General features: G+C 71.7%; 58 protein-coding genes and 1 pseudogene (2 of these 59 cut by a window edge). 46 read left to right on the plus strand and 13 right to left on the minus strand.

All coding sequences use genetic code 11. From position 1 onward, the window contains the following. Positions 1–1,733: the 3' portion of an ATP-dependent chaperone ClpB gene (gene clpB / locus AC068B_RS25760; RefSeq protein ID WP_478674003.1), read on the plus strand. It extends 874 nt beyond the left edge of the window; the window shows 1,733 of its 2,607 coding nt (coding positions 875–2,607); its start codon lies beyond the left edge, outside the window; the stop codon is at positions 1,731–1,733. 94 nt (positions 1,734–1,827) lie between these two features. After that, entirely contained in the window at positions 1,828–2,382 is a 555-nt protein-coding gene (locus tag AC068B_RS25765; protein ID WP_356260613.1) for a YbjN domain-containing protein, read from the plus strand. 135 nt (positions 2,383–2,517) lie between these two features. Here the strand turns inward: AC068B_RS25765 and AC068B_RS25770 are convergent, their stop codons facing one another. Next, positions 2,518–3,717 carry a pyridoxal phosphate-dependent aminotransferase gene (locus tag AC068B_RS25770; protein WP_478674004.1) on the minus strand — a complete coding sequence of 400 codons (1,200 nt, stop codon included), beginning with the start codon at positions 3,715–3,717 and terminating at the stop codon, positions 2,518–2,520. Positions 3,718–3,845: 128 nt separating this feature from the next. Between AC068B_RS25770 and AC068B_RS25775 the strand changes: the two genes are divergently transcribed. The 8 genes from AC068B_RS25775 (at position 3,846) to AC068B_RS25810 (ending at position 10,615) form a co-directional block, all read left to right on the plus strand. Then, positions 3,846–4,118, plus strand: a complete 273-nt coding sequence (locus tag AC068B_RS25775; RefSeq protein WP_478674005.1) for a hypothetical protein — start codon at positions 3,846–3,848, stop codon at positions 4,116–4,118. A 346-nt stretch (positions 4,119–4,464) separates the two neighbouring features. Beyond that, positions 4,465–4,989: a DUF2617 family protein gene (locus AC068B_RS25780; RefSeq protein ID WP_478674006.1), complete on the plus strand. Its 525-nt coding sequence runs from the start codon at positions 4,465–4,467 to the stop codon at positions 4,987–4,989. 81 nt (positions 4,990–5,070) lie between these two features. Continuing rightward, entirely contained in the window at positions 5,071–6,639 is a 1,569-nt protein-coding gene (locus tag AC068B_RS25785) for a polyamine aminopropyltransferase (protein ID WP_478674007.1), read from the plus strand. Positions 6,640–6,699: 60 nt separating this feature from the next. Further along, positions 6,700–7,581, plus strand: a complete 882-nt coding sequence (locus tag AC068B_RS25790) for an SRPBCC family protein (protein ID WP_478674008.1) — start codon at positions 6,700–6,702, stop codon at positions 7,579–7,581. Between the two features lie 25 nt (positions 7,582–7,606). Next, positions 7,607–8,401, plus strand: coding sequence for an aldose epimerase family protein (locus AC068B_RS25795; RefSeq protein ID WP_478674009.1), 795 nt, complete (start codon positions 7,607–7,609; stop codon positions 8,399–8,401). Positions 8,402–8,411: 10 nt separating this feature from the next. After that, positions 8,412–8,963 (plus strand): orotate phosphoribosyltransferase, encoded by a 552-nt coding sequence (pyrE, locus tag AC068B_RS25800; protein WP_150185239.1) that lies wholly within the window; start codon positions 8,412–8,414, stop codon positions 8,961–8,963. A gap of 115 nt (positions 8,964–9,078) precedes the next feature. After that, entirely contained in the window at positions 9,079–10,110 is a 1,032-nt protein-coding gene (gene fbaA, locus AC068B_RS25805) for a class II fructose-bisphosphate aldolase (RefSeq protein ID WP_478674010.1), read from the plus strand. A gap of 91 nt (positions 10,111–10,201) precedes the next feature. Further along, on the plus strand, positions 10,202–10,615 hold the full coding sequence (locus tag AC068B_RS25810; protein ID WP_468566478.1) for a DUF3151 domain-containing protein: 414 nt from the start codon (positions 10,202–10,204) through the stop codon (positions 10,613–10,615). Positions 10,616–10,798: 183 nt separating this feature from the next. On the opposite strand, the gene AC068B_RS25815 is transcribed toward AC068B_RS25810, so the two are convergent. Then, positions 10,799–11,944, minus strand: coding sequence for an NADH:flavin oxidoreductase (locus AC068B_RS25815; RefSeq protein WP_478674011.1), 1,146 nt, complete (start codon positions 11,942–11,944; stop codon positions 10,799–10,801). A 75-nt stretch (positions 11,945–12,019) separates the two neighbouring features. On the opposite strand from AC068B_RS25815, the gene AC068B_RS25820 reads away from it, so the two are divergent. From AC068B_RS25820 to AC068B_RS25870, 11 genes are all read left to right on the plus strand, one after another. Beyond that, positions 12,020–12,634, plus strand: a complete 615-nt coding sequence (locus AC068B_RS25820; protein ID WP_478674012.1) for a CGNR zinc finger domain-containing protein — start codon at positions 12,020–12,022, stop codon at positions 12,632–12,634. A 130-nt stretch (positions 12,635–12,764) separates the two neighbouring features. Next, complete coding sequence (locus AC068B_RS25825) at positions 12,765–13,637, plus strand: tryptophan 2,3-dioxygenase family protein (RefSeq protein WP_478674013.1); 873 nt, start codon at positions 12,765–12,767, stop codon at positions 13,635–13,637. Beyond that, positions 13,630–14,880: a kynureninase gene (kynU, locus tag AC068B_RS25830; RefSeq protein ID WP_478674014.1), complete on the plus strand. Its 1,251-nt coding sequence runs from the start codon at positions 13,630–13,632 to the stop codon at positions 14,878–14,880. Before AC068B_RS25825 ends, kynU begins: the two co-directional genes overlap by 8 nt. Before the next feature lie 90 nt (positions 14,881–14,970). Then, a complete protein-coding gene (locus AC068B_RS25835) occupies positions 14,971–15,855 on the plus strand; it encodes an alpha/beta hydrolase family protein (RefSeq protein WP_478674015.1) in 885 nt (294 codons plus the stop codon). Positions 15,856–16,027: 172 nt separating this feature from the next. Further along, the gene (locus AC068B_RS25840; RefSeq protein ID WP_478674016.1) at positions 16,028–16,999 is read left to right on the plus strand and encodes an alpha/beta hydrolase; all 972 of its coding nucleotides are present in this window, start codon (positions 16,028–16,030) and stop codon (positions 16,997–16,999) included. Further along, entirely contained in the window at positions 16,992–18,197 is a 1,206-nt protein-coding gene (locus AC068B_RS25845; protein WP_478674017.1) for an acyltransferase family protein, read from the plus strand. The genes AC068B_RS25840 and AC068B_RS25845 overlap by 8 nt, the downstream gene beginning before the upstream one ends. Before the next feature lie 10 nt (positions 18,198–18,207). Then, positions 18,208–19,617 carry a sensor histidine kinase gene (locus AC068B_RS25850; RefSeq protein ID WP_478674018.1) on the plus strand — a complete coding sequence of 470 codons (1,410 nt, stop codon included), beginning with the start codon at positions 18,208–18,210 and terminating at the stop codon, positions 19,615–19,617. Next, positions 19,614–20,291 (plus strand): response regulator, encoded by a 678-nt coding sequence (locus AC068B_RS25855; RefSeq protein ID WP_478674019.1) that lies wholly within the window; start codon positions 19,614–19,616, stop codon positions 20,289–20,291. The genes AC068B_RS25850 and AC068B_RS25855 overlap by 4 nt, the downstream gene beginning before the upstream one ends. A gap of 104 nt (positions 20,292–20,395) precedes the next feature. Further along, positions 20,396–21,736 (plus strand): sensor histidine kinase, encoded by a 1,341-nt coding sequence (locus tag AC068B_RS25860; protein ID WP_478674020.1) that lies wholly within the window; start codon positions 20,396–20,398, stop codon positions 21,734–21,736. After that, complete coding sequence (locus AC068B_RS25865) at positions 21,733–22,410, plus strand: response regulator (protein ID WP_478674021.1); 678 nt, start codon at positions 21,733–21,735, stop codon at positions 22,408–22,410. Before AC068B_RS25860 ends, AC068B_RS25865 begins: the two co-directional genes overlap by 4 nt. Positions 22,411–22,429: 19 nt before the next feature. Continuing rightward, positions 22,430–23,656 (plus strand): cytochrome P450, encoded by a 1,227-nt coding sequence (locus AC068B_RS25870; protein WP_478674022.1) that lies wholly within the window; start codon positions 22,430–22,432, stop codon positions 23,654–23,656. Between the two features lie 356 nt (positions 23,657–24,012). Here the strand turns inward: AC068B_RS25870 and AC068B_RS25875 are convergent, their stop codons facing one another. Continuing rightward, entirely contained in the window at positions 24,013–24,978 is a 966-nt protein-coding gene (locus tag AC068B_RS25875) for a diacylglycerol kinase family protein (RefSeq protein WP_478674023.1), read from the minus strand. 175 nt (positions 24,979–25,153) lie between these two features. On the opposite strand from AC068B_RS25875, the gene AC068B_RS25880 reads away from it, so the two are divergent. Continuing rightward, the gene (locus AC068B_RS25880; protein ID WP_478674024.1) at positions 25,154–26,437 is read left to right on the plus strand and encodes an adenylosuccinate synthase; all 1,284 of its coding nucleotides are present in this window, start codon (positions 25,154–25,156) and stop codon (positions 26,435–26,437) included. Positions 26,438–26,504: 67 nt separating this feature from the next. On the opposite strand, the gene AC068B_RS25885 is transcribed toward AC068B_RS25880, so the two are convergent. From AC068B_RS25885 to AC068B_RS25895, 3 genes are all read right to left on the minus strand, one after another. Further along, positions 26,505–28,094, minus strand: coding sequence for a substrate-binding domain-containing protein (locus AC068B_RS25885; RefSeq protein ID WP_478674025.1), 1,590 nt, complete (start codon positions 28,092–28,094; stop codon positions 26,505–26,507). A 75-nt stretch (positions 28,095–28,169) separates the two neighbouring features. After that, the gene (locus AC068B_RS25890) at positions 28,170–30,044 is read right to left on the minus strand and encodes a serine/threonine-protein kinase (protein ID WP_478674026.1); all 1,875 of its coding nucleotides are present in this window, start codon (positions 30,042–30,044) and stop codon (positions 28,170–28,172) included. A gap of 135 nt (positions 30,045–30,179) precedes the next feature. After that, on the minus strand, positions 30,180–30,908 hold the full coding sequence (locus tag AC068B_RS25895) for a DUF2625 domain-containing protein (RefSeq protein ID WP_478674027.1): 729 nt from the start codon (positions 30,906–30,908) through the stop codon (positions 30,180–30,182). 217 nt (positions 30,909–31,125) lie between these two features. On the opposite strand from AC068B_RS25895, the pseudogene AC068B_RS25900 reads away from it, so the two are divergent. Both AC068B_RS25900 and AC068B_RS25905 read left to right on the plus strand, forming a co-directional pair. Continuing rightward, positions 31,126–31,746 (plus strand): annotated as a pseudogene (locus tag AC068B_RS25900) (XRE family transcriptional regulator); the annotation flags it as partial. 50 nt (positions 31,747–31,796) lie between these two features. Then, a complete protein-coding gene (locus AC068B_RS25905) occupies positions 31,797–32,342 on the plus strand; it encodes a dihydrofolate reductase family protein (RefSeq protein ID WP_478674028.1) in 546 nt (181 codons plus the stop codon). On the opposite strand, the gene AC068B_RS25910 is transcribed toward AC068B_RS25905, so the two are convergent. Next, the gene (locus AC068B_RS25910) at positions 32,333–33,733 is read right to left on the minus strand and encodes a helix-turn-helix domain-containing protein (RefSeq protein WP_478674029.1); all 1,401 of its coding nucleotides are present in this window, start codon (positions 33,731–33,733) and stop codon (positions 32,333–32,335) included. The two genes, AC068B_RS25905 and AC068B_RS25910, sit on opposite strands and share 10 nt — an antisense overlap. A 234-nt stretch (positions 33,734–33,967) precedes the next feature. Between AC068B_RS25910 and AC068B_RS25915 the strand changes: the two genes are divergently transcribed. Together AC068B_RS25915 and AC068B_RS25920 are read left to right on the plus strand one after the other, a co-directional pair. After that, positions 33,968–34,621, plus strand: coding sequence for a hypothetical protein (locus tag AC068B_RS25915; protein WP_478674030.1), 654 nt, complete (start codon positions 33,968–33,970; stop codon positions 34,619–34,621). A 404-nt stretch (positions 34,622–35,025) separates the two neighbouring features. Further along, entirely contained in the window at positions 35,026–36,258 is a 1,233-nt protein-coding gene (locus AC068B_RS25920) for an alpha/beta fold hydrolase (protein WP_478674031.1), read from the plus strand. Here AC068B_RS25920 and AC068B_RS25925 read toward each other — a convergent pair. After that, positions 36,245–36,715 (minus strand): MarR family winged helix-turn-helix transcriptional regulator, encoded by a 471-nt coding sequence (locus AC068B_RS25925; protein WP_478674032.1) that lies wholly within the window; start codon positions 36,713–36,715, stop codon positions 36,245–36,247. The genes AC068B_RS25920 and AC068B_RS25925 overlap by 14 nt on opposite strands. A 14-nt stretch (positions 36,716–36,729) precedes the next feature. Further along, complete coding sequence (locus AC068B_RS25930; protein WP_478674033.1) at positions 36,730–37,338, minus strand: type 1 glutamine amidotransferase family protein; 609 nt, start codon at positions 37,336–37,338, stop codon at positions 36,730–36,732. A 169-nt stretch (positions 37,339–37,507) separates the two neighbouring features. On the opposite strand from AC068B_RS25930, the gene AC068B_RS25935 reads away from it, so the two are divergent. Continuing rightward, a complete protein-coding gene (locus AC068B_RS25935; RefSeq protein ID WP_478674034.1) occupies positions 37,508–38,155 on the plus strand; it encodes a DUF4956 domain-containing protein in 648 nt (215 codons plus the stop codon). Further along, positions 38,152–38,964: a VTC domain-containing protein gene (locus AC068B_RS25940; RefSeq protein WP_478674035.1), complete on the plus strand. Its 813-nt coding sequence runs from the start codon at positions 38,152–38,154 to the stop codon at positions 38,962–38,964. Before AC068B_RS25935 ends, AC068B_RS25940 begins: the two co-directional genes overlap by 4 nt. On the opposite strand, the gene AC068B_RS25945 is transcribed toward AC068B_RS25940, so the two are convergent. Further along, positions 38,897–40,276 carry a sensor histidine kinase gene (locus AC068B_RS25945; RefSeq protein WP_478674036.1) on the minus strand — a complete coding sequence of 460 codons (1,380 nt, stop codon included), beginning with the start codon at positions 40,274–40,276 and terminating at the stop codon, positions 38,897–38,899. The two genes, AC068B_RS25940 and AC068B_RS25945, sit on opposite strands and share 68 nt — an antisense overlap. After that, positions 40,276–41,001: a response regulator transcription factor gene (locus AC068B_RS25950; RefSeq protein ID WP_478674037.1), complete on the minus strand. Its 726-nt coding sequence runs from the start codon at positions 40,999–41,001 to the stop codon at positions 40,276–40,278. The genes AC068B_RS25945 and AC068B_RS25950 overlap by 1 nt, the downstream gene beginning before the upstream one ends. 95 nt (positions 41,002–41,096) lie before the next feature. Here AC068B_RS25950 and AC068B_RS25955 point away from each other — a divergent pair, with 95 nt between their 5' ends. The 6 genes from AC068B_RS25955 (at position 41,097) to AC068B_RS25980 (ending at position 47,953) form a co-directional block, all read left to right on the plus strand. Then, a complete protein-coding gene (locus AC068B_RS25955; protein ID WP_478674038.1) occupies positions 41,097–41,594 on the plus strand; it encodes a hypothetical protein in 498 nt (165 codons plus the stop codon). 283 nt (positions 41,595–41,877) lie between these two features. Beyond that, positions 41,878–43,233, plus strand: a complete 1,356-nt coding sequence (locus AC068B_RS25960; protein WP_478674039.1) for an aminotransferase class III-fold pyridoxal phosphate-dependent enzyme — start codon at positions 41,878–41,880, stop codon at positions 43,231–43,233. A gap of 91 nt (positions 43,234–43,324) precedes the next feature. Further along, on the plus strand, positions 43,325–44,020 hold the full coding sequence (locus tag AC068B_RS25965; protein WP_468566382.1) for a GntR family transcriptional regulator: 696 nt from the start codon (positions 43,325–43,327) through the stop codon (positions 44,018–44,020). Continuing rightward, positions 44,017–46,425 carry a dolichyl-phosphate beta-glucosyltransferase gene (locus tag AC068B_RS25970; protein ID WP_478674040.1) on the plus strand — a complete coding sequence of 803 codons (2,409 nt, stop codon included), beginning with the start codon at positions 44,017–44,019 and terminating at the stop codon, positions 46,423–46,425. Before AC068B_RS25965 ends, AC068B_RS25970 begins: the two co-directional genes overlap by 4 nt. Before the next feature lie 141 nt (positions 46,426–46,566). Further along, on the plus strand, positions 46,567–47,217 hold the full coding sequence (locus AC068B_RS25975; RefSeq protein ID WP_478674041.1) for a hypothetical protein: 651 nt from the start codon (positions 46,567–46,569) through the stop codon (positions 47,215–47,217). A gap of 121 nt (positions 47,218–47,338) precedes the next feature. Continuing rightward, the gene (locus tag AC068B_RS25980) at positions 47,339–47,953 is read left to right on the plus strand and encodes a dihydrofolate reductase family protein (RefSeq protein WP_478674173.1); all 615 of its coding nucleotides are present in this window, start codon (positions 47,339–47,341) and stop codon (positions 47,951–47,953) included. Positions 47,954–47,972: 19 nt separating this feature from the next. On the opposite strand, the gene AC068B_RS25985 is transcribed toward AC068B_RS25980, so the two are convergent. Next, a complete protein-coding gene (locus AC068B_RS25985; protein ID WP_478674042.1) occupies positions 47,973–48,791 on the minus strand; it encodes an SLATT domain-containing protein in 819 nt (272 codons plus the stop codon). Positions 48,792–49,033: 242 nt separating this feature from the next. Here AC068B_RS25985 and AC068B_RS25990 point away from each other — a divergent pair, with 242 nt between their 5' ends. The 6 genes from AC068B_RS25990 (at position 49,034) to aac(6') (ending at position 52,173) form a co-directional block, all read left to right on the plus strand. Next, on the plus strand, positions 49,034–49,378 hold the full coding sequence (locus tag AC068B_RS25990; protein WP_356260495.1) for a YbaB/EbfC family nucleoid-associated protein: 345 nt from the start codon (positions 49,034–49,036) through the stop codon (positions 49,376–49,378). Positions 49,379–49,451: 73 nt separating this feature from the next. Then, positions 49,452–50,051, plus strand: coding sequence for a recombination mediator RecR (gene recR / locus AC068B_RS25995; protein ID WP_268772516.1), 600 nt, complete (start codon positions 49,452–49,454; stop codon positions 50,049–50,051). After that, positions 50,044–50,703, plus strand: coding sequence for a DUF5063 domain-containing protein (locus AC068B_RS26000; protein ID WP_478674043.1), 660 nt, complete (start codon positions 50,044–50,046; stop codon positions 50,701–50,703). Before recR ends, AC068B_RS26000 begins: the two co-directional genes overlap by 8 nt. Positions 50,704–50,797: 94 nt before the next feature. Continuing rightward, positions 50,798–51,181 carry a type II toxin-antitoxin system RelE/ParE family toxin gene (locus tag AC068B_RS26005; protein WP_478674044.1) on the plus strand — a complete coding sequence of 128 codons (384 nt, stop codon included), beginning with the start codon at positions 50,798–50,800 and terminating at the stop codon, positions 51,179–51,181. Beyond that, positions 51,181–51,513, plus strand: a complete 333-nt coding sequence (locus tag AC068B_RS26010; RefSeq protein ID WP_478674045.1) for a helix-turn-helix transcriptional regulator — start codon at positions 51,181–51,183, stop codon at positions 51,511–51,513. The genes AC068B_RS26005 and AC068B_RS26010 overlap by 1 nt, the downstream gene beginning before the upstream one ends. Before the next feature lie 186 nt (positions 51,514–51,699). Beyond that, the gene (gene aac(6') / locus AC068B_RS26015; RefSeq protein WP_478674046.1) at positions 51,700–52,173 is read left to right on the plus strand and encodes an aminoglycoside 6'-N-acetyltransferase; all 474 of its coding nucleotides are present in this window, start codon (positions 51,700–51,702) and stop codon (positions 52,171–52,173) included. Positions 52,174–52,182: 9 nt separating this feature from the next. Here the strand turns inward: aac(6') and AC068B_RS26020 are convergent, their stop codons facing one another. Then, positions 52,183–52,590 (minus strand): hypothetical protein, encoded by a 408-nt coding sequence (locus tag AC068B_RS26020; protein ID WP_478674047.1) that lies wholly within the window; start codon positions 52,588–52,590, stop codon positions 52,183–52,185. Between the two features lie 84 nt (positions 52,591–52,674). On the opposite strand from AC068B_RS26020, the gene AC068B_RS26025 reads away from it, so the two are divergent. The 6 genes from AC068B_RS26025 to AC068B_RS26050 all read left to right on the plus strand — a co-directional run. Continuing rightward, positions 52,675–53,469, plus strand: coding sequence for a helix-turn-helix domain-containing protein (locus tag AC068B_RS26025; protein WP_478674048.1), 795 nt, complete (start codon positions 52,675–52,677; stop codon positions 53,467–53,469). Next, positions 53,466–53,663 (plus strand): DUF397 domain-containing protein, encoded by a 198-nt coding sequence (locus AC068B_RS26030; RefSeq protein ID WP_478674049.1) that lies wholly within the window; start codon positions 53,466–53,468, stop codon positions 53,661–53,663. Before AC068B_RS26025 ends, AC068B_RS26030 begins: the two co-directional genes overlap by 4 nt. Before the next feature lie 272 nt (positions 53,664–53,935). Further along, positions 53,936–54,889, plus strand: coding sequence for a hypothetical protein (locus AC068B_RS26035; protein WP_478674050.1), 954 nt, complete (start codon positions 53,936–53,938; stop codon positions 54,887–54,889). Between the two features lie 110 nt (positions 54,890–54,999). Further along, on the plus strand, positions 55,000–55,215 hold the full coding sequence (locus tag AC068B_RS26040; RefSeq protein WP_478674051.1) for a type II toxin-antitoxin system VapB family antitoxin: 216 nt from the start codon (positions 55,000–55,002) through the stop codon (positions 55,213–55,215). Continuing rightward, positions 55,212–55,643 (plus strand): PIN domain-containing protein, encoded by a 432-nt coding sequence (locus AC068B_RS26045; protein ID WP_478674052.1) that lies wholly within the window; start codon positions 55,212–55,214, stop codon positions 55,641–55,643. The genes AC068B_RS26040 and AC068B_RS26045 overlap by 4 nt, the downstream gene beginning before the upstream one ends. Before the next feature lie 290 nt (positions 55,644–55,933). Then, positions 55,934–55,951, plus strand: the 5' portion of a protein-coding gene (locus AC068B_RS26050) for an aspartate kinase (protein WP_468566351.1). The gene runs 1,254 nt beyond the window's last position; the window shows 18 of its 1,272 coding nt (coding positions 1–18); it begins with the start codon at positions 55,934–55,936; the stop codon falls past the right edge of the window.

Consider the following 55,951-nt stretch of genomic DNA (forward strand, 5'->3'; position numbering starts at 1 on the left):
ATTCCGCCATGGACGCGGGGAACATGCTCAAGCCCATGCTCGCCCGCGGTGAGCTGCGGATGGTCGGCGCGACCACCCTCGACGAGTACCGCGAGCGGATCGAGAAGGACCCGGCCCTGGAGCGCCGCTTCCAGCAGGTGCTCGTCGCCGAGCCGAGCGTCGAGGACTCCATCGCGATCCTCCGCGGGCTCAAGGGGCGGTACGAGGCCCACCACAAGGTCCAGATCGCCGACAGCGCGCTCGTCGCGGCCGCCACGCTCTCCGACCGGTACATCACCTCCCGCTTCCTGCCCGACAAGGCCATCGACCTCGTCGACGAGGCCGCGTCCCGGCTCCGCATGGAGATCGACTCCTCGCCCGTCGAGATCGACGAGCTCCAGCGCGCCGTCGACCGCCTGCGGATGGAGGAGCTGGCCCTCAGCAAGGAGACGGACCCCGCGAGCAAGCAGCGTCTGGAGAAGCTGCGGCGCGACCTGGCCGACAAGGACGAGGAACTGCGCGGCCTCACCGCCCGCTGGGAGAAGGAGAAGCAGTCCCTCAACCGCGTCGGTGAGCTGAAGGAGAAGCTCGACGAGCTGCGCGGCCAGGCCGAGCGCGCCCAGCGCGACGGCGACTTCGACACCGCAAGCAAGCTGCTGTACGGCGAGATCCCCGACCTGGAGCGCGACCTCGAAGCCGCCTCCGAGGCCGAGGAGGAGGCCGCAGCCCAGGCCAAGGACACCATGGTGAAGGAGGAGGTCGGGCCGGACGACATCGCCGATGTGGTCGGCGCCTGGACCGGGATCCCCGCCGGGCGGCTCCTTGAGGGCGAGACGCAGAAGCTGCTGCGCATGGAGGACGAGCTCGGCAAGCGGCTCATCGGGCAGCGCGAGGCCGTGCAGGCCGTGTCCGACGCGGTGCGGCGCACCCGCGCCGGGATCGCCGACCCCGACCGCCCCACGGGTTCCTTCCTCTTCCTCGGCCCGACCGGTGTCGGCAAGACGGAGCTCGCCAAGGCCCTCGCGGACTTCCTCTTCGACGACGAGCGGGCCATGGTCCGCATCGACATGAGCGAGTACGGCGAGAAGCACAGCGTCGCCCGGCTGGTCGGCGCCCCGCCCGGGTACGTCGGGTACGAGGAGGGCGGCCAGCTCACCGAGGCGGTCCGGCGGCGGCCGTACAGCGTCGTGCTGCTCGACGAGGTCGAGAAGGCGCACCCGGAGGTCTTCGACGTCCTGCTCCAGGTGCTCGACGACGGGCGGCTGACCGACGGGCAGGGCCGGACGGTCGACTTCCGCAACACCATCCTGATCCTCACCTCCAACCTCGGCAGCCAGTACCTCGTGGAGCCGCTGACGAGCGAGGAGGAGAAGAAGCAGCAGGTCCTTGAGGTCGTACGGGCATCCTTCAAGCCCGAGTTCCTCAACCGGCTCGACGATCTCGTCGTCTTCTCGGCGCTCACCGGCGACGAGCTCGCGCACATCGCCGAGCTGCAGATCGGCCGCCTCGCCAAGCGGCTCGCCGACCGGCGGCTCACGCTGGACGTCACGCCCGAGGCGCTGGCCTGGCTGGCGGCCGAGGGCAACGACCCGGCGTACGGCGCACGACCGCTGCGCCGCCTCATCCAGACGTCGATCGGCGACCGGCTCGCGAAGGAGATCCTCGCGGGCGAGGTGAAGGACGGTGACACGGTTCGCGTCGACCGCTTCGAGGACGGTCTGATCGTGGGCCCCGTGACCGGGAAAACCCTGTGATCACGGGGTGAAGCAAGCCTGCGAGGAGCCGGGCTTGCCCTCGGGGGCCCATCCTGGGAGAGGATGGGCCCATCCATACGAAGGGACAACGCACGTGAGCATCGACCCGTCCTCGATTCCGAATTTCGGGGGCCAGCCCGAACCGCAGCAGGGCGCAGAACCGGCGGGCCCCGTCGTCCCCGACCAGGACCTGGTCAAGCAGCTCCTGGACCAGATGGAGCTCAAGCACGTCGTCGACGACGAGGGTGACCTCGCGGCGCCGTGGGAGGAGTTCCGCACCTACTTCATGTTCCGTGGCGAGGGTGACCAGCAGGTCTTCTCGGTGCGGACGTTCTACGACCGGCCGCACCAGATCGAGGAGAAGCAGCAGCTTCTCGAGTCGATCGACGACTGGAACCGCCGGACCCTGTGGCCCAAGGTCTACAGCCACACGCACGACGACGGCACGGTCCGCCTCATCGGCGAGGCCCAGATGCTGATCGGCACCGGCGTCTCGCTGGAGCACTTCGTCTCCTCGACCGTCAGCTGGGTGCGCGCCGCGATCGAGTTCGACCGCTGGCTCGTCGAGCAGCTCGGTCTGGAGTCCGAGGTCGACTCCGCCGAGGGTGAGGGCGAGACCAACGAGAAGCCCGGCGACGCCGAGGCCTGAGGGGCCAGATGGTCCTGAGGGGCCTGAGGGGCCTGAGGGGCCCGAGGGTCCGTATCGCGCACGAGAGCCCGGCGGGGATGGCAGCAGCCACTCCCGCCGGGCTCTCGGCGTTCCGGGTGCCGGTTTGCCGGGGCGTCAGCCCGCCAGTGACTTGAGGCGGCTCACCGCTTCCTCAAGCACGGACGTCTGCTTGCAGAACGCGAACCGCACGAAGGGCGCCCCCGCGTCCCGGTGGTCGTAGAAGACGGCGTTCGGGATGGCGACGACACCGGCCCGCTCCGGCAGGGCGCGGCAGAAGGCGAAGCCGTCGCTCTCCCCGAGCGGGGTGATGTCGGTCGTGACGAAGTACGTGCCCGCCGGGCGGTAGACGTCGAAGCCCGCCGCCGACAGGCCCTCGCTGAGCAGGTCCCGCTTGGCCCGCAGGTCCGCGCGGAAGTCGTCGAAGTAGGAGGCGGGCAGGGCGAGCGCCTCGGCCACCGCGTACTGGAAGGGGCCCGAGGAGACGTACGTGAGGAACTGCTTCGCCGAGCGGACCGCCGAGACCAGCTCCGGCGACGACGTGACCCAGCCGACCTTCCAGCCCGTGAACGAGAACGTCTTGCCCGCCGAGCCGATGCTGACCGTGCGCTCGCGCATGCCGGGGAAGGAGGCGAGCGGGATGTGCTCGGCGTCGTCGAAGACGAGGTGTTCGTAGACCTCGTCGGTGACGACCAGCAGGTCGCGCTCGACCGCGAGCTTCGCGATCTCCGTGAGCTCGGCGCGGGTCAGGACTGTGCCGGTCGGGTTGTGCGGGGTGTTCAGGAGGAGCAGCCGGGTGCGGTCGGTGACCGCGTCGCGCAGCTCGTCCAGGTCGAGGCGGAAGCGGCCATCGGCGGGGCGCAGGGTGACCGGGACGCGGGTGCCGCCCGCCAGGGCGATCGAGGCGGCGTACGAGTCGTAGTAGGGCTCCAGCGCGATGACCTCGTCGCCCGGCTCGACGAGGGCGAGCAGCGACGCCGCGATGGCCTCGGTCGCGCCCGCCGTCACGAGGACCTCGCGGTCGGGGTCGTACGAAAGGGCGTAGCGGGCGAGCTGGTGCTCGGCGATCGCCGAGCGGAGCTCCGGGACGCCGGGGCCCGGCGGGTACTGGTTGCCGCGGCCGTCGCGCAGCGCCCGCACCGCGGCCTCCCGCACGGCCTCGGGGCCGTCCGTGTCCGGGAAGCCCTGCCCGAGGTTGATCGCACCCGTTTTCACCGCGAGGGCGGACATCTCGGCGAAAATCGTGGTGCCGAACTCGGCGAGGCGGCGGTTGAGCAGCGGGCGCTCGCGCCCGGAGGAGGACGTCATGGCCGCCATCCTGCGCCGAACCTCTGGAGTTCCTCAACTCTGCTTTGGGTCGCCCCGGGCAGGGGCATCCCCCTGTCACACACGAAGCACGGCCCACGGGGGACCTGCTTCGGGGGAACGGAAGGAGTGTGAGGGCCATGATCGTGGCTTTCGTCTTCGTGGCGGTGCTCGTGTTCGCTCTGGCCGCGGCGATCAGTTACGGGGGAAGCGGACGGCGCAAGCGCCGCTCGCGGTGGGGCGGCTCGGGTGCCGCGTCCGGCTCGGCGGCGGGCGGCAGCTGGTGGACCGGTAGCGGCGGTGGCGACGGCGGTTCCTCGTGCGGGGGCGGTTCCTCGTGCGGTGGTGGCTCCTCCTGCGGGGGCGGTTCCTCGTGTGGAGGCGGCGGGGGCGGATGCGGTGGAGGCAGCTGACACGGGGCAGCTGGTCCACCGGATCCACAGAAGCGCCCGGCGGGGTGGTCGAACCCCGCCGGGCGCTTCTGTGCGGTGCGGTGCGGCTGTACTGAACAATTGAACTGTGTAGCCCTCATGGGGATGGAAACCAGACGAAGTTGGGTAAAAACGCAGTGGCAGCGTCGCCGACCATGATTCCCTCTTAAACGTCAGCACCGCCCTCGGACGTCCGGTACAGGTTTCGCGGACCGCGATCCGGTTATCCGTAAGACGTTCTCGTGGGCACGAGCCGGCATACCGACCTCCCGGACCCCTTTCCGGGTGCGCCGGCCCCACCTCCATTGCGTGTTAGCGGAGCCGACCCATGCTCACGACCCTGAAGACTGGCTATACCGACACGCGCGCCGCGGACCTCGCCTGGGCCCTGGGGCGCGAGCCGTTGCCCGCCCTCGCCGTCCTCGATCTGGAACTGGCCGACGCCAAAATGCAGTTGAGACTGCTCGGGGCCTCACATCAGGTACTCATCGAGGAGGAGCGGGGCGGCTGCTCCGAGACCGTGGCCTGCATCCCCGGCAGCAGCACTCCGCTGCCGCTCGGCGTCTCCAAGCGCGTCGGTGAATGGGAGTACGAGTTCGCGGCGCGCGTGGAAACCCTGTCGCACGGTCAGTTCGGCGGCCGCGCACAGGAATTGCTCGCCCTCGTCGCCGAACACCCGCACGGCCTGGCGGGCGTTTTCCCCGGCAGCCCGCACGCCTTCACCGCGATGCTGGCGCAGCGGCACGAGGGATCCCTGATGTGGCGTACGTGGCACGCGTACCCCCAAGAGGGTCAACTCGTCGCGACACGCACCCGGGTGGGGGTGCGCATGCCGCTTCCGGCGGCGCTCTGACTGCTCGGAGGCGGTGTGGGCCAAGGAGTTGCACCCATGTGGGGGACCCAGTGTGAGCTTGCGGTGACGTAGCGTGCCAGGGTGATCGAGTCATCGGTGCGCCTGCCGGTCTCGCCCCGGGCAGGACGGTTCCTCGTCCTTGCGGGCGTGTTCGTCTGCGCTGCCTGCGGCCTGGTCTACGAACTGGAACTCGTCGCCCTCGCCGCGTACTTGATCGGTGACTCGGTCACCCAGGCCTCCGTCGTGCTTTCCGTGATGGTCTTCGCCATGGGCATCGGCTCGCTGCTCGCCAAGCGCCTCCGGCACCACGCCTCCGCCTGGTTCGGCCTCCTGGAGTCGGCGCTCGCGCTGGTCGGCGGCTGCAGCGCCATGGTGCTGTACGCGGCGTTCGCGTGGTCCGGCGGTAGGGGCGAGATGTGGGCGAGCAGCTCGCGCTATCTGCTTGTCGCGTTCTCCCTGGCCATCGGTGTCCTCATCGGCGCCGAGGTGCCGCTCCTCATGGTGCTCATCCAGCGCATCCGCAGACAGGACGCGGGCGGCGCGGTCGCCGACCTGTTCGCCGCGGACTACGTGGGCGCGCTGGTCGGCGGGCTCGCCTTCCCCTTCCTGCTCCTGCCGGTGTTCGGGCAGCTGACGGGCGCCCTGTTCACCGGCTCGGTCAACGCGCTCGCGGGCGCCGCACTCGTGTTCGGCCTGTTCCGGCAGGACCTGAGCGTGCGCGCCCGCTGGGTGCTCCTCACCGTGAACGTCGTCGTCCTCTCCCTGCTCGCCTCCGCCGCCGTGCTCGTCGACGACTTCGAGCGGGCCGCCCGGCGCGCGGTGTACGGCAGGGACGTGCGGGTCGCCGTGCAGACCGACATCCAGGAAGTCGTCCTCACCGGCGGGCGGCACGGCTCCCTCGACCTCTTCCTCGACGGCCGCCTGCGCATCAGCGGCCGCGACGAACAGCGCTACCACCGGGGTCTCGTCGCCCCCGCGATGCGCGGGCCCCACGCGCGCGTGCTGATCCTCGGCGGCGGCGACGGCCTCGCGGCCCGCGAGGTCCTGCGCCACCCGGGCGTGCGCCGCGTCGACGTCGTCGAGCTGGACGCGGGCGTCGTCGACCTCGCGCGGCACGACCCGGCGCTGAGCGAGCTCAACGGCCACGCGTACCGCGACCCGCGCATGCGCGTGGTGCACGCCGACGCGTTCCGCTGGCTGCGCCTCGCCCGCACGCGGTACGACGTGGTCATCTCCGACCTGCCCGACCCCGGCATCACGGCCAGCACGAAGCTCTACTCCCAGGAGTTCTACGGCCTGGCCACCCGCGTCCTCACCGACGGCGGCCGCCTCGCCGTGCACGCGGGGCCCCTGTCGACCAGGGCGCACGTCTTCTGGACGGTCGAGGCGACGCTGCGCGCGGCGGGGCTGCGGACCGTGGCGTACCGCGTGGGCGGCAGGCAGTCCGGGTTCGCGGCCGGGCCCGACCGCACGGCCGAGGGCGACACGGCGCCCCGCGACTGGGGCTTCGTGCTCGCCTCGCGGACCCGGCCGGTGCTGCTCCGGGCGGCCCGTTCGGAGGTGGTGCGCGCCGGGGCCCGCGCGGCCGAGCTGACGCGGCAGCCGGGGCTCGCGCCGTCCACCCTGGTGCATCCGCGTTACGCGAACTGACGTACATGGTCCGACGAACTGTCGTACATGGTGACGGCCACGTGGGTAGGCTCGGCTGCCATGGAGCATGAGGTGTTCGTTCCGGTCTCTGCAGAGCGGCTCCGGCAGGTCCTGGCCGACCCCGAGCGGGTCGCCGGGGCGGTGCCCGGGCTCCAGCGCGCCGTGGGGGACGAGGGGGAGGCGGCCGGGCCGCTCTCCGGGCGTCTCAAGGTGCGCGTCCAGGGGCACACCATCACGTACCGCGGCTCCGCGCGGACCGACGCCCGCGCGGACGGGACGTACGCGTTCGAGGCCGAGGGCGCGGAGGTGCGCGGCTCCGGTTCGGTGAAGCTGTCGCTGACCGTGCGGCTGGTGCCTGCCGTCGAGGGGACGACCCTCGTGTTCGGCGGGAGCGCGGGGGCCGACGGGCGGATCGCGGAGGGTTCTCCACAGGCTGTGGAGACCGCGGTGCACAAGCTCCTGGAACGTTTCGCCGAGGGACTCGCGGCGGGGGCGCCCCCCGACACCGCGCCCACGGTGTTCGAGACGGAGGTCCCGCCGCCGTCGCTGGACCCGTTGAGCGACGACATTGATGGCATCGATGGCATCGACGGTATGGACGACATTGACGGCGTTGATGATGTCGACGACGCCGATATCAATCTCGACGACACCAATGTCCTGGACGACGCGGACGACATCGAGGACCTGGAGACCATCGAGGACCTCGAAGACCTCGAGAGCATCGGCGTGCCGCCCGCCGAGGCCGCGCACGCCCGCCGCACGATGATCGGCCGCAGCGCGGAGGAGGTCGACCACGCCCCGCCCCGCGGCCGGTACGCTCCCGCGCCCGCCCCCGAGTCCCTCGCCGCCAACGCCACGCTCCGCTGGGCCGCACCCGTCGCCGCCATCGCGCTGGCCTCGGCCATCGTCGTCGGCAGGGCCCTGCGCCGCCGCCGTTGACCGCCCACGTCATAGGGTCGGCCCCGTGAGTACCGAAGACGTGACCCTCACCGCGGGCGACGCGGAAGTGACGGTGCAGCCGGGCAACGGCTGCCGTATCGGAAGCCTGCGCATCGGCGGCGTCGAGCTGCTGCGGCAGGGGAAGAAGTACGGCTGCTTCCCGATGGTGCCCTGGTGCGGCCGCATCGGGGACGGACGGTTCCGCGACGGCGCCGAAGTCCACCAGATGCCGCTGAACTCCCCGCCGCACGCCATCCACGGCTTCGCGCGGGACGCCGCGTGGCGCACGGCGCGGACCTCGGGGACCGAGGCGGTCTTCACGTACGACCTGACGGACCCCTGGCCCTACCCGGGCCGCGTCACCCAGATCGTGGAGCTCACCGAGGACGCGCTGACGCTGCGCATGGGCATCGAGACGTACGGCGGCTCCTTCCCCGCGCAGGCGGGCTGGCACCCCTGGTTCAACCGGGTCCTGGAGGACGGCGGCGAGCCCGTCCGCATCGACTTCGCCCCGGCCTGGCAGGAGGAGCGCGGCGACGACCACCTCCCCACGGGCCGCCGCACCGACGTGCGCCCCGGCCCCTGGGACGACTGCTTCGGCATGCCCGACGGCGTCGACGTGACGCTCACCTGGCCCGAGCGCCTCGAAGTCAACGTCAAGAGCCGCGAGCAGTGGGTCGTCGTCTACGACGAGCAGGAGGCCGCGGTCTGCGTGGAGCCCCAGACGGGCCCGCCCAACGGCCTGAACACCGACCCGCGCCTGATCACCCCCATCGAGCCCCTGGAGACGTCGACCACCTGGACCTGGCGACCCCTTTAAGCTCATAGGCATGACTGACGTACGCGGCGAGCTGCTGCAGCAGATCAAGGACAAGGCCGTCGTGCACGGCAAGGTGACGCTCTCCTCCGGTCTGGAGGCCGATTACTACATCGACCTGCGCCGGATCACTCTCGACGGCGAGGCCGCGCCGCTGGTCGGGCAGGTCCTGCTGGACCTGACCAAGGACCTCGACTTCGACGCCGTGGGCGGTCTGACCATGGGCGCCGACCCGGTGGCAGGCGCGATGCTGCACGCGTCCGCCGCCCGTGGCAAGCGCCTGGACGCCTTCGTCGTCCGCAAGGCCGCCAAGGCGCACGGCATGCAGCGCCGCGTCGAGGGCCCGGACATCAAGGGCCGCCGCGTCCTGGTCGTCGAGGACACCTCCACCACCGGCGGCTCGCCGCTGACCGCCGTCGAGGCCGTCCGCGAGGCGGGCGCCGAGGTCGTCGGCGTCGCCACGATCGTGGACCGGGCCACCGGCGCGGGCGAGAAGATCACCGAGGGCGCGGGCGTGCCGTACCTCTTCGCGTACTCGAAGGACGACCTCGGCCTCACCGACTGAGGACTTCCGACCGGCTGGAGCCGCCCGGCAAGTCTGGAAGGATGGGGGCGACGATGACGTCGCCCCCCTTAGGTCAGGGCCAAGCACACACCCGCACATCACAAGGAGCGGACACATGCCCATCGCAACTCCCGAGGTCTACGCCGAGATGCTCGACCGGGCGAAGGCAGGCAAGTTCGCCTACCCGGCGATCAACGTGACGTCCTCGCAGACCCTGCACGCGGCGCTGCGTGGCTTCGCCGAGGCCGAGAGCGACGGCATCATCCAGATCTCCACCGGTGGTGCGGAGTTCCTGGGCGGCCAGCACAACAAGGACATGGTGACGGGCGCCGTGGCCCTCGCCGAGTTCGCGCACATCGTCGCCGCGAAGTACGACATCACCGTCGCGCTGCACACCGACCACTGCCCCAAGGACAAGCTGGACACGTACGTCCGTCCGCTGCTCGACGTCTCCGCCGAGCGCGTCAAGGCCGGTCGCAACCCGCTCTTCCAGTCGCACATGTGGGACGGCTCCGCCGAGACCCTCGCCGACAACCTGGCCATCGGCCAGGAGCTGCTCGCGAAGGCCGCCGCCGCGAAGATCATCCTTGAGGTGGAGATCACCCCCACCGGTGGCGAGGAGGACGGCGTCACGCACGAGATCAACGACGAGCTGTACACGACCGTTGACGACGCGCTGCGCACGGCGGAGGCCCTGGGCCTCGGCGACAAGGGCCGCTACCTCCTGGCCGCGTCCTTCGGCAACGTCCACGGCGTCTACAAGCCGGGCAACGTCGTCCTGCGCCCGGAGCTCCTCAAGGACCTCCAGGAGGGCGTCGCCGCCAAGCACGGCAAGGCCGCGGGCGCGCAGCCCTTCGACTTCGTGTTCCACGGCGGCTCCGGCTCGACCGCCGAGGAGATCGCGACCGCGCTGGAGAACGGCGTCGTCAAGATGAACCTGGACACGGACACGCAGTACGCCTTCACGCGTCCCGTCGCCGACCACATGTTCAAGAACTACGACGGCGTCCTGAAGGTCGACGGCGAGGTCGGCTCGAAGAAGACGTACGACCCGCGCACCTGGGGCAAGTCCGCCGAGGCGGGCATGGCCAAGCGCGTCACCGAGGCCTGCGCGAACCTGCGCTCCACGGGCACGAAGCTGAAGTAACCCCGCGCTCCGCGCGTACGAAGGCACTACGAAGGCCCCGGGTCGGTGACCCGGGGCCTTCGCCGTGACGGCATACCGCAGACTTGGTCCCATGGCCATTCACAAGGATCTCCTCGGGGGACCGCCCCCGACCCACCTGCCCGACGACCCGGAGCCGCGCGAGCTCCTCGCGAACGGCACGGCACCCGCCGACGTCGCCGCGAAGTACCCGACGTCCTCGCTCGCCTGGGCCCAGCTCGCCGACGAGGCGTACGAGCGGGGCAGCGTCGTCGAGTCGTACGCGTACGCCCGCACGGGCTACCACCGCGGCCTCGACTCCCTGCGCCGCAGCGGCTGGAAGGGCCACGGCCCGGTGCCGTGGGAGCACGAGCCCAACCGCGGCTTCCTGCGCGCGCTGCACGCCCTGGCGCGGGCCGCGCAGTCGATCGGCGAGCAGGAGGAGTACGAGCGCTGCGCGGGCTTCCTGCGGGACTCCTCGGAGACCGCGGCGAAGACGCTCGGCTGACGTGAGCGGGGTCCGGGTTGCCGTCACGGGGGCGCTGCCCCCGGACCCCCTCATCGGCCTGAACGGCCTCGTCCTCAATCGCCGGACGGGCTGATCCCCCCCGGCCCCGGCCTTCAGCGGCGCCGGGGGTTTTCAGGGGCGCGGGGAACCGCGCGACCAGCCACAGCGGCGCCGCAGACGACGTCAGACCAGCCTGCGCAGCATCTCCGCGTCGTACGGGACCGCCTCCGACAGGCGGCCGGTCAGCGCCTTGTCGGCCCACTCCGGGTCCGCGATCAGCGAGCGGCCCACCGCGATGACGTCGAACTCGTCGCGCTCCATGCGATCCAGGAGCAGGTCGATGCCGGCGGTCGACGTGGTCTCCGTGGAGAACGTCTCCGCGGCCGTGAACTGCTTGTCGAGGCCGACCGAGCCGACGGACAGCGCGGCCTTGCCGGTGATCTTCTTGACCCAGCCCGCGAGGTTCAGGTCGTCGCCGTCGAACTCGGGGAGCCAGTAGCGGCGCGTCGAGGCGTGGAAGGCGTCGACGCCCGCGGCCGCCAGCGGGGCGAGCAGTGCGTCCAGTTCGGCCGGGTCCGCGGCCAGCTTCTCGTCGTAGGCGTTCGCCTTCCACTGGGAGAGCCGGAAGATCACGGGGAAGTCCGGCGAGACCGCCGCGCGCACCGCCTCGACGATCTCGGCCGCGAAACGGGCGCGGGAGGCGAGGCCGCCGCCGTAGCCGTCGGTGCGGCGGTTGGTGCGGTTCCAGAAGAACTGGTCGATCAGGTAGCCGTGCGCGCCGTGCAGTTCGACACCGTCGAAGCCGTTCCGCTCGGCGTCGGCCGCCGCGCGCGCGAAGGCCGCGACGACGTCGTCGATGTCGGCGGACGTCAGCGCGTGGCCCTTCGCATCGCCGTTCAGGTCCAGGCCCGAAGGACCGGCCGGGGGCGCGTCCGGGAAGGGCCCGTCGCCCTCGTTGCGGGTCGCGCCCACGTGCCACAGCTGCGGGACGATCTTGCCGCCCGCCGCGTGCACGGCCCCGGCGACCTGCCGCCAGCCCGCGAGCGGGGCGTCGCCGTGGAAGCGCGGGACGCGGTGGCTGCTGCCCGCCGATGCGTGGTCGACGTACGTGCCCTCGGTGATGATCAGGCCGACACCGCCCGCGGCACGGCGTGCGTAGTACTCCGCCACGTCCGCGCCCGGCACCCCGTCCGGGGAGAAGTTACGGGTCATGGGGGCCATGGCGATGCGGTTGCGCAGGCTGAGGCCGTTGATGTCGAAGGGGCGGTCGAGGAGTCGTGCGGCGCGGGAGGTGGTGGCTTCCGTGGCAGTGGTTTCCGTGGCATCCATATCGGCATCGTACGCCCACGACAGCACTGTAAGTCTTTTACTCATGTCCTCTCGGGGGCGGGTACCGTGAAAGGTATGAACTGGCCCGCGACCGAGCGCCACTGTCTGACCGCCGCGCCCGGCGGCCTCGCCCTTGTCCAGGACCTCCTGAACACCGCGCCCGCCACCCCCGCCGACCTGCCCGACCTGCTGGCGGACGGCTCGCTCGGTGCCGTCCAGGAGTGGGCCGACCAGGCGGTGCGCGGCTGGTCGCGGGAGACCGGCAGAGGTGACGTACACCTCGTGCTCACCGACGACGACCTGCCCAAGCTGCGCTGTCTGCGCGACCAGGTGCGGCGCGCGCTCACCGCGGGCGACTGCGGGGGCGACGCGGTGCGGTTCACCTCCGCGCCGGTCGTCGTCGGGCTCGCGGGAGACGGCACCCTCACCCTGGAGCCGGAGGGCGCGGGCGCGCGCTGGCTGGCGTCCGCGGTGCTCGCCGAGGGGCTGCTCGCCCAGGCCGCGGACAACTGGCGCCGCCTGAAGATCTGCCGCAACGCGGCCTGTTCCGCCGCGTTCTACGACCGCTCCCGCAACAACAGCGGCGTCTGGCACTCGGTCCGCGGCTGCGGGAACGCCGCCCATCTGCGCGCCTGCCGGGAGCGGCGCCGCGAGCACTCCGGTGCGGAGGAAAGTGGCGTAAGGGCTTAGCTGCTGTCCGGTGTGGGCGTGTCTTGCCGATTCCGGGAAAGTTGCAGAAGATTCCGGTGGGGACCGGGGCCCCCGTGTCGGTAACGGCAGGGGCGGACCGCTACCCGGAGTACGTATCGAGGAGACAGTGATGTCCCCAGAGACGCATGAGGCATCCCCCGAGGAGCGCGCGGCGTCCACCGAGGTCAACGAGGCGGAGAGCCCGAACCTCGACTTCGCAGGCACCACCCCGTACGAGGACTACGTCCAGGCGGACGTCCTCACCCACCTGCAGCACCTGCGCTCGGACGACCCCGGCGAGATGGTCTTCCTGGTCACCACCCAGGTCATGGAGCTGTGGTTCACGGTGATCGTCCACGAGTGGGAGACCGCGGCGCACGCCCTGCGCCGCGACGACGTCCCCGTGGCGGTGGCCGCGCTCAAGCGCAGCCTGCGCGAGCTGGAGGCCCTGAACGCCTCCTGGCGCCCGCTCGCCCAGCTCACCCCCGGCCAGTTCAACTCCTACCGCAGCGCGCTCGGCGAGGGCTCCGGCTTCCAGTCCGCGATGTACCGCCGCATGGAGTTCCTGCTCGGCGACAAGTCCGCGTCGATGCTCGTCCCGCACCGGGGCGCCCCGCGCGTCCACGCGGAGCTGGAGAAGGCCCTCCAGGAGCCGAGCCTGTACGACGAGGTGCTCGGCCTCCTCGCGCGGCGCGGCTACGCGATACCGGCGTCCGTCCTGGAGCGCGACCTCGCCAAGCGCTACGAGCCTTCGCCCGAGGTCGAGGCCGTCTGGACCGAGCTCTACTCCGGCGACGAGAGCGGCGACCTGGCCCGCCTCGGCGAGACGCTGACGGACGTCGGCGAGCTGGTCTGGCGCTGGCGCAACGACCACCTGGTCGCCACCCGCCGCGCCATGGGCTCCAAGACCGGCACGGGCGGCTCCGCGGGCGTGGCCTGGCTGGAGAAGCGTGCTACGAAGAACGTGTTTCCCGAGCTGTGGACTGCGAGGAGCCATGTCTGACCTGCGGGACGACCTGCGGACCGAGGCCGAGGTCCTGGACGCCGCCGATGAACTCCGGGCCAAGCGGAAGGAGTTCGTCCTCGACGAGACGGTGTACCTGGACGGCAACTCCCTGGGGGCACTGCCCGCGAACGTGCCGGGCCGCCTCGCCGAAGTGATGACCCACGAGTGGGGCAAGCTCCGCATCCGTTCCTGGGACGAGAGCGGCTGGTGGACCGCCCCCGAGCGCATCGGCGACCGCATCGCCCCGCTCGTCGGCGCCGCCCCCGGCCAGATCGTGGTCGGCGACTCCACCAGCGTCAACGTCTTCAAGGCCCTGGTGGCCGCGGTCCGCATCGCACGGGACCCCGAAGGCACGGGGGGCCCCGGAGGCACCGGGTCCCAGGACAACCCTTCCGGGGGGCGCGACGAGATCATCGTTGACGCCACGACGTTCCCCACGGACGGGTACATCGCGGAGTCGGCGGCCCGCCTCACCGGCTGCCGCCTCCTGCCGGTGGCACCGGGCGACGTCCCCGGCGTCCTCGGCGACCGCACCGCCGCCGTCCTGCTCAACCACGCCGACTACCGCACCGGACGCCTGCACGACCTGCCGGGTCTTACGGCGGCGATCCACGCGGCGGGCGCGCTCGCCGTCTGGGACCTGTGCCACACGGCGGGCGCCCTGCCGGTCGGCCTGGACGAGCACGGCGTGGACCTCGCGGTGGGCTGCACCTACAAGTACCTCAACGGCGGCCCGGGTGCGCCCGCCTACATCTACGTACGCGAAAGCCTGCAGTCCCGCTTCGACTCCCCGCTGCCCGGCTGGAACTCGCACGCCGAACCCTTCGGGATGCGGCCCGAGTTCGAGGCGGCCGACGGGGCGCTGCGCGGTCGCGTCGGCACGCCGGACATCCTGTCGATGCTCGCCCTTGAGGCGTCGCTCGATGCCTGGGACGGCGTCTCCATCGACGCCGTGCGCGCCAAGTCCCTCGCCCTGACGGACTTCTTCCTGCGGTGCGTCGAGGCGTACGTGCCCGAGGGCCTCGTCGAGTCCCTCACCCCGGCCGCGCACACCGAGCGCGGCAGTCAGGTCGCGCTGCGCTGCGAGGGTGCCGGTGACGTGATGCGGCGCCTCGTCGAGCAGGGCGTGGTCGGCGACTTCCGCGCGCCGGACGTGCTGCGGTTTGGATTCACGCCGCTGTACGTCTCCTTCGGCGATGCCGAGCGGGCGGCTCGTGTCCTCGCTCGCACGCTGGCCTGATAGCGTCCGGCGGATCTTGCCCCCGCTTTTCCGCACCCCGGAAGGGCGGGGGCCCGCCCGCAAGCCGCACTGCTGTTGAGAGGTTGCCGCATGCCGGACGACGCCGCCGTGGCCCGCGATGCCGCCGAGGCCGAAGCCGCCTTCTCGCATCCCGCCGTGAAGCCGGACGCCACCGTCGCGTACGGCGAGCACCCCGACCAGGTCGTGGACCTCTACGCCCCCAGGGGTGACGCCCACGGTGCCGGTTCCGCGCCCCTCGTCGTCGTCCTGCACGGCGGCGCGTGGCGGGCGCCCTACGACCGGCAGCACGTCACACCGTTCGCCGACTTCCTCGCGCGCCGCGGCTTCGCGGTGGCCAACGTCGAGTACCGCAGGGGCAGTCCGATCCCCGCGCAGGGCGGCACGAGCCCGGTGGCCGGGCGCTGGCCGGAGACCTTCGACGACGTGGCCGCCGCCTTCGACGCCCTGCCCGCGCTCGTACGGGATGCGCTGCCCTCGGCCGACCCGCGCCGCACCGTCGTGACCGGGCACTCCGCGGGCGGCCACCTCGCGCTGTGGGCGGCCGCACGCCATCTCCTGCCCGCCGACGCGCCCTGGCGCACCGGCCGCCCCGCCCTGCTGCGCGGCGTCGTCGCGCTCGCGCCGATCGCGGACTTCCGGACCGCCGAGGCGCTGGAGGTCTGCGGCGGCGCGGCCGCGCAACTCCTCGGCGGCACGGACCGGTTCGAGGAACGCCTGCCGTACGCCGACCCGGCGGCGCTGCTCCCGTCGGGCATCGCCACGACCGTGGTGCAGGGGCGCACCGACATCGTCGTGCCGCAGGAGGTGTCCGAGGCGTACGCCGACGCGGCCGCCAAGGCGGGCGAGGTGGTGGGGCTGACGCTCCTGGAGGACGTGGGGCACTTCCCGCTGATCGACCCGGCGGCGGACGCGTGCGCGGTGGTCGCCGAGGAGATCGCGCAACTGGCGTTCTGACCTGCGTCGGTTGAGGCCCAGGTGTCACCCCTGGGGATACCCGTAATACCTGAGAGCTATCCGCGGCTGTATACCCCAGTGTGATGTGAGCGACAGCGTCCGATCCATAACTTCCTTTCCGTGAGCACGAGTCGGAGCCCCGGCCCGTGCGGACACGGAAGGGCAGGACGTGATGAGGATCCGGGCCGGGCGGCTGCGCCGCACCTTGTTGGCCGTAGGTGTCGCCGCCGCCGTGGTGATCCCGGTGTCGGGCGCCGCGCGCCCGGAGATCCCGGCTCCCGTCCCCGCCGCCCTCGGCCGCGTCACGGCGGCGACGCTCGCCGACGCCTATGAGGCGAACAGGGCGAACGCCACGGAGGCGGCAGCCCTGGCCGAGGGGTACGGCGCGGCGGAGCGGGCCGCGGCCCTGCGCGCCATGGCCTCCCCCGACCGGCAGTTCCTCGCCTTCGACGGGCGCGGCACGGGCCGCACCGCCGAGGTGTTCGGCGACCTGACGGGCGCGGACCGCGTCGCCGTCCTGGTCCCGGGCTCGGACACGTCCCTCGATGCGTACGGCAGGCTGCGCTCCGGCGCCCTCGCCCTGCACGCGGAGCTCGCCCGGCACGTGGAGCCGGGTCACCGCACGGCCGTCGTGGCCTGGTTGGGGTACGAGACGCCGGGCACGGTCAGCCCCGCCGTCCTGACCACGGGCCGCGCGGACGGCGCGGCGCCCGCCCTGCGCTCCTTCGTCGCAGGGCTCCACGGGATCAACGATCACGCGCGCGTGTCCCTGCTCTGCCATTCGTACGGCTCGGTGGTGTGCGGCAGCGCCGCAGCGGGCCCGCGCGGCCTGGACGTCGCCGACATCGTGCTCTACGGCAGCCCGGGGACCGGCGTCGACAAGGCCGCCGACCTGCACACCCGGGCCCGGGTCTGGGCGGGCCGCGGCGCCGACGACTGGATCGCCGACGTGCCGCACACCAGCGCCGACGTCTTCGGCACGACCGTCGGCTTCGGCACCGATCCGGTCTCCGCCGGTTTCGGCGCCCGGGTCTTCGCGGCGGGCGACGGCGGCCACAGCGACTATCTGAAGCCGGGCTCGGTCCCGCTCGGCAACCTCGCACGGATCGTGCGCGGGGACGCATCGGAGGTCAGTCATGCGTGAGCGCCGCCTGTCCGTTCTCGTCCGACGTGTCGACGTGGCCACGCCCCCGGGCAGGGACCGCGCGGTCGACGCCCTGCGGGCCTTCGCCATCCTCGGTGTGGTGGGCGGGCACTGGCTGGTCACCGCCCTGGTGTCGGACGGCGGCGTGCTGCGCGCCGCGAGCCCCCTGGGCGCCATGCCGTGGCTCGCGCCGATCTCCTGGGTCTTCCAGACACTGGCCGTGTTCTTCCTGGTGGGCGGGCATGTGGCGACGAAGAGTTATGCGTCGGCGCGCGAGCGGGGCATGGGCTACCGCGCATGGCTCGCCGCCCGGCTCGGCCGCCTCTTCAGGCCGGTGGCCGCCTTGCTCGCGCTGTGGACCGCCGTCGCCGTGGGCCTGCTCCTGTCGGGCGCGGACCTGGACACCGTCCACACGCTGGTCAAGCTGGCGCTGTCGCCCCTGTGGTTCCTGCTGGTCTTCGCCGCCCTCACGGCGGCCACCCCGATGGTGCGGCGGCTCAACCCGCTGTGGCCGCTGGCCGTCGTTCTGCACGTGGATCTCGCGCGGTTCGGCTTCGGCGGCCCGGCCTGGCTCGGCTGGGTGAACGTGGCGGCGGGCTGGCTCGTGCCGTACACGCTGGGCGCGGCCTGGGCGCGGGGCGAGCTGACGCGGAGGTCGGGGCGGGTGCTCCTGGTGGGCGGCGCGGCGGCCACCGCGGGTCTTGTCCTGTGGGCCGGGTATCCGGCGTCCATGGTCGGCGTCCCGGGCGAGGCGGTGTCGAACCTGGATCCGCCGACCCTCGCGGTCGTCGCCTTCGGCCTGGCCCAGTGCGGTCTGGCCCTGCTGCTCAAGGAGCCCTTGGCCCGGTGGCTGCGCAGGCCCGCGGCCTGGGCGGCGGTGGCCCTGGTGAACGTCTCGGCGATGACGATATTCCTCTGGCACCAGACGGCTCTGATGGCGGTCACCGCGCTCGGTCTGCTCGCCGGGGGCCCGCTGCCCGGTCTGCACACGGTGCCGGACGGGCCGGGCTGGGTGCTGGCCCGCGTCGCGTGGCTGCCGGTGTTCGGTCTTGGGCTCGCGGTCTGCTGGTCGGCGTTCCGGTCGTACGAGCGGGGCGGTCGGGCCGGGCGGCGGGCGGGGGCGTCCGTGGTGCGGGCCCGGCACCGGCCCCGGCACCGGCCAGGGGCAGCGGGAGCGGAGGGGATGCGGCGTGTCTAGGGTTGATCTTGTGGACGGAGCGGGCCGCGGGAGCGGCGACGGGGAGAGATCCGGCGGGTCGGTCGTGGCGGGCCTGAACGGTCTGCGCAAGGAGCTGGTGACGGTGGCGCGGATGCCGCTGCCGCCGCTCCGGCGGCCCCGGCTGCTGCGCTGGGCCGTGCACGCCGTGATCGTGGTCCTCACCGTCAGCACGACCGTCGGCAACCTCGACCAGTTCTCGCAGCGCTACCACCTCGGGCACTCGGGCGGCACGCTGATGGCGCTGCTGCTGGGGGCGGCGATGCTGCTCGCGCTGGTGCACCCGGTACCGGCGTGGTGGCTGTCCCTCGGGGTGAGCACGGCCGCCGCCGCGATGGCGACGGTGCCGTTCGTCCAGGGCCCGGAACCCTGGCCGTGGGGTCCCCCGGCACTGGTAGCGCACGCGACGGTGTCCCTGCTGCTCGCGCTGCGGGTGCCACCCAGGGCCGCCTGGACCGCGTGCGTCCTGAGCCTCGGCGTCCCGCTCCTGCTGCAACAGACGAGCAACCCCGGCCCGTACGACACGACGGTGCCCTTGGCGGCGCTCGTGTTCGGCGCCGTCACCCTCTTCGGCACGCTGCTGCGCGGCCGCCGAGAGACCCGTGACCAGCTGGTCGAGCAGGAGACGATCACCGCCGAGGAGCGGGCCAGGCGCACCCTCCTGGAGGAGCGCAGCCGCATCGCCCGCGAGCTGCACGACGTGGTCGCCCACCACATGTCCGTGATCTCCATCCAGGCGCAGGTCGCCCCGCACCTGGTGCAGGACCCGCCCGAGGAGCTCAGGGAGAACCTCGCGGGCATCAGGGAGAACGCGCTCGAAGCCCTCACCGAGCTGCGCCGCGTCCTCGGCGTCCTGCGCTCGGAGAACCCCGGGGACCCGGAGCTCGCGCCGCAGACCCCGCTGCCCACCCTGGAGCGCCTGGACGCCCTCGTCGACAACGCGCGCGCGGCCGGACTGACCGTCCGCAACGAGAGCGCGGGGGAGCCGCGCCCGCTGCCGCCGGGCGTCGACCTGTCGGCGTACCGCATCGTGCAGGAGGCGCTCAGCAACGCGATCCGGCACGCGCCGGGCGCGACGGTGCGGATCGACCTCGCGTACGCACGGGCCGGGCTGCACCTCCGGGTCACCGACTCCGGCGGGCACACCGAGGCGCCGCCCTCGCCCGGCGCGGGCCACGGCCTGCTCGGCATGCGGGAGCGGGTGGCCATGCTGGGCGGTGACCTCGCGACGGGCCCCACCCAGGACGGAGGCTTCGAGGTATCGGCGTTCCTCCCGGCCCCCCTGCCCAAGGACACGACACCGACCGACGCGATACCCACCGACGCGATATCCACCGACGCGCCACCGACCGAGGCGCCACCGACCGACGCCCCGCCGACCGACGGAGAGACCAAGCCATGACGATCAAGGTGCTGATCGCCGACGACCAGATCATGGTCAGGCAGGGCTTCTCCGTCCTGCTGAACGCGGAGCCGGACATCGAGGTGATCGGCCAGGCCGTCGACGGCGCGGACGCGGTCGCCAAGGTCGCCGAGCTCGCGCCGGACGTGGTGCTCATGGACATCCGCATGCCCGAGCTGAGCGGCATCGAGGCCACCCGCCGCATCACGGCGGAGCTGCCCGGCGTCCCGGACGTCAGGGTCCTGGTCCTGACCACCTTCGACCTCGACGAGTACGTGTACGAGGCGCTGCGCGCGGGCGCCTCCGGCTTCCTGCTCAAGGACGCGTCGGCGGACCAGCTCGCGGAGGCCGTCCGCGTCGTGGCGGCCGGGGACGCGCTGCTCGCGCCCGGGATCACCCGGCGCCTCATCGCGGAGTTCGCCCGCATGGACAACGGGACGCGCGGCCCCCTCAAGCCCCGCGTCGGCGAGCTGACCGAGCGCGAGACGGAGGTCCTCGCCCTGATCGCGCAGGGCCTGTCGAACGGGGAGATAGCGGTGCGGCTCGTGGTCGCCGAGCAGACCGTGAAGACGCACGTCGGCCGCATCCTGGTGAAGCTGGGCCTGCGCGACCGGACCCAGGCGGCGGTGTTCGCGTACGAGACGGGGGTGGTGCGCCCCTCGGGCAGGCAGTAGGGCTACCCGCCGAGGTCACCCCGCGAGTAGTACCTGCGACGGACCCCGCGGAACCCGTCTCGCTGTGGACGACCGGGTTGCCTCCGGCCCGTACCTTCGTAGACGTGACCGAAACGACTGAGCAGCTCAAGGCCAGCGGCCAGAAGAGCCCCGAGTACCACCTCGTGCGGGAGGCCCTCGGCGGCCTGCGCGAGGCGCTTTTCCGCGACCCCTTCGCCTACCGGCTGCTGCCTCCCAGGACGATGGAGGGGCGGATGGCCCGCCTCCTGCCGAAGCGGATACGGGCGTACGCCGTGTGGACCCCGCACGCCCTGCTGATCGGCGCGGCACTGATCACCCTCTTCATCTCCTACCAGTTGAGCCTGGGCGGGGGGATCGCGCACCTCCTCACCGGCCTCATCCCGGCGGCCGCCATCCTGATGACCATGGTCAGGCCGGTCGGCGCGTTCTGGGTCTCGCTCGTCTCGGCCCCGTTCACCGCGGTGCTCGGCAACACCTGGGACGGGTGGCCGTGGACGCCCCCCGCGTTCTTCGGGCACATCGTGGTGATGGTCGTCGTCGCGGCCAGGACCGGTCCGCGCACCGCCGTGTGGATGTGGCTCGGCACGGCGGGGTACGCGCTGGTCATGGAGGTCGCCCTCGGCAGCCCCGGCGGCGCGTCCGACGGCCCGATGATGCTGTTCTTCTCCGCACTCGGACTGCTGGTCACCACCGTGGTGCACGTGCGCCGCGAGGCGCAGCACGAGGTCACCGTGCAGCGCACCGTCACCGCCATCGAGCGCGACAAGCGCACCCTCCTTGAGGAGCGCACCAACATCGCCCGCGAGCTGCACGACGTGGTCGCCCACCACATGTCGGTGGTCGCCATCCAGGCCGAGGCCGCGCCCTACCGCGTGGAGAACCCGCCGCCCGAGCTGGAGCAGGCCTTCGTCACGATCCGCGAGAACGCGGTGTCCGCGCTCACCGAACTGCGCCGCGTCCTCGGCGTCGTACGGGCGGAGGACTACGAGGCGCCGGACGCCCCGCAGCCCACGCTCGCCGACCTCGACCGGCTCCTGGCCAACGTCCGCGACGCGGGCCTGACCGTCGACAAGGTGATCACCGGAGCCGCCCGCGAGCTGCCGCAGGGCGTCGAGCTCTCGGCGTACCGCATCGTGCAGGAAGCGCTCAGCAACAGCCTGCGCCACGCGCCCGGCGCCGCGGCCCGCGTCGAGGTCGGCTACGTCCTCGGCGGCCTCGGCCTGCGCATCGTGAACGGCCCCGCGACCGGCCTGGTCAAGCCGTCCCCGGGCGCGGGACACGGCATCACCGGCATGCGGGAGCGCGTCTCGATGCTGAACGGCGAGATGACGGCGGAACCGGCCGCGGACGGCGGCTACGAGGTCACGGTCTTCCTGCCGGTGCCGCTCGCGGACCGGCTGGACCCGGCGGGAGAAGACGCATGACGATCAAGGTGCTGATCGCCGACGATCAGATGATGGTGCGGGAGGGCTTCTCCGTCCTCCTGAACGCGATGCCCGACATCGAGGTCATCGGGGAGGCCGTGAACGGCCGGGAGGCGGTCCGGCGAGTCCGCGAACTCGCCCCCGACGTCGTCCTCATGGACATCCGCATGCCCGAGCTGAACGGCATCGAGGCGACCCGCGAGATCATCGCCTCCGAGGGCGACACTGATGGTTGCAAGGTCCTGGTCCTGACCACCTTCGACCTCGACGAGTACGTCTACCAGGCACTCCGCGCGGGCGCCTCCGGCTTCCTCCTCAAGGACGCCTCGGCACGCCAACTGGCGGACGGCGTAAGGGTGGTGGCCTCCGGCGAGGCGCTGCTCGCGCCGACCGTGACGCGCCGTCTGATCACGGAGTTCTCGAAGCTCGCGGAGACCCCGCGGCTCTCGGCGACGGTCCAGGCGCAGCAGTACGGCGAGCTCACCGAGCGCGAGACGGAGGTCCTCGTCCTCATCGCGCAGGGCCTGTCGAACTCGGAGATCGCCTCGCGGCTCGTGGTCGCCGAGTCCACCATCAAGACGCACGTCAGCCGGGTCCTGGTGAAGCTGGGGCTGCGGGACCGCACGCAGGCGGCGGTGTTCGCGTACGAAGCGAGGCTGGTCACGCCGGGGTGAGCGGCACTAGCGTCCCTCCATGGATGCAGCGTTCGAAGCGGCAGAGGTCTTCGCCCCCTCGTCACCGGAGTTCGTCGCCGACCCCTATCCGGCGTACGCGCGCCTGCGCGAGGCGGGCCGCGCCCACTACAGCGCGCCCACCGACCAGTGGCTGATCCCGCACCACGCGGACGTCTCGGCCCTGCTGCGCGACCGGCGCCTGGGCCGCACCTATCTGCACCGCTTCACGCACGAGGAGTTCGGCCGCAGGCCCCCGCCGCCCGAGCACGAGCCGTTCCACGTCCTCAACGACAACGGCATGCTGGACCTGGAGCCGCCCACCCACCCCCGCATCCGCCGCCTCGTGTCGAAGGCGTTCACGCCGCGGACCGTCGAGCAGCTCCGGCCGTACGTCGAGAAGCTGGCGGACGAGCTCGCGCGCGACCTGGTGGCGGACGGCGGCGGTGACCTGGTGGCGCGCGTCGCCGAACCGCTGCCGGTGGCGGTCATCGCCGAGATGCTGGGCATCCGGGAGAGCGACCGCGCACTGCTGCGCCCCTGGTCGGCGGCGATCTGCGGCATGTACGAACTGAACCCGCCCGCGGCGACGGCGGCGCGCGCGGTCCGCGCCTCCGTCGAATTCTCCTCGTACCTGCGGGAGCTGATCGCCGTACGCCGGGAGAAGCCGGGCGAGGACCTGATCTCGGGCCTGATCGCGGCGTACGAGGACGGGGAGTCGCTCAGCGAGCAGGAGATGATCTCGACGTGCGTGCTCCTCCTGAACGCGGGGCACGAGGCGACGGTGAACGCCACGGTCAACGGCTGGCACGCGCTGTTCCGCAACCCGGCCCAACTGGCCGCCCTGCGCGCGGACCCGGCCGCCCTCGTCCCCACGGCGGTCGAGGAACTGATGCGGTACGACACCCCGCTCCAGCTCTTCGAGCGCTGGGTCCTCGACGACATCGAGATCGACGGGGTGACGATCCCGCGCGGCGCGGAGCTGGCACTCCTCTTCGGCTCCGCCAACCACGACCCCGCGGTCTTCGCCCGCCCCGCCGACCTGGACCTGACCCGCCGCGACAACCCGCACATCTCCTTCAGCGCGGGCATCCACTACTGCATCGGCGCGCCGCTCGCCCGCATCGAGCTGGCGGCATCCCTGAGCGCGTTGCTCCGCAGGGCGCCGGGCCTCCGGCTGGCGGCGGACCCGCCCCGCACCCCGAACTTCGTCATCCGCGGCTTCAGGGAGCTGCTGGTAGAGCCATGAACCCGGCCCCACCACCGCCCTGCGCCGTCCGGCGGGGGCAGGAGCCCCAAGCCCGCCGCTTCGCGGCGGATCTATCCCACCCACCCGTTTGCCCCGCGACGTCCAGCGGGGGTAGGAGCCGGGGCTGCCCGGGGAGGCCCTCCGCCCCCCCCGTCGGCCCGCAGTCGCGTACGAGACGGGAGGGGACGCGGGGGTATGTGCGCACGGAGCACCGAGCCAACCCTGACAGCCAGAAGCTCTCCAGGCGTGGCGCAGGGATAGCGAGTACGTACATACCCCCGCGGCCCCGCACCCACAACCGAACCCCAGGCGCAGACGCCCACCCAAAGCGCGTCCCGCCCAAAACGCGTCCCCGCCTACCGCGGCAGCGTCAACCCCCAAGCCATAGGCCTGACCGTCCACGTCCTCGTCCGCACCGGCCCCGCCACCACCGCATCCGCCCGATACCGGAAATCCGCCCCCGAAACCGTCACCGTCCGCGCCCGCACCCGCATCAGCCCCGCATCCGTATCCGCACCCCCACCTGCATCCGCATCCGCACCCCCACCCGACCCCCCACCCGACGACCCCCCACCCGCCCCCACCGAAGCCCGCCGCACCTCCACCTGCGCGAGGCCGCCGCCCCCCGCCGTGACGCGCACCCCCTCGACCGGCTGGTCCAGGCCCACGAGGGTGACCCCGTCGACCTCGATCCGGAGCCGGGTGGGCGGCGTGGGACGGGCGGGACGGGCAGGGCGCGTGGGACGTGTGGCGAGGGTGCGGACGAACGACTGGCACGAGCGCAGCCACGCATGCCCCTCCGCCGCGCTCCCCGCGATCACCCGGGACGACCCCCCGGTGGCCACCGGCGAGGAGGAGACATCACCCTCCCCCAGGGATTCCTCAGCCACCCCCACCACCGGCGGAATCCGAAGATCCCCGAGCACGACCCCGTCACTGTCGTCCACCAGCAGATCGAGCCTCCGCTCGGCGCCCTCCAGGACCGCCCGCGCCGCGGCCACCGCCCCCGCGGGCACCCCGAGCCCGCGCGTGAGCGTCTGCGCGGCCCCCACGGGGACGACCGAAAGCCCGCATCCGGCGAGGTCCCGCTCCCGGTGGAGCACGGCGACCGCCCGCAGCAGCGCCCGATCGTCACCGACCACCACGAGCCGTCGCGCACCCCTCCTGGCCAGCGCTTTCGCGAAGTCCTCGGGGCCGTCGGGGAGGCAGACACGGACCGCCGCGCCCGCACCGAGCACATCCTTCGCGATCCGTACCGACTCACCGTCCGTGCGCCGGGCGACCGGGTCGATGACGACTAGGAGCTGGTCGCGAGCCGACAACGTGCGCCCTTTCTTTTAGCCGTTCTTTGAGACCTCGGGTAGCATCTTTGTGCAAGAGCCCCTTGCGCTATTGCGCCAGGGGCTTCGTCTATTCCGGGGCAGCATCCAAGGCACACCCATCGGCGGCTACGGCCCCAGACCTTGGACATGCCCCGCCCGGAAGGGGTGTACGCCTGTGCCCGCACTTGTGCTGCTCGGTGCTCAGTGGGGTGACGAAGGCAAGGGAAAGGCCACTGACCTGCTCGGTGGCTCCGTGGACTATGTAGTGCGCTACCAGGGCGGCAACAACGCCGGCCACACGGTCGTCGTAGGCGACCAGAAGTACGCGCTGCATCTCCTCCCTTCCGGGATTCTCTCCCCGGACTGCGTGCCCGTCATCGGCAACGGAGTCGTCGTCGACCCGTCGGTCCTGCTCTCCGAGCTGAGCGGTCTGAACGAGCGCGGCGTCGACACGTCGAAGCTGCTGATCAGCGGCAACGCGCACATCATCACGCCGTACAACGTGACCGTCGACAAGGTGACGGAACGCTTCCTCGGCAAGCGCAAGATCGGCACGACGGGCCGCGGCATCGGCCCGACCTACGCCGACAAGATCAACCGCACCGGCATCCGCGTGCAGGACCTCTACGACGAGTCGATCCTGCAGCAGAAGGTCGAAGCGGCGCTGGAGATCAAGAACCAGCTCCTCACCAAGCTCTACAACCGGCGCGCCATCGAGGCGGAGCAGATCGTGGAGCAGCTCCTGGAGCACGGCGAGAACATCAAGCAGTACGTCGCCGACACCACCCTGATCCTCAACAACGCGCTCGACGAGGACAAGGTCGTCCTGTTCGAGGGCGGCCAGGGCACGCTCCTGGACGTGGATCACGGCACGTACCCCTTCGTCACCTCCTCGAACCCGACCGCGGGCGGCGCCTGCACGGGTACGGGCGTCGGCCCGACGAAGATCAGCCGGGTCATCGGCATCCTGAAGGCGTACACGACCCGCGTCGGCGCGGGCCCGTTCCCGACGGAGCTGTTCGACAAGGACGGTGAGGCGCTGCGCACCATCGGCGGCGAGCGCGGTGTCACCACAGGACGGGACCGCCGCTGCGGCTGGTTCGACGCCCCGATCGCCCGGTACGCGACGCGCGTCAACGGCCTGACGGACTTCTTCCTCACGAAGCTCGACGTCCTCACCGGCTGGGAGCAGATCCCGGTCTGCGTGGCGTACGAGATCGACGGAAAGCGCGTCGAGGAGCTCCCGTACAACCAGACCGACTTCCACCACGCGAAGCCGATCTACGAGATGCTGCCGGGCTGGTCCGAGGACATCACCAAGGCCCAGACCTTCGCCGACCTGCCGAAGAACGCGCAGGGTTACGTGAAGGCGCTGGAGGAGATGTCCGGCGCGCCGATCTCCGCGATCGGCGTGGGCCCGGGCCGCACGGAGACGATCGAGATCAATTCGTTCGTGTAACCCGTGTAGCGCGTGTAACCCGCATTACCCGCATTACCCGCATTACCCGCATTACCCGCGATACCCGCTAGTCCGAGCTCGCTGAGAGGGGCGCCCCGGCACCACTGCCGAGGCGCCCCTCTCCGCACACCCGGAGCCCCTCAGGCGTGGCGCACGGCAGATGGCCGTGCGTGCGGATGACGTCGAGGCCGGTGCCGCGCGCGTAGGCGAGGAACCCCGCGGCGAGGGAGTCGGCGGGCGGCAGGCCGTACGTGTAGGCGTACTCGATCTCGCGGTAGGGGTAGCCGCTCTTCTCCAGCTGTTCGGCCGAGGGGGCGTGGCCCTCCAGGTCGAGCCGGTGCAGGCCCTTGAGACCGGCGGCGGCGCGGAGTTCGCTGTAGCCGATGGCGCCGGGGATGCGGCCGACGGCGTCGATGACCTGGTCGGTGGAGTCGAGTTCGCAGCGGGTGACGGGGACGGACGGGTCGTCCTTGCCCAGGCAGTCGTTGGACGACGCCTTGATCTCGAAGGCGCCGCCGAGGACGCGGCGCTGGAGCGTGTCGCGGGTTCCCGAGCTGGAGCCCCGGCTGACCAGGACCACCGGCAGATCGGGCCCGCCGAGCTCCTTCCAGTTGCGTACGTCGCCGCGGTAGAGGCGGCGCACCTGGGGCAGCGTCAGATTGCGCAGCGGCACGCGGTCGTTGAGGACGAGCGCGAAGACGGAGACCGCCACGCGCGTCTCGGCGAGCCGCGGAAAGCCGTCGGACTTGGCCCCGTCGGAGAAGGCAAGAAGAGGCGGCGCCCCCTTCCCTCCTCCCCCGGCCCGGCCGAACTTCCTCCCGGAGTCATCCAGTTCACGCACGCCCGCCGCGCTGCCGTGCGCGCTGACCGTGATGTCGGAGCCGGGACAGTCCTCCTCGTACTTCTCGGCGAGCTCCTCGGCGACCGGTGCGAACGCCGTCGAGCCGAGCACCGTCAGCTCGCCCGTCGCGCACTCGATGGGCGGCGGATCGTCCTCCCGCAGCACGATGATCGAGGCCAGCGTGACCACGGACAGGGTGAGCAGCACGGTCAGGAGCTGCGCGGGCCTGGACAGCAGCGGCGGCTTGCCGTCGAGGGTGGTGGAGCGGTTGGGCTGTACGTCACCGGCCTGGATGCCGCCGGACAGGGTGACGTCGCCGCCGACGGGCCCGCCGGTGAGCAGGACCAGGAGCTTGTAGTGCTGGCCCCTGTTGAGCGGGACGCGCGGGATGTGCAGGGTGCTGCCCTCGTACCGCAGGCCCGCCGCCGGAGTGAAGTGCTCCATCAGGTGGTCGTCGCCGGACGGCGCGGTGACGGCGAGGCCGCGGACTGTGCGTCCCGTGAAGACCGCGGTGAGGCCGTGCAGCGCGCGCCCGCTGTAGTCGGCGTCGGAGACGGCCTGCGAGCCGTCGTTCTCGACGCGCAGCAGGACGAGCGTGGCGTCGGACATCTCGGGGGTCTCGTCGAACAGGCCGAGGCGCGTGTTGGCGCCGCCCGTCCGGACGTTGTCCCCTATGGCGGTGTCCAACTGGACGCGGTAGCCGATGCGTTTGCGGCGCGGCACCCGCCGCTCGTACCAGAGCGCGCCGACGGTGGCGGCGAGCCCGAGGACAGCCGTGAGCACGGCGATGGTGTTCTCGGTGCTCAACCAGTCCATGGGCGGTGACGGTAGGCGGCGCGACGCAGCCCGGGGCCCGCTTTCCCGTTCCGTCGGCGGCTGTTCGCCGCGGGTTCAGCTCTTGTCGTACGTCAACTCGCCGCTGCCGTCGGTGTTGGCGCGCCGCAGCTTGCCGTTGTCGAGGATGGTGATGACGCTGGAGTCGCCGGGCGTGCAGGACGTCATGGGTTCGCCGACGGTGACCTCGGTGGGCCCGATGCGCAGGCGGTCGCCGGACGCGGAGACCAGCTTGCCCTGGAAGACGCAGTGGTAGGTGCCGCCACCGTCGGCAGGTCCGTCCGCCGTCACCGAAAGAACAGTGTCTCCCACCGCGCCCTGCTGGACGGTGAGTTCGCGGGTGCTGTGGCCGTCGTCGGTGTCGAGGCCGCCGGACCAGGTGCCCAGGTATTTGTCGGGGACGGTGCCGTCGTCCGCGCCGGACGCGGAGGGCTCCGGGCTGCTCGCTACGGGGGACGGCGAGGTGGACCCCGGCGTCTTCGGCGCGCTGCTGGCACTGTTTCCTGCCGCGTCGGCGCTCTGCTTGTCCTCGGTGCTGTCGCCGTTCATGACGGCGTAGACGGTGCCGCCCGCTCCGACGGCCACTATCAGGGCGACGACGATCAGCGCGGCGGTGGAACGCCCGCTGCGCCGCGGCGGTTCGGGCGGCGGGACGGGCCCGTACGGGGGAGTGGGCCCGAAGCCGGGGGGAGCCTGGTGGGGGTGCTGGGGGTAGCCGTAGGCGGCGTGCTGGTGGGCCTGTTGCGGGAGTTGCTGCGGCGGATAGCCATAAACGGGGGTACTGGGCGCGGGCGCAGGGGTCTGTGCGGGCGTGGGCGTGGGCGTGGGCGGAGGAGCGGGCGGCGCCTGCCCGGACACCATGGTGGGCAGGTGGTCGAGGGGCGCGGCACCGGGCTTGCCGGGCGGCGGCGGAGTGGCTTCGTGTCCGTCACCCACAGCTTCCGGAGTCTCCCCGGCAACGGAAGCGCCCCCGCCACCGGCAACGGGCTCATCGCCCTCCCCCGACATCTCCTCCGGATCCTCCGCGTCCAGCAACTGCACGGCATGGCGCCCCAGTTGCGCGACCAGGGCACCCGGCAGCCAGGGATCGAGGGTGTGACCGTCCCCCAGCGCGTCCGCGGCCCCTGTGCGCTCCAGCACCTCGTCCAAGGAGGGCCGGTCCGCCGGATCCTTGCGCAGGCAGGCGCCGATCAGCTCGGCGAGCTCCTCGGGGAGCCCCTCCAGGTCGGGCTCCTCCTGCGCGATGCGGAACATCAGCGCGTGCACGCCGCTGTTGGCCGTCCCGAAGGGCAGCGCTCCCGAGGCGGCGTACGCGAGCACGGAGCCGAGGCAGAACACGTCGCACGCCGGGGTGATCCGGTCGCCGCGGACCTGCTCGGGGGCCATGAAGCCGGGCGAGCCGACGAGCGCGCCGGTACGCGTCAGGCCGCCGTCGGTGACCGTCTCCAGGGCGCGCGCGATGCCGAAGTCGATGACGCGCGGGCCGTCGATGGTGATCAGGACGTTGGACGGCTTCAGGTCGCGGTGGACCATGCCCGCAGCGTGGATGTCCTTGAGGGCGCCGGAGAGCCCGGCCGCGAGGATGTTCACGGAGCGCTCGGGCAGCGGCCCGTGGTCGTGCGAGACGACGCTCTGCAGCGAGGGCCCCGCGACGTAACCGGTGGCGAGCCACGGGATCGCCGCCTCGGTGTCCGCGTCGAGGACCGGCGCCGTCCACGCGCCGCCCACCTGCCGCGCGGCCTGCACTTCCTGCCGGAACCGGTTCCTGAACTCGTCCTGCTCGGCGAGCTCTTGGCGAACCAGCTTCACCGCGACCGTGCGCCCACGATCGGACCGCGCGAGATACACCTGCCCCATACCACCGGCACCGAGCCGCGCCAGCAGACGATACGCGCCGATCCGCTGCGGATCCCCGGGCACGAGCTTCTCCATCGCCGCACCGACCTCCCCCATTGGTGTGCAACAGAGTGAGGAGTGTACTGACCGTTGACACGCTCCGGGCAGCCACTGCGCCCTTCACGGGCACCTCGCATCGAGTGCTCCCGGCACCCGGGCGAGCAAGCCGGTTCATGCGACTCCGAGGAATCCCGGGTCGGCGCCGTCGAACTGCAGGCGCGAGTCGCGGCTCAGCCCCAGGAGCTCCGCCATGGGTACGGCACGACGGCTGGTCGCCGACAGGTCCTGGCGGGCCTCGGCCGACCACAGCGGCGGGGAGAACGACAACCCCTGCCGACCGTCGAGCACGGAGACCTCGCCGCGCCAGCCGTCCCACCGCAGGCCCGCGTAGAACTTCTGCAGCCCTCCGGAGAGAATCCAGGACAACCAGGCCGAGTGCCCGGCCCCCAGCGCCTCCCAGCCAAGGGTGTCGGGGGCGAAGTAGACGATCTCGCCCGGCCCACCCGGCCGACCGACCGCACTGGGGTCACCTCCGTTGACGGCGAACACGCCGCCCAGCACGTCGTGCGCAACCACGAGCCCCGCCTCCGGCTGCCAGGCCGGGTCGAACGTCGAGGGCATCGCGTTGACCTCGGCCAGGCCCGACAGCCCCTCGGGCCCGGTGCCGCCAGGGCTGCCGAAAATCCGCAACCATCCGCCGTCCACGAGCAGACCGCCGCAGTTCAGCACGATCCCGCCGAGATTCGACCGGGCCGAGACCTGGAGCTGCAGCAGGGAGGCGCGGCCCATCTCGGTATCGCCGGGCAGCACTTCAACTGCTATGCCGGTGTCGGACAGCTCCTTGAGGAGGAGCGGCCAGGCTGGATCATCGACGTCGATTAGTTCATTGACCTCACGCATCCCCGCATCGTCGCACCAGCACCGAAGCCTCAGCCCGTCGGGCCTGGCGCGGCTCTTGCTGTGCGCGCGCCAGCCAGTCGAACGCGGCACTCACCAGCCTCGGGGAATCACTGCTTCCAACGCTCGGGGACCGGCCCGTGATCTCGGCCATGTCGACTCCTTGTCAGTCGGCATGTAGGGCGTCATTTCGGTGTCATTCCGTGGTGCTTGCGCGTACCGTCGATCGCATGGCGACACCGCCGCGCCCCGCCAGTTGTACGCGCGCGCCCTGGAGCGCGTCACCGGAGTGCCCATCGAGGCCCTCGGCTTCGGTGTGCCGTCCGTGGCCGTCACCGAGGACGGGCGCGGCGGCCACGACCTGGACGACGCGGCGTTCTCGGTGACGTCCGGTCAGACGGCACCGCTCGCCGCTCCCCGCGGCAACTTCACGGGGGTGTGGCTGTCGACGTACGAGTACGTGTCGAGTGGCCGTGACGACGCGGTGTTCACCGGAAAGCACCACGTCGTGCTGCTGCAGCACGGAAACCGCCTGACGGGGCGGAGCCTGCCGAACGCGTCCCTGAACCCGGACAGCCCGATGACGCTGGATCTCCAGATCGACGGGGCGACCGTGACGGGCACGTGGACGGAGCAGACGGCCTCCGACGGCTACTACCGGGGCGCCCGGTACTTCGGCGCGCTCCAGATGCTCGCCGAGCCCACGGGGCGGCGCATGACCGGCAAGTGGGTGGGATTCGGCAAGGAGTTCGACGTGAACACGGGGCCGTGGGAGCTGCGGCTGATGGACTCCGCGACGTCGAAAGCGGTGCTCGCCCAGTACGACCGGGTCCCGGACTAGGGCCTGCCTTCTATCGGTACCGTAGCCCCCCACCTGCTTGGAGAAGACACATGAGGGATGCGAGCACCGGCAAAGTGGTCGTGAACAGGGTGATGTCCCTGGACGGGTTCATCGCCGGTCCCGGGCACACGATGGACTGGGTCTTCGAGCACATGACGTCGGCGACGTTCCCGGAGGTCATGGCGGCCACGGGTGCCATGCTCATCGGCCGGGGCACGTACGAGGTCGGCAAGCGCATGTCCGACGAGAACACCTCCTACGACGGCGGGGCGCGGTTCGTCCTCACCCACCGCCCGCCCGACGAGCCGGACCCCCACGTCACCTTCCTCACCTGCGACATCGAGGAGGCCGTGGCCACGGCAGGCCGTGCCGCCGGTGACAAGAACCTGGAGATCCTCGGCGCCGACGTGGCCGCCCAGTGCCTGCGGCGCGGCCTCGTCGACGAGATCCTGGTGTACGTGCTGCCGGTGCTGCTCGGCGACGGCGTCCGCTTCGCACCGCCGGGCCTCGACCGGATCGACCTGGAGCCGCTCGACAACGTCCAGTCGGGCGGGGTCACCCTGCTGCGCTTCCGCGTGCGCCGCCCTCAGCTGTAGGTCCCCCACCGGCGTCCGGAGGTGTCGTACCCGTACCGGGGCAGGCCCTTGATGGCGCTGGTGCGGAACGGGCGGCCGTCGTCGTCGATGCGCACGGTGCCCTTGCGGCCCTGGGAGGACCAGTCCAGCTCCAGGTACCAGCGGCAGTCGCACGAACTGGTCCCGGCCGTGATCAGCAGCACCTCGGGGTCCTTCGCCGAGACGCGGTAGGGCATGCGCACCGCCGGGATCGGCGTGCCGGTGTCGTTCCCCGCGACCGCGCGGGCGATGGGGCGGTCCTTGTCCAGGTCCACGGTGAAGTACCGGGGTGTGACCGCGCCGCCGCAGCCCGGGCCCATGGCGTAGGCGTTGCCCTTGACCGGCGCCGCACGGCCGACCACGCGTACGCGCAGCGCCTCCAGCACGACGGCCGTGTCGCTGCGCCCCTGCACCGACAGCTCCACGAGCGTCTCGCCGCCGTGCACCGCGCTCTGCGTCGCCGCCCAGGGCGCCGCGTCCTGCGGGGCCGGGGGAGGAGGGACCTGGCTCGGCGGCTTGGTGATGACGTAGTCGTGACCGCAGCCGAGCTTCCAGGCCTGGGAGTTGGCGGACCAGGTGATCGGCAGGCCTGCGGGTTCTTCGTCGCGGGGCGGGGTGGATGTCGCGCCGGGCGGGCGTGAGGTGTCCGGCTTCTTCTTCGGGGTGGCGGAGCCGGAAGGGTGCTTGGGGGCCCGGGTGCCGCTCGGGGTGGGCGAGGTGCCCCGGCGCTGCGGCGCTCCGGCCTCCGTCCGTGCCGCATCCGCGACCTGGTCGGGACGGGCGGCGGACGTCTGCCGTCCGTCCGGCAGCAAGGAGAAGGCCCCGAGCGTCGCGAGTACGGCACAGGCGGAGGCCAGTCCGACGACGAGATGTCTTCGGCGGGACCAGGGGCGGTGCGGGGGCGGGGGAGAGGGTGCGCCGGGCGGTTCGGGCGCGGGGTCCGATGCGGCTGCCGGGTCGCCGTCGGGCTTCGGCGCCGGGTCCGGTTCGGTGCTGCCCTCCGCCGCTGCCGCCTCCGCCGCTGCCGCCTCCACCACTGCCGCCTTCACGGCTTCCGTCGCCCTCGACTCCCCCGCACGAGGCCGACGGCGGGCCGCCACGGCCAGGAGCCAGCGGCGGTGGAGTTCCAGGCGCTGCTCCGGGGTCGCCCCGCACAGGGCCGCGAAGCGTTCCACGGGGGCGAAGTCGAGCGGTACCGCGTCGCCCGCGCAGTAGCGGTGCAGCGTCGAGGTGTTCATGCCCAGGCGGCGGGCCAGCGAGCCGTAGCTCCGGTCCGTGCGCTCCTTCAGCGCCGTCAGCAGCGCCGCGAACTCCGCCACCTCGTCGATGCCGTCGCCGTCGCCGTCGCTGCCGCCGTCGTCCTGTGCCGACACAGGGTCCCCCGTCCTCGTACGACCCCAACCGGCCCGGGACGGTATCCCAGGCACCCGTGTACCTGCACGTCAGAAGGGCTGGGATGGTTCCACCGTGCCTGATCGGCCGTCGGTCGTTGCGCCGGGCCGCCGTGACCGCTGATGCTCTTGGTGTCGCACCGACCAGGCCCGGGCCGACCAGCGGGCCTCGCCGCGGCATCCACGTCAACGCACTCCTCCACGGGGGTAACAGCCATGTCCATGCGTATCCGAACGAGCGCTTTCACCGCACTCACCGTCGCCGCCCTCGCGGCGGGCACGGTCCTCACGGCACCGTCCGCCGGTGCCGCGCCGAAGGCCGATACGTCGAAGGCCGATACGTCGAAGGCCGCCGCGCCCAAGTTCCTCTCGGCGTCCCAGCTGCCGCCGCACCCGACGTCGTCCTGGACCGCAGGGCCGACCACCGAAGGGTTCCCTGAGGCACTCGGCCTCTGCGTGAGCACGGAGGGCGTGCCCTCCTACGACTACCGGCACCGGGAGTTCCGCACCGACGTGGACACCGGCGCCGTGCAGTTGACCGTCGTGACGGGCTCGGCCGCCCTGGCCAAGGGCCTGGCGAAGCACTACGACGACCTGATCCGCACCTGCGCCGACCGCATCGAGAAGGCCTCGCCCGACGTCGCGGCCGAGGGCCGGGACTACGGCAGGCTGCCGGTCGAGGAGGGCGCCCGCGTCCGCGGCCTGCACACCGAGACGTCCTCGGGCGCCACCGACGTCTCTCTGCTGTCGGTCGGGCGGGACGGCAGGACCGTCACCGTCGTGAAGTGGGGGCAGCTGGGCGACTTCGGGGACGCGCCCGTGGCCGCCTTCAAGAAGACCACGACCACGGCCGTCAACAAGCTGTACTGACCGGGCGCCGCCGCAACCCCGTAACGCAGTAACACCGCAACACCGGAAAGGCCAGGGGCCGTCCTCCCGCCACGGGGGTCGGAAGGACGGCCCCGTACCGGTGGCGGTACGCCGACACGACGAAGCCGCCCGCCTGGTTCCCCCGTGGCGGACGGCTCGCGTCGAGTGTTCAGAGATCGAGACCGGCGACGGCGACGTAGCGTCCTGGGCCGCTGGACGACACCGACCGGAGTCGGCGACGGGATTCGAACCCGCGTTGCTCTCTTGAGAGGAGAAGTAGCCGTAGCCTCCGCACCTGAACGAGATCCACCGTAGTCGCGGCGCTCCCGTCGGGCACGCGAATTAACGCGCTCCCGGAGATCCCCGTTTGACTTGGACCGAGGTCCAGGTCCGAGGCTTGCCCCATGAGCGAACCAAGCGAACCAAGCGAACCAAGCGAACCAAGCGAGCAAGAAGAGCGGTTCGGGATCGGGGAAGCCGCCGCGCGTACCGGGCTCGAACCCGACACCCTGCGGTACTTCGAGCGGCAGGGAATCCTGCCCGCCCCCCGGCGCGACACCGCCGGACGCCGTCAGTACGTCGCCGCCGACGTCGACCTGATCCGCATGCTGGTCCACCTGCGCGAGACGGGGATGCCCCTGGCCGACATCGCGCAGTTCACCGGCGCCGACGCCGATGCCGAGGTCGCCGACCCGTCACGGCTGCGCCTTGAGCTGCTCGCGGCGCACCGCCGTCGCGTCGAGGACCGCCGCGACGCGCTGGACCGTGCCCTCGACGTGATCACCCGCAAGATCGCGGACTACACCGGTCAGGCAGCCGACTCGCCGCAGTTCCTCAAGCGGTCCGACACGGCGATCGCCTACGCCGTGCAGGGGGACGGGCCCCTGCTCTTCCTCGTCGGCGCGCCGGTGGGACGAGGCGGGTTCGCCGCCCTCGCGGACGAGCTCGCGGGGCAGTTCACCGTCGTCACCCACGACCCCCGCGGCATCGGTGCCAGCCGCCCGACGCACGGAATGGCCGAGCCCACGCCCGAGGTCCTCGCCGCGGACCTGGCCGCACTGGTCGACACGTTCACCGGCGCGCCCGCCATGTTCGTCGGTACGAGCGGCGGGGCCGTGACCCTTCTCGAACTGGCCAAGCGGCACCCCGACCTCGTCGGGTCGGCCGTCCTGCACGAGCCGCCCCTGATCTCGCTCCTGGACGACGCCACCCTCGCGGAGCGCGCCGCGTCCGCGTTCGCCGTCGCGGCGGTCGATCCTCAGCGGGCCGTGCAGGAGTTCGTCGACCTGAGCGGCGCCGCCCACCACACGCGCCCGGACCAGGTGCCGCCCGCGCATGTCGAGCTGCCGGAGCTGCCGACCGCGGAACGCGACAAGAACCGCTACTTCCTGGGCCGCATGGCGGGCCCCAGCGTCTTCTACGAGCCCGACATCGAGGCCGTGCGCCGAGCCGGGCTGACCGTGTGCGCCGGGTCGACGAGCCACCACCAGATGGCGCGTCGGGCGGCCCACGCCCTGGCCGCACTGCTGCGCCAGCCCCTGATCGACATGCCCGGCAACCACGTGGGCGCCAGCGCGGAACCGGCGGAGTTCGCCCGCGCCCTCGTACCGCTGCTGCTCCCCCCTACGGCTCCGTGACGCCGTCCGTCATGTCGTCCAGGACCGTGGCGAGGCGCTCCAGCACCCGTGCCGTCTCCGCGAACCCGTCCTCGCCGAGCGCGTCCGCCAGCCGCGCCGCCAGCTCCGCATGGCCCGGCTCGATCCGCGCCACGGCCGCCCGGCCCTCCTCCGTCGGCCGGAGCAGCTTGGCGCGGCGGTGGGCCGGGTTCGGCACGTACTCGGCGAGTTCCTTGCGTACCAGGAGGTCCGCCACGCGCTGCACGCTCTGCCGCGTGATGCCCATCGCGCGGGCGATGCCCGCCACCGGCAGCGGTTCGCGCAGCACCGCGCCGAGCACCTGCCACCGGGCCGCGGTGAGCCCCGCGGGCTTCGCCAGTCCCTCGGAGGCGGTGAGGAACTGCCCGTTGAGGCGGAAGACGGTCAGGGCCGTGCGGGTGAGCAGGTCCTGGTCGGCGCGGGTGGCGGCGTCAGTCATCGGACGGTCCCCGCTCACGAGTTGAGCGTCTCGTACGCGGCCGGGTCCGAGTCGTGGAAGAGGCGGAACCACGCGTCGAGCTTCTCGTCGTCGAGGACGTCGCCGAGGCGGCCGAAGATCTCGCGGGCGAACGCGACCGGCTCGGTCGGGCCCGCCGTGATCAGGTCGCCGTCGGTGACCGCGTCCGTCTCCACGTACCGCTCGCCGCCCTTGTAGCCCGTGGCCGTCAGGTACATCGACGCCGCGCTGGTGTGCGCGTGGTCGTCCAGGAGCCCCTCGCGTGCGAGCCCCGCCGTGGCGCCGCAGATGGCGCCCACCGGTACACCCGCGTCCAGGAACGCGCGGGCCGTGCGCGCGAACGGCGCGAGGTCGTCGCCCGTGTCCCACAGGTCGCCGCCCGGCAGGATCAGCAGGGCGCTGTCCTCGGGACGCAGCTCGGCGAGGGAGAGGTCGGGCTGGACTCGGAGGCCGCCGATGGAGACGACGGGTTCGGCGGTCGGGGCGACCGTACGGATCTCGTAGCCGAAGCGGGCGAGCCAGGCCGTGGCGTGGCCGGTCTCCCAGTCGGCGAACGTGTCGTAGAGGGCCAGGTGCACGGGCTTGCGGGACGTGAGGGGGGACATGAAGGCCTCCGGTGTCTGCGTGCGGTACGTGCGGTGCTTACGTAAGCATGCTGTCAAAACGACAGCATGCTGTCAATGAAAGGGGACAGGCTCCCGCCGCGGACTCCCGCGAAGTTCCTTAACGCCCACGAGGGGCGGCCTTAACCCCCCGCTCCCTAGCGTCCTCGGCATGGACAGCACACTGACCCTCTGCGCCCACCTGGCACTCGACCTGGCCGCCGTCTCCCTGCTGACCTTCGGCGTCTTCTATCCGCGGCACCGCAGGCGTGAGCTCGTCCCCGCGTATCTCGCCCTGAACGTGGCGCTGTTCGCGATCGTCGCCGGGCTCGGGACGGTCGGCGGCGACGGCGGGCTCGCCCTCGGCTTCGGGCTCTTCGGGGTGCTCTCGATCGTGCGGCTGCGCTCCGACGCGCTGCAGCACCAAGAGGTCGCGTACTACTTCATCACTCTCGTCCTCGGCCTGCTCTGCGGTCTGCCCGCGCTGGGCCTGCCCGTGGCGTCGCTGCTCGCCGGTGTCCTGCTCGCCGTGATGTACGGCGCCGACCACCCCCGCCTCTTCGCGCGCGACCGGCGGACCGTCGTCACCCTGGACTCCGTCCACCGCGACGAGGAGTCCCTGCGGGCCGAGCTCGCGCGTCGGCTCGGCGAGCCGTTGGGGTGGACCGTCCAGGAGGTCGATTACGTACGTGACCTCATGGTCCTGGAAGTACGTTTCCGCCAGCCGGAACCTTCCGCACAGTCCGGGGAGTTGACGGTACGACGACGCACGACCAGGTCCCGCACGATCGCCCCCAGCCACCCGAAGGAGACCGTGTGAACCCCGCCGTACGCGCCATCGGCCGCGCCGCGACCGCCGCGCACCCCATCGCGCTGGACGAGGTGAACGCCAGGGCGGAGCTGCTCGCCCGCTTCGACAACAGCTACCTCGTGCCGGTCGAGATATTCGAGGACCTCGCCGCGCTGCTGACCGACCCCCGGCGGGCCGGTGGGCCCTTCCGGGCGCTCAGCATCGGAGGCAAGCGCTGGTTCCGGTACCACTCGACGTACTACGACACCCCCGACCTCGGCACCTTCCACGACCACCGGCAGGGTCGGCGGCTGCGCTACCGCATCCGGGAGCGGATCTACCAGGACAGCGGGGAGCGGCAGTTCGAGATCAAGCTCAAGAGCGGGCGCGGCGAGACCGTCAAGCACCGGCAGCGCCTGGAGGGCGACGACCACGTCCTGGACGCGGTGCGGCTCGGCTTCCTCGCCGGTGTGCTCCGCGGGTCGTACGGCATCGAGGCGCCGGAGGGGCTCACCCCCTCCCTCGTCACCGACTACCAGCGGGCCACCTTCGTCGCCGACGGGCAGCGCATCACGTGTGACGCGGGGCTCGTCGTGCGGGACACGGTGACGGGGCGCAGCGCCGCCGCCGACAGCGGTCTCGTCCTGGTGGAGACCAAGACCAAGGGCCATCTGACGGAGGCCGACCGGGTGCTGCACCGGTTCGGGGTGCGGGCCGCGGACTTCACCAAGTACTGCGGGGGGTATGCCGCGGTCCGGCCCGAGCTGGGCATCAACAAGTGGGCGCGGGCGGTGCGGACGGCGTTCCCCCGGGCGGCGCGGGCGGGAACGTCAGGGTGATGCGGGCGCCGGTGCCGGAGCAGGGCTCGGACCCGGCGCAGGAGCCTGTGGCCGGGGCCGTTTCGAAGCGGCCGCCCGCCTCCTCCGCCGTGCGGCGCGCGATGTCCAGGCCCAGGCCCGTGGAGCCCGCGCCGCTCGTGCCGCGGCCGGGGGCGGTCCCCGGGGCGGGGAAGCCGGGGCCTTCGTCGGCGACGGTCAGCTCCACCTCGCCCCCGGGTGTCCGGCGGACCGTGATGGAGAAGGCCGTGCCCTGGGGGGTGTGGTCCAGGACGTTGCCGATCAATGTGTCGAGGGCAGCGGTGAGTTCGTCCTCGGGCACGGGTACGTAGACCTCGTCGTCCGGCGTCGTGGTGCGGGCGTCGCGGTTCTGGTCCTCGGCCAACGGGGCCCAGAACGCGGCGCGTTCGCGCGCCACCGCCGCCAGGTCCGCGCGCGGCGCCTCGCGCAGGGGGCGCCGCGCCTTGCGGATCACGTCGTCGACGCTGCGCTCCAAGGCCGTGACGTCGGCGGCGATGCGGTGGGCCTCGTCCGTGTCGCGGAGGGTCTCCGCGTCCAGGCGCAGGGCGGCCACCGGGGTGCGCAGGCGGTGCGCCAGGTCGGCGGCGTTCTCGCGCTCGGCGGTGAGGAGTTCGTCGATGCGGGCGGCCAGGCGGTTCAGCTCGCCCGCGATCAGGCGCAGCTCGGGCGGCCCCTCCGGCTCCGCGCGGGCCGTCAGGTCACCCGCGGCCAGGCGGTCCGCGGTGCGGGCGAGGCGGCGCGTGGCGCCGACGAGGCGGGCGCCGAGCCGGTCGGCGAGGAGGAGCCCGAGGAGGACGAGGCCCACGCCGATCCCGGCGAGCACGAGCCAGGACGCCAGCGTGCCCGCGTACAACTGCCGCTCGGTGAGCGTCACCTGGACCACCGCCGTGCCGTCCTTGGCGCCCTGCACGGGGACCAGGACAAGGCGGCCGCCGGAGCTGGTCTCGTACGTGAAGGCGCGGCCCGTACGGGCGAGCCGCACCGGGTCCGTGACGGCGGGCCCGTTCCGGGGGCGGGGGTCCGGGCCGATGACGCGGTCGTCCGCGAGGATCAGCTCCGTGCTCGCCAGGCCTTTTCCGTTGACGCTCTCCACCGTCTGCTCGGCCGTCTCCCGCTCGTCCGCGGTCGCCAGGGCGGGGCCGAGGGCGTGGGCCACCCACTGGGCGCGGGCGGTGGCCTCGGCGGTGGCGCGGTCCGCGGCGTGGCTGCGGGTCAACAGGGTGAGGGGGACGAGGAGCGCGGTGAGGACGAGGGCGGTCGTCGCCGCGGTCAGGAGGAGGAGGCTGCGGCGCATCAGGCGGGGCTCTGTTCGTCGGGTGCCTGTTCGCCTGGTGCCTGTTCGCCGGGTGCCGCGAGCTTGACGCCCACGGTGCGGACCGTGTGCAGGTAGCGGGGGTGCTGGGCCGTCTCGCCCAGCTTGCGGCGGAGCCAGGACAGGTGGACGTCGACCGTCTTGTCGGCGCCGCCCAGGGGCTGTTGCCAGACCTCGGCGAGCAGTTCGCGGCGCGAGACGACCTGGCCGGGGCGGCGCGCGAGATAGGCGAGCAGGTCGAACTCGCGGGGTGTGAGGTCGACGGCGGCCTCGTCGAGGGTGACCTCACGGGCCGCGGGGTCGATGGAGAGGGTGCCGACCCGCAGCGGCTCCTCGGTCTCGGTCACGCCGAGGCGGCGCAGTACGGCCTTGATCCTGGCGTCCAGTTGGGCGGCGCCGAACGGCTTGACGATGTAGTCGTCCGCCCCGGACTCCAGGACCGTGACCATCTCCGGCTCGTCGTCCCGGGCCGTCGCGACGATGACGGGGACGTCGCTGACCGCGCGCAGCATGCGCAGCACCTGCGCCCCGTCGACGTCCGGCAACCCCAGATCGAGGACGACCAGGTCGGGGCGGCTGGTCACCGCCGCGTCAAGCCCCGCCATGCCGCTCGGCGCGGTCGCCACGGCGTGGCCCCTGTCGCGCAGGGCCCGCACCAGCGCGCCGCGGAGCTGGGGGTCGTCCTCGACGACGAGAAGATGCGCCATACAGCCACCGTAGTCAGAGGCGGGGCGGAACCTTGACCCGGGCCTTAACCGGGGCCTTAACCGGGCGTTAGGAAACGATGCGGCACAGTGGCGGGATGAGGAAGTGGCGAAGCGCGGTCGTCACGGCTGCGTGGGTGGCCGTGGGGACGGCCGCGGGGGCGCTGGGCGCCTGGCAGTTGGCGAGTTCGGACGGGGCGGGCGATGCGGCGCACAGTCGTCCGCTGGACGAGGCGGCGGTACGGAGGGCGCTGGACAGGGCGGCGGATTCGCCGGGTGCCCCCGGTTCACCATCGACTCCGAAGCCCCCCTCTTCCCGGCCCCCCTCCCAACCCTCCGCGGAGCGATCCACCGTCCGCTTCACGGGCGGCGCCGCCACGGTCGAGTGCCGTTCCGACGGCACCGTCCGCCTCATCTCCTGGAGTCCGGCCGACGGGTTCCACATCGACGACGACGTGGAGCGCGGCCCCGCGGCGGTGGTCCGCCTGGAGGCGGAGCCCGGCGACGACGACGAACAGGACGACCTCCCGTACGAGATCCGTTGCACGCGGCACGGCCCCCGGGCGAAGGTCGTCCCGGACACGGACGACGACTGACGCGGGGCCGGGGCTTCTCGGGTGCGGGCCAGGGGCGCGGGGAACTGCGCGCCAAGCCCCCACGCCCCCGCAGACGAAAACCCCCAGCCCCCCGGCACACCGAACCACGGACCACCCAGGGGCGCGGGGAACGGCGCGAGCAACCACAGCGGCCCCCGCAGACGAACCACCCCCCAAGGCCCCCGGCCAGACCCCGCAACGCGACAATGTGTCGGGTTCCTCCCCCCACGCAAGACAAGACGCCCATGTCCCGTCCACTCCGCGGACATCTACCCTCGGGCCCATGACCCCTCAGCCGAATCCCCAGGTCGGCGCCGCCGTGAAGGCCGCGGACCGCGCACATGTCTTCCACTCCTGGTCCGCACAGGAGCTCATCGACCCGCCGGCCATCGCCGGTGCCGAGGGCGCCTACTTCTGGGACTACGACGGGAACCGCTTCCTCGACTTCACCAGCGGCCTTGTCTACACCAACATCGGGTACCAGCACCCGAAGGTCGTCGCCGCGATCCAGGAGCAGGCGGCGACGATGACGACGTTCGCGCCCGCCTTCGCCGTCGAGGCCCGCTCCGAGGCCGCACGCCTCATCGCCGAGCGGACCCCCGGCGACCTGGACAAGATCTTCTTCACGAACGCGGGCGCCGACGCGGTCGAGCACGCCACCCGGATGGCCCGTCTGCACACGGGCCGCCCCAAGGTGCTCGCCGCCTACCGCGGCTACCACGGCGGCACCCACCAGGCCATCAACCTCACCGGCGACCCGCGCCGCTGGGCCTCCGACACCGGCACGGCGGGCGTCGTCCGCTTCTGGGCGCCGTTCCTGTACCGCTCCCGCTTCTACGCGGAGACCGAGCAGCAGGAGTGCGAGCGCGCCCTCCAGCACCTGGAGGACACGATTGTCTTCGAGGGGCCGCAGACCGTCGCCGCCATCATCCTGGAGACGGTCCCCGGCACCGCGGGCATCATGATCCCCCCGCCCGGCTACCTCGCGGGCGTCCGCGAGCTCTGCGACAAGTACGGCATCGTCTTCATCCTCGACGAGGTCATGGCGGGCTTCGGCCGCACCGGCGAGTGGTTCGCCGCCGACCTCTTCGACGTCACGCCGGACCTGCTGACCTTCGCCAAGGGCGTGAACTCCGGATACGTGCCGCTCGGCGGCGTCGCCATCTCCGGCAGGATCGCGGAGACCTTCGCCAAGCGCCCCTACCCGGGCGGACTCACCTACTCCGGCCACCCGCTGGCCTGCGCCGCCGCCGTCGCCACGATCAACGTCATGGCGGAGGAGGGCATCGTCGAGCACGCGGCGAACCTCGGCGCCCAGGTCATCGAGCCGGGCCTGCGCGAGCTCGCCGAGCGCCACCCCTCGGTCGGCGAGGTGCGGGGCGTCGGCATGTTCTGGGCCCTTGAGCTGGTGAAGGACAGGGAGACGCGCGAGCCGCTGGTGCCCTACAACGCCACCGGCGAGGCGAACGCCCCCATGGCCGCCTTCGGCGCCGCCGCGAAGAAGCACGGCCTGTGGCCCTTCATCAACATGAACCGCACCCACGTGGTCCCCGCGTGCAACATCACGGAGACGGAGGCGAAGGAGGGTCTGGCGGCCCTGGACGCGGCTCTGTCGGTGGCCGACGAGCACACGGCGTAGCCGAGCCACTCCCTCCAGGCGTGGAACCCGACCACGTAGTCTGACGTGCTCATAAGTAAGACGACCACGTCAGACTCCGTGAGGGAATCAGATGCCCGGCACCGACGGCCCCGCCGTCATCCGCAGCACGCTGCGCCAGCAGATCGCCGACGCGCTCCGCGACGAGGTCCTGGCCGGTCGGCTGGAGCCTGGGCAGGAGTTCACGGTCAAGGAGATCGCCGAGCAGTACGGCGTCTCCGCGACCCCCGTCCGCGAGGCCCTGGTGAACCTCACCGCCCAGGGCCTCCTGGACGCCGACCAGCACCGCGGCTTCCGCGTCCACGAGCACACCTTGGACGACTACCGCGGCATGCTGGAGGCCCGCGGCCTCGTCGCCGACGGGATCTTCCGCGACCTCGCGGCGCACGGCGCCCGCAGTGACGTTTCGGACGCCCTCTTCTCCGTGCGCCGCCGCGGCGAGGAGGCGGCCCGCGCGGCCTGCGCGGGCGACCTGACCGTCCTGATCGGCTACGACCTCCGCTTCTGGCGCGAGCTCAGCGCCCTCTTCGGCAACCCCTACCTCTCCGACTTCCTGCACCGCCTGCGCGTGAAGTCCTGGGTCTGCGCGGTCACTCACCTCCGCCGCTGGACCGACATCAAGGGCGGTGACCTGCGGGGTCTGCTCTGGTCCCGGCACACCGAGCTCGTCGACGCCCTGGTGCGCCGCGACCCGGAGGCGGCCCACGGGATCGTCATGGAGTACAACGCGCACTCCCTGGCCCTCATCGAGCGGCTGGCCGCTGCATGAGCGTGGACCTGTCCGTCGTCGTTCCTGCCTACAACGAGGAGGAGCGCCTGGGTCCCACGCTCGACGCGCTCCGCGACCACCTCGAAACGACCTGCCGGGGCGCCTGGGAGCTGATCGTCGTCGACGACGGCTCCACCGACCGCACCGCGGAGATCGCCGCGGACGCGTCCGCCGCCGACCCCCGCGTCCAGCTCGTGCGCGGCGGCCGCAACCGCGGCAAGGGCCACGCCCTGCGGCTCGGCGTCCTCGCCTCGTACGGCCGCCGCGTCCTGGTCACCGACGCCGACCTCGCCGCGCCCATCGAGGAGCTCGACCACCTCGACAAGGCGCTCACCGACGGCCACGCGGCCGCGATCGGCTCCCGGGCCCGCCCCGGCGCGACCATCGGCGCCCACCAGCACCGCCTGCGCGAGCTGCTGGGACGTACCGGCAACTTCCTCATACGTACGGTCGCCGTCCCCGGCATCCGCGACACCCAGTGCGGATTCAAGCTCTTCGACGGCGACCGGGCCCGTGAGGCGTTCGCCGCGTCCCGGCTGCACGGCTGGGGCATCGACGTCGAGATACTGCAGTACTTCCGGCGGGCGGGCTGGCCCGTCGCCGAGGTGCCCGTGCGCTGGTCCCACCAGGAGGGCTCGAAGGTCAGGCCCCTCGACTACGTGAAGGTCCTGGCCGAGCTGACCACGCTCAAGGCCCGCTCGGTCCGCCGCGCCGACCTCTTGGTCGCGCTCCTCTTCCTGGCCCTGTCGGTCACCCTCTACTCGGGCCGCTGGGCGGCGCCCGCCCACCGCTACATCCCCGACTCCCTCCAGGACCAGAACCAGTGGGAGTGGTTCTTCGCGGTGACGGCGGACAACGTCCGCCACTTCAGCAACCCCCTGTTCACCACCCTCCAGAACGTCCCGGACGGCGTGAACCTCATGGCCAACACGGTCATGCTCGGCCTCTCCGTGCCGCTCGCCCCCGTGACCTGGCTCCTCGGCCCCGCGGTCGCCCTGAACGTCGCGATGACCGGCGGCCTCGCCGCCACCGCCGTCAGCTGGTACGTGCTGATCCGCAGACGCCTCGTCCCGCACCGGGGCGCCGCCGCCGTCGGCGCGGCCCTCGCCGCGTTCGCGCCACCGATGGTCAGCCACGCCAACGCCCACCCGAACTTCATCGTCCTCTTCATGATCCCGCTGATCATCGAGAGGGCGCTGCGGCTCTGCGAGGGCACCCGGGTCGTCCGCGACGGCGTCGTCCTCGGCCTCTTCACGACGTACCAGATCTTCCTCGGCGAGGAGCCGCTCCTCCTCGCGGCGCTCGGCATGCTGCTCTTCGCCCTCGCCTACGCGGCCGTGCGCAGGGACGTGGCGCGGGCCGCCTGGCGCCCGCTCGCCCGCGGCCTCGCCATCGCCCTCGCGGTCACGATCCCGCTGGTCGCCTTCCCCCTCTACTGGCAGTTCTTCGGGCCGCAGAGCTACAAGAGCGTGCTGCACGGCGACAACGCGGGCAACAGCCCGCTCGCCTTCTTCTCCTTCGCGGAGCGCTCGCTCGCGGGCAGCCACGAGACCGCCGACCACCTCGCCATGAACCCCACCGAGCAGAACGCCTTCTACGGCTGGCCGCTCGCCGCCCTGGCCTTCGCGATCGTCGTACGCCTCTGGGAGCGCACGGTGGTCAAGGCGCTGGCGTTCACCGTGGTCGCGGCCGCGCTGCTCTCGCTCGGGCCGAAGTTCCGCATTCCGCTGACGGACGTCGTCCTGCCGGGACCGTGGGCTGCGCTCTCCGACCGGCCCCTCTTCGAGTCCGTCATCGAGTCGCGGGTGGCGATGGTGTGCGCCCCGGCGCTCGGCATGCTGCTCGCGCTGGCGCTCGCCCGCCTGCTGCTCGCTCCGCGGCGCGCGCACCGGTTCGCGGGGGTGGGGGCCGTGGCCCTCGCGCTGCTGCCGGTCTTCCCGGCGCCGCTGAAGGCCGTGGACCGGGTCGACGTGCCGCCGTTCATCGCGCAGGGCACCTGGCGCACGTACCTGGCGGAGGGCGAGACCCTCGTCCCCGTGCCGGTCCCCGACCCCGCCAGTGCGGAGGGCCTGCACTGGCAGGTCGACGCCGACCTGGGCTTCCGCATCCCGGGCGGCTACTTCAACGGCCCCTGGGGCCCGGACCGCATCGGCATCTACGGCCCCTCGCCCCGCAACACCTCGAACCTCCTGCGGGACGTCCGCTCGTCGGGCCGCGTCCCCGAGGTCACGCCCGCCTGGCGCGAGGCGGTCCGCCAGGACCTGGAGTACTGGAAGGCGGGCCTCCTCGTGCTGGCCCCGCAGCAGAACGACGGAGAACTGCGCACGACCGTGGACGCACTCCTTGGGCGTCCCGGAAAGTGGGTAGACGGCGTATGGATATGGGACCTGCGCAAGGGCACTTAGGGGACGGGAGGCGCGACTACGCTGCCTGCACGCGAGGCTACGTTCCGTCCCCTGCCGTCGTCAGCACGCCCTTGCAGTCCTGTACGCCCCGTACATCCCGTACGTACCTGCCGCCGCCCCACCCGACCCGAGGAGACCTTCTTGGCCTGCGACCTGTGGCTGGTCCCGCTCGTCGACGTGCTGTGCCACAGCGCCGACAATCCGTTCGCGGAAGAGCTCGCTGTCTACGACAAGGCACTGCACGAGGCGGGCCTTCCGCCCGTGCCGGTCTTCGCCTACATGCCGGGCCTGTCCGGCGACGTCGCCCCGGTCGCGGGCTTCGACTACGACGCGCTGCACTTCCTGCGCCGCGCCTACCTCCTCCAGATCTGCGGCCTGGAGGTCACGCCCGTGGACGAACTGGGCGGTGACTACGAACAGCTCCTGGAGATGTTCGACGCCACGGCCCAGCAGTCGCACCTGGTCTGGCACTACGACCACGCGGGCGCGTACGTCCCCGTGGACTTCCCGGTCCCGCTCTCCAACGACGAGCTCCTCGCGGGCGGCGGCCCGCTGGGCTCCTCCCACGCGCTGCTGCGCGAGCTGGAGTACGTCGCCCCGTCGATCGGCATAGACCCGGCGAACCCCCCGCTGGCCCCGGCCCCGCCGTCGGCCCCCACGTCCCTGGAGGAACCGGCGGCCCCGTCCCCGCCGGACCAGAGCCCCTTCGCACGGGAGCGCCACGTCTGGCTCGGCCTGCACGCGGCGGCGACGCGGAGCCTGGCGCAGGGCTCGATGATCATCTACAGCTAGCGATGAGTTCGGGTGGCCCGTCGGGTCTGACTGTCGTACACACGTGCATGCGTACATACACAGGAGGCGCCACGTGAACCGGAAACAGGAGCGGCAGCAGCTGCTGAAGGTCCAGAACTTCATGCTGTCGCAGGACGGCTTCGGCACCGGTGAGGGCCAGAGCCTGGAGCGCCCGTTCGGCCACGCCGACCCCCGGGAGATGGCCGCCTGGGCCGGTGCGACGGCGAGCTGGCCGAACCGCACGGATCCCGGCGGGAGCCGCGGCCTCGACGACTACTTCACCCGCGACTTCTCCCACAACATCGGCGCCGAGATCATGGGCCGCAACAAGTTCGGCCCCCAGCGCGGGCCGTGGCAGGACCACGAGTGGCGCGGCTGGTGGGGCGACGAGCCCCCGTTCCACACCCCGGTGTTCGTCATGACCCACCACGAGCGCCCGTCCTTCACGCTCTCCGACACCACGTTCCACTTCGTCGCCGGTGACCCGGCCACGGTCCTGGCGCAGGCGAAGGAGGCGGCGCAGGGCAAGGACGTCAGGCTCGGCGGCGGTCCCTCGATCGTCCGCCAGTTCCTGGAGGCGGGACTGGTGGACACGCTGCACGTGGCGGTGGTGCCGCTGAAGCTCGGGTCGGGGGTGCGGCTCTGGAACTCACCCGAGGACCTGGTCGACCGCTACCACCTGGAGGTCGTGCCGAGCGCGAGCGGAGTGACCCACCACGTGTTCTGGCGCAGGTAGGACCGAGGTCGTTTCCGCGTCACCGGGGCTCGGGCGGCCGCTGTCGGGGCATGTTCGGCCGGGCCCCGGGCGGCAGCGGAAACCGCCCGGGGGAAGCCGGTGCCTCCCGGGGCGACCCGCTCGGCACCATCGCCTGCATGGCCAGCGGCACGGGCCCGGCCCGGAACTCCACCATCCAGTCCGAGGTCTCCGCCCGGACGAGCTCCGTCACGTCGTCGGTGAACTTCCGCAGCACCCCGAGGCACCGCTCGGCGGCATCCCCCGCGGTGCCCTCCGTGGGCCCGAGGACCTCCCGCACGCTCTCCGAGGCCCAGTCGAACTGCAGCACCTGCAGCCGCCGCTGCACGGCCTGCGCGGTCGCCACGTCCCGCATCCACCCGGACGTGAGCCCGAAGAACCGGTCGCACCCCACGCACGCGACCCCGACGAGCAGCGAAACGAACCCCCACCCGGCGATGCCCCCCGCGGCTCCCGCTCCCGCTCCCGCCCCCGCTCCCGCCAGATCGAGCAGCGGCAGCGCCCCGGCGCCCACGGCGCCCAGCGCGGCGCCCACCCGCAGCAGCCGCGCCGCACGCCGCTTCCTGCCGCGGTCGGCGAGATACCACTCGGCGGTGTTCAGGGCGCCCCGCTCCACCCACCGGTAGAGCTCGTCGAGCCGCACGGCGGGATCACCCCAGTCGCCGAGGGGAAAGGCCCGCCCGGTCAGATCCCCGACCCGAGCCCCCGACCCGGCGCCGGTACCCGGAGCGGCCCCGGCCCCCTTACCCGGCCCCGCCCCGGTCCCTGCCCCCTGTCCCTCGGGGGGCACCCCCTCGGGCTGCATCTCCGGCTGGCTCACCCGGCACTCCTCTGACGAGATCACGCGTTTCAACGCTAAGTCCTACCGCCCAATGGGTGGCCATGAGCCCGGATTCACGGCTTTTCCGCCTGGAAGAGTCGCTTGATCAGGTATAGGAGGACGCCTGATCTCACTCGAAAGAGTGCTGGGGCGACGCGCCCGCCGACCACGTAGGCTCGTTCTTGGCGGCAACCCCGCCAGATGGACCTGTACAAACGGACCCGTACGAAACGGAGCTGATCGTGATCCCCGGTGGTGGCCAGCCCAACATGCAGCAGCTGCTCCAGCAGGCCCAGAAGATGCAGCAGGACCTCGCTGCGGCGCAGGAGGAACTGGCGCGCACGGAGGTGGAAGGCCAGGCGGGCGGCGGTCTCGTCAGGGCGACGGTCAACGGCTCCGGCGAGCTGCGCGGCCTGGTGATCGACCCGAAGGCGGTCGACCCCGAGGACACGGAGACGCTGGCGGACCTGGTCGTCGCGGCGGTCCAGGCGGCCAACGAGAACGCGCAGGCGCTGCAGCAGCAGAAGCTGGGCCCGCTGGCCCAGGGCCTGGGCGGCGGTGGCGGCATCCCGGGGCTTCCCTTCTAAGAAACCCCCCGGCCAACTACGGTACGTAGAAGCCGGACATCCTCGGCAGTACCCCATACGGGAAAGGCGTTCCGTGTACGAAGGCGTGGTTCAGGACCTCATCGACGAGTTGGGCAGGCTGCCCGGCGTCGGTCCCAAGAGCGCGCAGCGGATCGCCTTCCACATCCTCCAGACGGAGCCGACGGACGTACGCCGCCTCGCGCACGCCCTCCTTGAGGTGAAGGACAAGGTCCGCTTCTGCGCGACCTGCGGGAACGTGGCGCAGGAGGAGCTCTGCAACATCTGCAGGGACCCCCGCCGCGACCCTTCGGTGATCTGCGTGGTGGAAGAGCCGAAGGACGTAGTAGCAATCGAGCGAACCCGCGAGTTCCGGGGCAAGTACCACGTCCTGGGCGGCGCGATCAGCCCGATCGAGGGGGTGGGCCCGGACGACCTGCGCATACGGGAACTCCTCGCGCGCCTGGCGGACGGCACGGTCACGGAACTGATCCTGGCCACGGATCCGAACCTGGAGGGCGAGGCGACGGCGACGTACCTCGCACGCATGATCAAGCCCATGGGCCTGAAGGTCACCCGCCTGGCCAGCGGACTCCCTGTCGGGGGAGATCTGGAATACGCGGACGAGGTCACCCTGGGCCGCGCCTTCGAGGGGAGACGACTCCTAGATGTCTGACGCCACGCTGAACACCGTGACCGACAACCCGGACGACTTCGCGGTCCAGATCTCCGACCAGATCGAGAGCTTCATCGTCTCGGTCAGGGAGGTAGCGAAGGGCGACGAGCCGGACTCGGCAGTCCCCTTCCTCCTCCTGGAGGTCTCCCAGCTCCTCCTGGCGGGCGGCCGCCTGGGCGCGCACGAGGACATCGTCCCGGAGGAGCGCTACGAGCCGGACCTGGGCCCGGAGCAGGACGTGGACGACCTCCGCGAACGCCTGGCGTCCCTCCTGGACCCGATCGACGTCTACTCCGAGGTCTTCGACCCGTACGAGCCCCGCAAGGCCCCCGTGGCCTGCCGCATCTCGGACGACCTGGCAGACGTGGTCGCAGACCTCTGCCACGGCCTGGCCCACTACCGCGCGGGCCGCACGACCGAAGCGCTCTGGTGGTGGCAGTTCTCCTACTTCTCCAACTGGGGCTCCACGGCCTCGGGCGCCCTCCGCGCTCTCCAGTCCTTGGTGGCCCACGTCCGCCTGAACCAGCCCCTGGAGGACCTGGACGGCCTGGACACGGACGAGGACCTGACGGAGGACGCGCTGGAGGAGGCGGCGGGGAAGGTCATGGCTGAGGAGATCGCGGGGCCGTTGGGGCTCCGGACGGTGAAGTAGGGCCCTGACTCATGAATGGTCCATGTTCACTCGTTGAGCTGAGCGTATAAGGATTCCCTTCTATCTGTTCGCGTCCTACGCTGGGATGCGGAGCATGAACTGGCAGATCAATCTCCACTCGTCGGTGGAGAAGTGGTTGCTCGTGCTGGCAGAGGAGGACGCGGTGTCGGCTGACTTGGTCGAGGCGGCTGTCGACATGCTGGCGGAGCACGGTCCTGCGCTGGGACGCCCGCTCGTCGACCGGCTTACGGGCAGCCGGACCCACAACCTCAAGGAACTGCGTCCGGGCAGCTCGGGACGGACGGAGGTCCGCATCCTCTTCGTCTTCGACCCCAGGCGCCAGGCGATCCTCCTGGTGGCCGGCGACAAGGCCGGACGCTGGAAGGGCTGGTACCAGGAGGCGATTCCCGTGGCAGAGGCGCGCTATGACGAGTACCTGGCGTCACGGGACGTTGCAGGAGAGGGCGGAGGCGTCTGATGGGTGAGTACAGCAGCTGGGCAGAGGTGAAGCGCCGAATGCGGGAGGGCGCCCCCGACGTGTCCGACGCCGAGTGGGAGCGCCGCAAGCAGACGGCTCGTACCGCCACCGAGGCGCACGTCCTCGGGCATCACCTGCGGGAGATCCGCGAAGAGCAGAACCTGACACAGGCGGACGTGGCCAAGGCGGTCGGGATCTCTCAGGCGCGGGTCTCGCAGGTCGAGCGGGGCGAGATCCACAACCTGGAGACGATGCGCTCGTACGCGGCGGCGCTCGGCGCGAGACTCACGGTGTCCATCGAGTACGGGGATCGGGTCGGCGGCGCGGCGTGAGTAGTCAACTCTGGTGCGTGCGGGGCGCATTGCCTTTGCTTGGCCATGTGTCGGCCTAGGCGGCCGGAACCAAGGCGTCGTCACCTACGGACTGACCAGGCGCAGTTCCGCGAGCGGCAGGGCCGGATCTTCGTAGGGCTGTCCTGTTCTTGAGGGTGTCTCCAGCGCAGGGGGACAATGAAGGGCATGGAGCTGAGCGGGGACAAGGTCGTGTTGCGGCCCGTGGCAGGCGGCGAGGACGACGTGCTGGACCGGATCGTCCGGGAGCCCGAAGTCGCCGCGTGGTGGTCGCCGCCGGACGACTACGAAGGCATGCTCGCCGTCGTCTTCGAGGGCGAAGTCATCGGAGCGGTCCAGTTCGAGGAGGAGACCGACCCGGAGTTCCGCCACGCGGGCATGGATATCTTCCTGACTGCCCGGCACCACGGGAAGGGCCTCGGCACGGACGCGGTGCGCACGCTGTCGCGGTGGCTGGTGCGGGAGTGTGGGCATCACCGGCTCACCATTGACCCCGCCGCGAACAACACCGCCGCCATCCACAGCTACCGCAAGGTCGGATTCAAGCCCGTCGGCATCATGCGGGCGTACGCGCGCGACCACCAGACCGGCACCTGGCACGACGCCCTGCTCATGGACCTCCTCGCGGAGGAGCTGACCTGACGCCTGCGCCTACGCGGTGGCCGTGGGCGTGACCGCCGCGAGCAGTTGGGCCGGGTCCACGTAGGGCGCCGTCGGCGTCGGCTCCGAGTACCACTGGAGCGGCCACGTGTTCCCCGCCAGCGCGGGGATGCCGATGTACGTCACCGTCCGGCACCCCGCCCCGCCGAACCGCTGCACGCCCAGCGGCCACTCGTGGTCCTTCGCCGTGCCCGGGGCCACGAGGAAGTACATCCACCGGAACCCCGTCGCCTCGCAGATGACGGGCCCGGCGTCCCCGTCCGCCTCGGTGATCAGTCGTGCGGCGACCCGTTCTCCTCGTACGCCCTGGATGCGGAGGGCGTCGAAGTGGACGCCCGACACGCGGAGTTGGTGGCCCGCCACGGGGACCCACTCGGGCCAGTGAATTGCGTTGGTCATGGTCACACCTTGCGCAGTGCGGGGTTACGCTCGGTAGTGACTGAGGGGATACACGCCTCCGTGTATCCGACGGAGGTGGTCACTGTGTCCGTTCAGTACAACCCGACCTGGCGGTACAGCGGGAACCAGTTGAAGCGGTGGCGTACGAAGGCGAACGTCTCGCGCGAGGAGTTGGCGGCCGCGTCGAATTACGCGCCGGACACCATCAAGGCCATGGAGCAGGGTGTCCGGATGCCGACTGCCCGGGTGCTGGACGTGGCGGATGACCTGTGCGGCGCGGAGGGGTTGCTGAGCGCGGGCAAGGAGTACGTTCAGCGCGAGAAGTTTCCACCGCGAGTGCAGGACTTCATGGCGCGCGAGCAGGAGTCGCTGAGTCTTTGGTCTTACGAAGTCTCGCTAATTCCAGGGCTGTTGCAGACGGAGTCTTACGCGAGAGGGCTGCTCGGAAACCGTTGCCCGCCGGTGGATGAGGAAACGGTGGAGGAGCGAGTTTCTGCCCGACTGGAACGGCAGTCCATCCTGACCAGGAAGCCACCAGTGGCGGTCAGCTTTGTGATCTACGAGGCTGCGCTGCTCGTCCCGCAGGTGGACAAGGCGCAGTTGGTGCGGCTGTTGGAGGCGGGCAGCCTGTACAACGTGTCTCTGCAGGTGTTGCCCTTCAAGAGGGCGATGTCTTCTGCGCTCGCAGGACCGATGGTGCTTCTGGAGACCCGCGACCACGAACGGCTTGCCCTGTCAGAGGGCCAGTCTGTGAGCCAGCTGACCTCCGATCCAGAAGTGGTCACCGCTCAGAGCGAGCGGCTTAGCATGATCCGCACCGTGGCTCTCAGTCCGACTGAGTCAGCCCAATTCATCGAGCGGATGGTGGATGACCTATGAGCGGCGTGCTGCATTGGTTCAAGTCCAGCTACAGCGATGACGAGGGCGCCAACTGCCTCGAAGCGGCCCTGGACTGGCGTGCGACCACCGCCGCCGTCCACATACGGGACTCCAAAGACGCCACCAGCCCCGTCCTCACCCTCTCCGCCCCCGCCTGGTCCGCCTTCATCGCCGCAGTTCAGCCCGGAGCTTGAGCCCCGGGACCCGAGCTCTTTCCTGGGTCTGGTTCACCGATGAAATGAACCCAACCAACCTGACCAAAAGGGGAGTTGAGGGTTCCGTCACCCTCAAGAGTGACGTTCCGTAGTCAGCTTACGTCGGAGTGTAAAGCCGCTCTAGGTTCGCGGCAATAGAACGGCCCCGGGCGGTGCGCCAACACCGGTACCGAGGCCTAGTCCTACGATCGCAAAGGCCGACCGTGGAGTACGCCAACCTTAATGCCGCCCTGCCCTCCCCGTCCCACCCGATGGCCAAATCGGGCTACGGAAAACGCCTCGCGGGTGACGCGGAACCGGACACCAAGCCCGACTTCGCACACTTGATGCCCCGCGACGCGGAACTCGCGACCTTCGTCGATCACCTCCCCGACGGGGCGGCGATGGGCCACAAGGTGATCGCCGCAGAGCACCCCCACTACGGCCAGCAGGCAGTCCGTACCTCCCTCGGCCGCCTCACCGAGGCCGGGCACCTCCGCTGGGTCAAGGAACACCTCACCATCGAGGACAACTCGATGCGCTGGGTGACCAGGACGTACTGGTCGCGGGAGCCCAAGTCCCCGGAGTGGTGGTCGGAGTTCGTGCGCGCCCGGCATGGACGGGACGTCACGAACGTCTACCAGCCGGGCCTGGCCAGGGCGTGCGAGCCGGAGCCGGAGCCCACCCAGGTCCCCGAGTCAGCCGAGTCATCCGATGCCGCCCATCGGACCCTCGCCCAACTCCGCACCGCCGACCGCCGCATGGCCCTCTCCGAGGCGGAGTGCAAACAGCTCCAGCCCAGCGCAGCGGAATGGCTGGCCCGTGGCGCGACCCCGCAGGACATCACGCGCGCCCTCACCGAAGGGCTGCCGCCCACCGTCATCAACCCGGGCGGCTTCGCCCGCACCCGACTGGAGAGCAAGATGCCCCCGAAACCGACCCCCAAGGCCCAGCCGCGCGCCCGCGTCACCCACGCGGTCTTCGTCTGCGGTCTCTGCGAGGAGCCCGAGACCACGACGGAGCTGATCAATGGGATCTGCGCCGAGTGCCGCGCCGAGTGCGAGGCGTTCGAAGCGGAGGAGGCCCGCCTGGGCGTCCAGATCGGATACGTCCCGGACACGTTCCTGGCCCGCCCGCGCGAGGCGACCCCCGTGGTGGACGTCACCGAGCGCGTCGCGGAGCTGCGGCGCGCGGCGGGCCTCGCCCCGAAGGGCAGCCACCGCTGACCCGGCACCACCCCAGACCCGGGCACCGCACGGACGCGGCGCCCGCAACCCGAAGGAGACCTATCGTGAAGGGGAGTCCTGTGCAGCGTCCCGTGGAAAGGGGGCCCGATATGGCCCGCATCACCGTGGAGATCGATGAGGAATTCCTGGCGGATGTGCGCACGGAGTTCGGCTTGGATTCGGACGAGGAGGCGGTCCGGGCCGCTGTTGTGGACGCGGCGAAGCGGCTGCGGCGGCGGGAGTTCAGTGATGCCATCAAGTCGGGCGAGCTGGACCTGATGGACGAGGCCGACGGGGCCCCGCCGAAGGGATCGGCTGCCGCGTGAACGAGCGCTATCTGATCGACAAGTCGGCGGCCGCCCGATGGCACCAGCCCGCGGTGGCGGAGGTGCTCGACCCGCTTCGGGAGCGAGGACTGCTCTGTGTCTCCGGCGCGGTGTGCATGGAGATCAAGTACTCCGCGCGCAGTGCGAATGACGCCGCGCGGTTGGACCGGTGGCTGTCCGCCTTCGACTATCTGCCGTGCCCGGACGAAGTGTGGGACATGGCGATCGCGGCGCAGGACAAGGCGCTGGAGAAGGGCAATCACCGTGCCCTCTCCGTCCCTGACCTGGTGATCGCCGCCACCGCCCAACGCCACCGCGTCACCGTCCTCCATTACGACGAGGACTACGACCAGATCGCCGAGCTGACCGGGCACCCGAGCCGCTGGGTGATCGACAGAGGTGCGGCGGACAAGGGCGAGGGCTCATAGCCAGGGGCTTGGCCGGTGCCTCTACCGGGCCCCGGCAAGCCCCGCCCAAGGCCCACGGCCAGCCCCTGTGACCCACCCCACTTTCCGGAGTGCCCCGCTCCGTAGCGGGCATGTGACCTCCCGGAGCGGCCGGAACGTACGTCCCGAGAAGCGGCGACGTATGCCCGTGGGTGATCAGCTCGTGAGCGGGACATCTCACGATGCGATATCGCCCTGGCGAATTTCGGCCGCTCGTTAGACTGAGCCGACCGCAGTAGTGCGGTAAGAGACGGACTGAGCGAGGAGCGCACGTGAGCCTTGTCGTGCAG

The organism is Streptomyces sp. NPDC042371 (assembly GCF_056437465.1).

Coding starts and splice junctions, on each gene's coding strand:
- AC068B_RS25770 (WP_478674004.1), bottom strand. CDS start 3,717: ATGGCGGCCATGACGTCCTCCTCCGGGCGCGAGCGCCCGCTGCTCAAC.
- AC068B_RS25775 (WP_478674005.1), top strand. CDS start 3,846: ATGATCGTGGCTTTCGTCTTCGTGGCGGTGCTCGTGTTCGCTCTGGCC.
- AC068B_RS25780 (WP_478674006.1), top strand. CDS start 4,465: ATGCTCACGACCCTGAAGACTGGCTATACCGACACGCGCGCCGCGGAC.
- AC068B_RS25790 (WP_478674008.1), top strand. CDS start 6,700: ATGGAGCATGAGGTGTTCGTTCCGGTCTCTGCAGAGCGGCTCCGGCAG.
- pyrE (WP_150185239.1), top strand. CDS start 8,412: ATGACTGACGTACGCGGCGAGCTGCTGCAGCAGATCAAGGACAAGGCC.
- fbaA (WP_478674010.1), top strand. CDS start 9,079: ATGCCCATCGCAACTCCCGAGGTCTACGCCGAGATGCTCGACCGGGCG.
- AC068B_RS25810 (WP_468566478.1), top strand. CDS start 10,202: ATGGCCATTCACAAGGATCTCCTCGGGGGACCGCCCCCGACCCACCTG.
- AC068B_RS25815 (WP_478674011.1), bottom strand. CDS start 11,944: ATGGATGCCACGGAAACCACTGCCACGGAAGCCACCACCTCCCGCGCC.
- AC068B_RS25820 (WP_478674012.1), top strand. CDS start 12,020: ATGAACTGGCCCGCGACCGAGCGCCACTGTCTGACCGCCGCGCCCGGC.
- AC068B_RS25825 (WP_478674013.1), top strand. CDS start 12,765: ATGTCCCCAGAGACGCATGAGGCATCCCCCGAGGAGCGCGCGGCGTCC.
- kynU (WP_478674014.1), top strand. CDS start 13,630: ATGTCTGACCTGCGGGACGACCTGCGGACCGAGGCCGAGGTCCTGGAC.
- AC068B_RS25835 (WP_478674015.1), top strand. CDS start 14,971: ATGCCGGACGACGCCGCCGTGGCCCGCGATGCCGCCGAGGCCGAAGCC.
- AC068B_RS25840 (WP_478674016.1), top strand. CDS start 16,028: ATGAGGATCCGGGCCGGGCGGCTGCGCCGCACCTTGTTGGCCGTAGGT.
- AC068B_RS25845 (WP_478674017.1), top strand. CDS start 16,992: ATGCGTGAGCGCCGCCTGTCCGTTCTCGTCCGACGTGTCGACGTGGCC.
- AC068B_RS25855 (WP_478674019.1), top strand. CDS start 19,614: ATGACGATCAAGGTGCTGATCGCCGACGACCAGATCATGGTCAGGCAG.
- AC068B_RS25865 (WP_478674021.1), top strand. CDS start 21,733: ATGACGATCAAGGTGCTGATCGCCGACGATCAGATGATGGTGCGGGAG.
- AC068B_RS25870 (WP_478674022.1), top strand. CDS start 22,430: ATGGATGCAGCGTTCGAAGCGGCAGAGGTCTTCGCCCCCTCGTCACCG.
- AC068B_RS25885 (WP_478674025.1), bottom strand. CDS start 28,094: ATGGACTGGTTGAGCACCGAGAACACCATCGCCGTGCTCACGGCTGTC.
- AC068B_RS25890 (WP_478674026.1), bottom strand. CDS start 30,044: ATGGAGAAGCTCGTGCCCGGGGATCCGCAGCGGATCGGCGCGTATCGT.
- AC068B_RS25895 (WP_478674027.1), bottom strand. CDS start 30,908: ATGCGTGAGGTCAATGAACTAATCGACGTCGATGATCCAGCCTGGCCG.
- AC068B_RS25905 (WP_478674028.1), top strand. CDS start 31,797: ATGAGGGATGCGAGCACCGGCAAAGTGGTCGTGAACAGGGTGATGTCC.
- AC068B_RS25915 (WP_478674030.1), top strand. CDS start 33,968: ATGTCCATGCGTATCCGAACGAGCGCTTTCACCGCACTCACCGTCGCC.
- AC068B_RS25920 (WP_478674031.1), top strand. CDS start 35,026: ATGAGCGAACCAAGCGAACCAAGCGAACCAAGCGAACCAAGCGAGCAA.
- AC068B_RS25925 (WP_478674032.1), bottom strand. CDS start 36,715: ATGACTGACGCCGCCACCCGCGCCGACCAGGACCTGCTCACCCGCACG.
- AC068B_RS25930 (WP_478674033.1), bottom strand. CDS start 37,338: ATGTCCCCCCTCACGTCCCGCAAGCCCGTGCACCTGGCCCTCTACGAC.
- AC068B_RS25935 (WP_478674034.1), top strand. CDS start 37,508: ATGGACAGCACACTGACCCTCTGCGCCCACCTGGCACTCGACCTGGCC.
- AC068B_RS25945 (WP_478674036.1), bottom strand. CDS start 40,276: ATGCGCCGCAGCCTCCTCCTCCTGACCGCGGCGACGACCGCCCTCGTC.
- AC068B_RS25950 (WP_478674037.1), bottom strand. CDS start 41,001: ATGGCGCATCTTCTCGTCGTCGAGGACGACCCCCAGCTCCGCGGCGCG.
- AC068B_RS25955 (WP_478674038.1), top strand. CDS start 41,097: ATGAGGAAGTGGCGAAGCGCGGTCGTCACGGCTGCGTGGGTGGCCGTG.
- AC068B_RS25960 (WP_478674039.1), top strand. CDS start 41,878: ATGACCCCTCAGCCGAATCCCCAGGTCGGCGCCGCCGTGAAGGCCGCG.
- AC068B_RS25965 (WP_468566382.1), top strand. CDS start 43,325: ATGCCCGGCACCGACGGCCCCGCCGTCATCCGCAGCACGCTGCGCCAG.
- AC068B_RS25970 (WP_478674040.1), top strand. CDS start 44,017: ATGAGCGTGGACCTGTCCGTCGTCGTTCCTGCCTACAACGAGGAGGAG.
- AC068B_RS25980 (WP_478674173.1), top strand. CDS start 47,339: ATGCTGTCGCAGGACGGCTTCGGCACCGGTGAGGGCCAGAGCCTGGAG.
- AC068B_RS26000 (WP_478674043.1), top strand. CDS start 50,044: ATGTCTGACGCCACGCTGAACACCGTGACCGACAACCCGGACGACTTC.
- AC068B_RS26005 (WP_478674044.1), top strand. CDS start 50,798: ATGAACTGGCAGATCAATCTCCACTCGTCGGTGGAGAAGTGGTTGCTC.
- AC068B_RS26010 (WP_478674045.1), top strand. CDS start 51,181: ATGGGTGAGTACAGCAGCTGGGCAGAGGTGAAGCGCCGAATGCGGGAG.
- AC068B_RS26020 (WP_478674047.1), bottom strand. CDS start 52,590: ATGACCAACGCAATTCACTGGCCCGAGTGGGTCCCCGTGGCGGGCCAC.
- AC068B_RS26030 (WP_478674049.1), top strand. CDS start 53,466: ATGAGCGGCGTGCTGCATTGGTTCAAGTCCAGCTACAGCGATGACGAG.
- AC068B_RS26035 (WP_478674050.1), top strand. CDS start 53,936: ATGGCCAAATCGGGCTACGGAAAACGCCTCGCGGGTGACGCGGAACCG.
- AC068B_RS26040 (WP_478674051.1), top strand. CDS start 55,000: ATGGCCCGCATCACCGTGGAGATCGATGAGGAATTCCTGGCGGATGTG.